Source organism: Pseudomonas sp. BJa5 (assembly GCF_030272875.2).
Lineage (GTDB): Bacteria > Pseudomonadota > Gammaproteobacteria > Pseudomonadales > Pseudomonadaceae > Aquipseudomonas.
The window spans coordinates 56,156-113,826 of record NZ_JALRNG020000010.1; the positions used below are offsets into that span (position 1 = coordinate 56,156).

At 64.4% G+C, this 57,671-nt stretch carries 44 protein-coding genes (2 of these 44 running past the window's edge); 32 read left to right on the forward strand and 12 right to left on the reverse strand.

Features of this window, described 5'->3' with window-relative positions; all coding sequences use genetic code 11:
• The 3 genes in view from M2D63_RS08130 to M2D63_RS08140 are tightly spaced (at most 3 nt apart) and all read left to right on the forward strand, a layout consistent with a single transcriptional unit that may run on beyond the window.
• Positions 1–269: the 3' portion of an efflux RND transporter periplasmic adaptor subunit gene (locus tag M2D63_RS08130; protein ID WP_285862340.1), read on the forward strand. Its footprint begins 910 nt before the window's first position; the window shows 269 of its 1,179 coding nt (coding positions 911–1,179); the start codon falls outside the window, past its left edge; it ends in the stop codon at positions 267–269.
• A complete protein-coding gene (locus M2D63_RS08135; RefSeq protein WP_285862341.1) occupies positions 270–2,237 on the forward strand; it encodes a MacB family efflux pump subunit in 1,968 nt (655 codons plus the stop codon).
• A 3-nt stretch (positions 2,238–2,240) separates the two neighbouring features.
• Entirely contained in the window at positions 2,241–3,647 is a 1,407-nt protein-coding gene (locus tag M2D63_RS08140) for an efflux transporter outer membrane subunit (protein ID WP_285862342.1), read from the forward strand.
• A 104-nt stretch (positions 3,648–3,751) separates the two neighbouring features.
• Here the strand turns inward: M2D63_RS08140 and M2D63_RS08145 are convergent, their stop codons facing one another.
• Positions 3,752–5,374 (reverse strand): twin-arginine translocation signal domain-containing protein, encoded by a 1,623-nt coding sequence (locus M2D63_RS08145; protein ID WP_285862343.1) that lies wholly within the window; start codon positions 5,372–5,374, stop codon positions 3,752–3,754.
• 145 nt (positions 5,375–5,519) lie between these two features.
• Here M2D63_RS08145 and M2D63_RS08150 point away from each other — a divergent pair, with 145 nt between their 5' ends.
• Positions 5,520–6,491, forward strand: a complete 972-nt coding sequence (locus tag M2D63_RS08150; RefSeq protein WP_285862344.1) for a siderophore-interacting protein — start codon at positions 5,520–5,522, stop codon at positions 6,489–6,491.
• A 289-nt stretch (positions 6,492–6,780) separates the two neighbouring features.
• Here M2D63_RS08150 and M2D63_RS08155 read toward each other — a convergent pair whose 3' ends face one another.
• From M2D63_RS08155 to M2D63_RS08165, 3 genes are all read right to left on the reverse strand, one after another.
• Complete coding sequence (locus M2D63_RS08155; protein ID WP_285862345.1) at positions 6,781–8,193, reverse strand: aspartate aminotransferase family protein; 1,413 nt, start codon at positions 8,191–8,193, stop codon at positions 6,781–6,783.
• 163 nt (positions 8,194–8,356) lie between these two features.
• The gene (locus tag M2D63_RS08160; RefSeq protein WP_285862346.1) at positions 8,357–9,673 is read right to left on the reverse strand and encodes an ATP-binding protein; all 1,317 of its coding nucleotides are present in this window, start codon (positions 9,671–9,673) and stop codon (positions 8,357–8,359) included.
• Positions 9,670–10,353, reverse strand: coding sequence for a response regulator transcription factor (locus tag M2D63_RS08165; protein ID WP_285862347.1), 684 nt, complete (start codon positions 10,351–10,353; stop codon positions 9,670–9,672). Before M2D63_RS08165 ends, M2D63_RS08160 begins: the two co-directional genes overlap by 4 nt.
• Positions 10,354–10,525: 172 nt before the next feature.
• On the opposite strand from M2D63_RS08165, the gene dsbD reads away from it, so the two are divergent.
• From dsbD to M2D63_RS08185, 4 genes are all read left to right on the forward strand, one after another.
• Complete coding sequence (gene dsbD / locus M2D63_RS08170) at positions 10,526–12,229, forward strand: protein-disulfide reductase DsbD (RefSeq protein WP_285862348.1); 1,704 nt, start codon at positions 10,526–10,528, stop codon at positions 12,227–12,229.
• Positions 12,229–13,086 (forward strand): TlpA disulfide reductase family protein, encoded by an 858-nt coding sequence (locus M2D63_RS08175; RefSeq protein ID WP_285862349.1) that lies wholly within the window; start codon positions 12,229–12,231, stop codon positions 13,084–13,086. Before dsbD ends, M2D63_RS08175 begins: the two co-directional genes overlap by 1 nt.
• Positions 13,071–13,835 (forward strand): thiol:disulfide interchange protein DsbG, encoded by a 765-nt coding sequence (gene dsbG, locus M2D63_RS08180; RefSeq protein ID WP_285862350.1) that lies wholly within the window; start codon positions 13,071–13,073, stop codon positions 13,833–13,835. Before M2D63_RS08175 ends, dsbG begins: the two co-directional genes overlap by 16 nt.
• A 67-nt stretch (positions 13,836–13,902) precedes the next feature.
• Complete coding sequence (locus tag M2D63_RS08185; protein ID WP_285862351.1) at positions 13,903–14,382, forward strand: YkgB family protein; 480 nt, start codon at positions 13,903–13,905, stop codon at positions 14,380–14,382.
• On the opposite strand, the gene M2D63_RS08190 is transcribed toward M2D63_RS08185, so the two are convergent.
• On the reverse strand, positions 14,377–27,318 hold the full coding sequence (locus tag M2D63_RS08190; RefSeq protein ID WP_285862352.1) for a non-ribosomal peptide synthetase: 12,942 nt from the start codon (positions 27,316–27,318) through the stop codon (positions 14,377–14,379). The two genes, M2D63_RS08185 and M2D63_RS08190, sit on opposite strands and share 6 nt — an antisense overlap.
• A gap of 335 nt (positions 27,319–27,653) precedes the next feature.
• Between M2D63_RS08190 and M2D63_RS08195 the strand changes: the two genes are divergently transcribed.
• Positions 27,654–28,184, forward strand: a complete 531-nt coding sequence (locus M2D63_RS08195) for an RNA polymerase factor sigma-70 (protein WP_285862353.1) — start codon at positions 27,654–27,656, stop codon at positions 28,182–28,184.
• Between the two features lie 17 nt (positions 28,185–28,201).
• Here M2D63_RS08195 and M2D63_RS08200 read toward each other — a convergent pair whose 3' ends face one another.
• Both M2D63_RS08200 and M2D63_RS08205 read right to left on the reverse strand, forming a co-directional pair.
• On the reverse strand, positions 28,202–29,206 hold the full coding sequence (locus M2D63_RS08200; RefSeq protein WP_285862354.1) for a GNAT family N-acetyltransferase: 1,005 nt from the start codon (positions 29,204–29,206) through the stop codon (positions 28,202–28,204).
• 60 nt (positions 29,207–29,266) lie between these two features.
• Positions 29,267–30,070: an ABC transporter substrate-binding protein gene (locus M2D63_RS08205; RefSeq protein ID WP_285862355.1), complete on the reverse strand. Its 804-nt coding sequence runs from the start codon at positions 30,068–30,070 to the stop codon at positions 29,267–29,269.
• A gap of 169 nt (positions 30,071–30,239) precedes the next feature.
• Here M2D63_RS08205 and M2D63_RS08210 point away from each other — a divergent pair, with 169 nt between their 5' ends.
• Entirely contained in the window at positions 30,240–30,791 is a 552-nt protein-coding gene (locus M2D63_RS08210; protein ID WP_285862356.1) for an exonuclease domain-containing protein, read from the forward strand.
• A 70-nt stretch (positions 30,792–30,861) separates the two neighbouring features.
• Positions 30,862–31,146, forward strand: a complete 285-nt coding sequence (locus M2D63_RS08215) for a pyrimidine/purine nucleoside phosphorylase (RefSeq protein ID WP_010225980.1) — start codon at positions 30,862–30,864, stop codon at positions 31,144–31,146.
• 101 nt (positions 31,147–31,247) lie between these two features.
• On the opposite strand, the gene M2D63_RS08220 is transcribed toward M2D63_RS08215, so the two are convergent.
• Positions 31,248–31,934 carry an alpha/beta family hydrolase gene (locus tag M2D63_RS08220; RefSeq protein WP_285862357.1) on the reverse strand — a complete coding sequence of 229 codons (687 nt, stop codon included), beginning with the start codon at positions 31,932–31,934 and terminating at the stop codon, positions 31,248–31,250.
• A 49-nt stretch (positions 31,935–31,983) separates the two neighbouring features.
• On the opposite strand from M2D63_RS08220, the gene ccoN (M2D63_RS08225) reads away from it, so the two are divergent.
• The 16 genes from ccoN (M2D63_RS08225) to M2D63_RS08300 all read left to right on the forward strand — a co-directional run bounded on the left by ccoN (M2D63_RS08225) (position 31,984) and on the right by M2D63_RS08300 (position 47,579).
• Positions 31,984–33,408 (forward strand): cytochrome-c oxidase, cbb3-type subunit I, encoded by a 1,425-nt coding sequence (ccoN, locus tag M2D63_RS08225; RefSeq protein WP_285862358.1) that lies wholly within the window; start codon positions 31,984–31,986, stop codon positions 33,406–33,408.
• Positions 33,409–33,418: 10 nt separating this feature from the next.
• Positions 33,419–34,027, forward strand: a complete 609-nt coding sequence (gene ccoO / locus M2D63_RS08230; RefSeq protein WP_285862359.1) for a cytochrome-c oxidase, cbb3-type subunit II — start codon at positions 33,419–33,421, stop codon at positions 34,025–34,027.
• 5 nt (positions 34,028–34,032) lie between these two features.
• On the forward strand, positions 34,033–34,230 hold the full coding sequence (locus M2D63_RS08235; protein WP_403050156.1) for a cbb3-type cytochrome oxidase subunit 3: 198 nt from the start codon (positions 34,033–34,035) through the stop codon (positions 34,228–34,230).
• Positions 34,227–35,174: a cytochrome-c oxidase, cbb3-type subunit III gene (ccoP, locus tag M2D63_RS08240; RefSeq protein ID WP_285862360.1), complete on the forward strand. Its 948-nt coding sequence runs from the start codon at positions 34,227–34,229 to the stop codon at positions 35,172–35,174. Before M2D63_RS08235 ends, ccoP (M2D63_RS08240) begins: the two co-directional genes overlap by 4 nt.
• Before the next feature lie 487 nt (positions 35,175–35,661).
• A complete protein-coding gene (gene ccoN, locus M2D63_RS08245; protein ID WP_285862361.1) occupies positions 35,662–37,104 on the forward strand; it encodes a cytochrome-c oxidase, cbb3-type subunit I in 1,443 nt (480 codons plus the stop codon).
• Entirely contained in the window at positions 37,104–37,712 is a 609-nt protein-coding gene (gene ccoO / locus M2D63_RS08250) for a cytochrome-c oxidase, cbb3-type subunit II (RefSeq protein ID WP_285862362.1), read from the forward strand. Before ccoN (M2D63_RS08245) ends, ccoO (M2D63_RS08250) begins: the two co-directional genes overlap by 1 nt.
• A 5-nt stretch (positions 37,713–37,717) precedes the next feature.
• Positions 37,718–37,915, forward strand: a complete 198-nt coding sequence (locus tag M2D63_RS08255) for a CcoQ/FixQ family Cbb3-type cytochrome c oxidase assembly chaperone (protein WP_028945389.1) — start codon at positions 37,718–37,720, stop codon at positions 37,913–37,915.
• Positions 37,912–38,892 (forward strand): cytochrome-c oxidase, cbb3-type subunit III, encoded by a 981-nt coding sequence (gene ccoP, locus M2D63_RS08260; RefSeq protein ID WP_285862363.1) that lies wholly within the window; start codon positions 37,912–37,914, stop codon positions 38,890–38,892. Before M2D63_RS08255 ends, ccoP (M2D63_RS08260) begins: the two co-directional genes overlap by 4 nt.
• 307 nt (positions 38,893–39,199) lie before the next feature.
• The gene (gene ccoG / locus M2D63_RS08265; protein WP_285862364.1) at positions 39,200–40,615 is read left to right on the forward strand and encodes a cytochrome c oxidase accessory protein CcoG; all 1,416 of its coding nucleotides are present in this window, start codon (positions 39,200–39,202) and stop codon (positions 40,613–40,615) included.
• A 12-nt stretch (positions 40,616–40,627) separates the two neighbouring features.
• Complete coding sequence (locus tag M2D63_RS08270; RefSeq protein WP_285862365.1) at positions 40,628–41,164, forward strand: FixH family protein; 537 nt, start codon at positions 40,628–40,630, stop codon at positions 41,162–41,164.
• 100 nt (positions 41,165–41,264) lie between these two features.
• Complete coding sequence (locus M2D63_RS08275; RefSeq protein ID WP_285862366.1) at positions 41,265–43,718, forward strand: heavy metal translocating P-type ATPase; 2,454 nt, start codon at positions 41,265–41,267, stop codon at positions 43,716–43,718.
• A 12-nt stretch (positions 43,719–43,730) separates the two neighbouring features.
• The gene (ccoS, locus tag M2D63_RS08280) at positions 43,731–43,943 is read left to right on the forward strand and encodes a cbb3-type cytochrome oxidase assembly protein CcoS (RefSeq protein ID WP_285862367.1); all 213 of its coding nucleotides are present in this window, start codon (positions 43,731–43,733) and stop codon (positions 43,941–43,943) included.
• Positions 43,936–44,619 carry a sulfite exporter TauE/SafE family protein gene (locus tag M2D63_RS08285; protein WP_285862368.1) on the forward strand — a complete coding sequence of 228 codons (684 nt, stop codon included), beginning with the start codon at positions 43,936–43,938 and terminating at the stop codon, positions 44,617–44,619. The genes ccoS and M2D63_RS08285 overlap by 8 nt, the downstream gene beginning before the upstream one ends.
• An 83-nt stretch (positions 44,620–44,702) precedes the next feature.
• Entirely contained in the window at positions 44,703–46,085 is a 1,383-nt protein-coding gene (gene hemN, locus M2D63_RS08290; protein ID WP_285862369.1) for an oxygen-independent coproporphyrinogen III oxidase, read from the forward strand.
• A gap of 155 nt (positions 46,086–46,240) precedes the next feature.
• Positions 46,241–46,975, forward strand: coding sequence for a Crp/Fnr family transcriptional regulator FnrA (gene fnrA, locus M2D63_RS08295; protein WP_285862370.1), 735 nt, complete (start codon positions 46,241–46,243; stop codon positions 46,973–46,975).
• Between the two features lie 55 nt (positions 46,976–47,030).
• A complete protein-coding gene (locus tag M2D63_RS08300) occupies positions 47,031–47,579 on the forward strand; it encodes an adenine phosphoribosyltransferase (protein WP_285862371.1) in 549 nt (182 codons plus the stop codon).
• Between the two features lie 79 nt (positions 47,580–47,658).
• On the opposite strand, the gene recR is transcribed toward M2D63_RS08300, so the two are convergent.
• Positions 47,659–48,261 carry a recombination mediator RecR gene (gene recR, locus M2D63_RS08305; protein WP_285862372.1) on the reverse strand — a complete coding sequence of 201 codons (603 nt, stop codon included), beginning with the start codon at positions 48,259–48,261 and terminating at the stop codon, positions 47,659–47,661.
• A 358-nt stretch (positions 48,262–48,619) separates the two neighbouring features.
• On the opposite strand from recR, the gene M2D63_RS08310 reads away from it, so the two are divergent.
• The 5 genes from M2D63_RS08310 to M2D63_RS08330 all read left to right on the forward strand — a co-directional run bounded on the left by M2D63_RS08310 (position 48,620) and on the right by M2D63_RS08330 (position 54,855).
• The gene (locus M2D63_RS08310; protein ID WP_285862373.1) at positions 48,620–49,156 is read left to right on the forward strand and encodes a fimbrial protein; all 537 of its coding nucleotides are present in this window, start codon (positions 48,620–48,622) and stop codon (positions 49,154–49,156) included.
• A gap of 91 nt (positions 49,157–49,247) precedes the next feature.
• On the forward strand, positions 49,248–49,982 hold the full coding sequence (locus M2D63_RS08315) for a fimbria/pilus periplasmic chaperone (RefSeq protein WP_285862374.1): 735 nt from the start codon (positions 49,248–49,250) through the stop codon (positions 49,980–49,982).
• A 160-nt stretch (positions 49,983–50,142) separates the two neighbouring features.
• The gene (locus tag M2D63_RS08320; RefSeq protein WP_285862375.1) at positions 50,143–52,650 is read left to right on the forward strand and encodes a fimbria/pilus outer membrane usher protein; all 2,508 of its coding nucleotides are present in this window, start codon (positions 50,143–50,145) and stop codon (positions 52,648–52,650) included.
• Between the two features lie 3 nt (positions 52,651–52,653).
• Positions 52,654–53,703, forward strand: coding sequence for a fimbrial protein (locus M2D63_RS08325; protein WP_285862376.1), 1,050 nt, complete (start codon positions 52,654–52,656; stop codon positions 53,701–53,703).
• Positions 53,704–53,808: 105 nt separating this feature from the next.
• Positions 53,809–54,855: a fimbrial protein gene (locus M2D63_RS08330; protein ID WP_285862377.1), complete on the forward strand. Its 1,047-nt coding sequence runs from the start codon at positions 53,809–53,811 to the stop codon at positions 54,853–54,855.
• A gap of 55 nt (positions 54,856–54,910) precedes the next feature.
• Here M2D63_RS08330 and M2D63_RS08335 read toward each other — a convergent pair whose 3' ends face one another.
• The 3 genes from M2D63_RS08335 to M2D63_RS08345 form a co-directional block, all read right to left on the reverse strand.
• Positions 54,911–55,237, reverse strand: coding sequence for a YbaB/EbfC family nucleoid-associated protein (locus M2D63_RS08335; protein ID WP_128324432.1), 327 nt, complete (start codon positions 55,235–55,237; stop codon positions 54,911–54,913).
• Positions 55,238–55,306: 69 nt separating this feature from the next.
• A complete protein-coding gene (gene dnaX / locus M2D63_RS08340) occupies positions 55,307–57,328 on the reverse strand; it encodes a DNA polymerase III subunit gamma/tau (protein ID WP_285862378.1) in 2,022 nt (673 codons plus the stop codon).
• 147 nt (positions 57,329–57,475) lie between these two features.
• Positions 57,476–57,671: the end of a dermonecrotic toxin domain-containing protein gene (locus M2D63_RS08345; RefSeq protein WP_285862379.1), read on the reverse strand. Its footprint extends 4,313 nt past the window's final position; the window shows 196 of its 4,509 coding nt (coding positions 4,314–4,509); its start codon lies beyond the right edge, outside the window — the gene reads right to left on this strand; it ends in the stop codon at positions 57,476–57,478.

Sequence of the window (57,671 nt, forward strand, 5' to 3'; positions counted from 1 at the left end):
CGGACAACGCCCTGATGGCGGAAATGACCACCCAGGTGTTCTTCGTCGCCGGTCGCGCCGACAAGGTGCTGACCGTGCCGGTGGCGGCACTGGACGACGATGCCGCTGACGACGACCTGCGCATTGCCCAGGTGCTCGATGCCGACGGCAAGGTCGAGCAGCGCCGGGTACGCACCGGACTGAGCGACCGCCTGCGCATCCAGGTGCTCGATGGCCTGGCCGAAGGTGAGCGGCTGTTGATCGGCGCCCCTGCCGCCAGCGGAGGTTGAATGAATACGCCGCTGATCGAATTGCGCGACATCCGCAAATCCTACGGCGGGGTCGATACCCCCAAGGTCGAAGTGGTACGCGGCATCAGCCTGGCGATTCACCCCGGGGAGTTCGTCGCCATCGTGGGCGCGTCCGGCTCCGGCAAGTCGACCCTGATGAACATTCTCGGCTGCCTGGACCGCCCGACCTGCGGCGACTACCTGTTCGCCGGCAAAAACGTGGCCGACCTGGACAGCGACGAACTGGCCTGGCTGCGCCGTGAAGCCTTCGGCTTCGTGTTCCAGGGCTACCACCTGATCGCCTCGGGCTCGGCCCAGGAAAACGTCGAGATGCCGGCCATCTACGCCGGCACACCCGCCGGCGAGCGCCACGCCCGCGCCGCCGCCCTGCTCGAACGCCTGGGCCTGGCCAGCCGTACCGGCAACCGCCCCCATCAGCTTTCCGGCGGCCAGCAGCAACGGGTGTCGATTGCCCGGGCGCTGATGAACGGCGGCCACATCATCCTCGCCGACGAACCCACCGGCGCCCTGGACAGCCAGAGCGGCGCAGAAGTCATGGCCTTGCTCGATGAGCTGGCCGCCCAGGGCCATGTGGTGATCCTGATCACCCATGACCGTGAAGTGGCAGCCCGTGCCAAGCGGGTCATCGAGATCCGCGACGGCCTGATCGTCAGCGACTCGGGCAACGCGCCGCCGGCTTCCCACGCCGACGCACCGGGCCTGCAGGCCGAGGACCTGCGCCAGCGCCTGGACCACGGCGCGACCCACAGCGGCGCCTGGAAAGGCGAGCTGGTGGAGTCCCTGCAAGCGGCCTGGCGGGTCATGTGGATCAACCGCTTCCGTACCGCCCTGACCCTGCTCGGGATCATCATCGGGGTGGCCTCGGTGGTGGTGATGCTTGCCGTCGGCGAAGGCAGCAAGCGCCAGGTCATGGCCCAGATGGCCGCCTTCGGCTCCAACATCCTCTACCTCAGCGGCAGCGCGCCGACCCTGCGCGAACCGGCCGGCGTCATCACCCTGGACGATGTCGCTGCGGTGGGCGGCCTGCCCCAGGTGAAGATGATCATGCCGGTGATCGGCAACAAGCTGATGGTCCGCTACGGCAACAACAACCAGCAGTTCTACGTCGGTGGCAACAACACCTACTTCCCCGAGATCTTCAACTGGCCGGTGGTCCGCGGCAGCTTTTTCACCGAGGCCGACGAGCAGGCGGCCGCCGCCGTGGCGGTGATCGGGCACAAGGTCAGCGAGAAGTTGCTTGGCCCGAACATCGATCCGATCGGCCAGTACATCCTGGTGGAGAACGTTCCCTTCCAGGTGGTCGGCGTGCTGGAAGGCAAAGGCGCAAGCTCAGGCGAACAGGACAGCGACCAGCGGATCGTGGTGCCCTACTCGGCCGCGGCCATTCGCCTGTTCGGCAGCCGCGACCCGGAATACGTGACCATCGCCGCCGCCGATTCGCGGCGCGTGGCGCAAACCGAAGCCGCAATCGAGCGGCTGATGCGCAAGCTGCACAACGGCAAGCACGACTACGAACTGAGCAACGACGCCGCCCTGATCCAGGCCGAAGCCCGCACGCAGAACACCCTGTCGCTGATGCTCGGTTCGATCGCGGCGATCTCGCTGCTGGTCGGCGGCATCGGCGTGATGAACATCATGCTCATGACCGTGCGCGAACGTACCCGCGAGATCGGCATCCGCATGGCCACCGGCGCGCGCCAGCGTGACATCCTGCGCCAGTTCCTCAGCGAAGCAGTGCTGCTGTCGATGGTCGGCGGCCTGACCGGCATCGCCCTGGCCCTGGCGATCGGTGGCGGCTTGTTGCTGGCCGACGTCGCCGTGGCCTTTTCCCTGGCGGCCGTGCTCGGCGCCTTTGCCTGTGCAGTGGTCACCGGGGTGGTGTTCGGCTTCATGCCGGCACGCAAAGCCGCCCGCCTCGACCCGGTCAAAGCCCTTACCAGCGAATAATCCATGAACGTGCCCAGCCGTCTCAGTGTGTTGTCCATCAGCCTGTTCATCGCCGCCTGCAGCGCCACGCCGCCCCCGCCGCAAAGCGGCCTGCAGGCACCCGGGCGCTGGCAAGGCAGCGACAGCAACCTCAACCAGCCATTGCCACAGCACGACTGGTGGCAACAGTTTTCCAGTGCCCCGTTGAACGCACTGATCGAGCAGGCCCGCCAGGGCAGCTTCGACCTCGCGGCCGCCGCCGCCCGGGTCCGCCAGGCCCAGGCCTCGGCGATCATCGCCGGCGCGCCGCTGCTGCCGGAGGCCAAGTTCGGCTTGAACGCCAGTCGCCAGCGCTTGTTGCGTGGCGATGGCTTCGATCAGCTCGACGCCAGCGACCGCGAACGCACCAGCACCTCGTTCAATACACGCCTGAGCGCCAGCTACGAAGTCGATTTCTGGGGTGGCAAGGCGGCCGCCCACGACAGTGCGCTGCATGGCCTGGACGCCAGCCGCTTCGACCGCCAGACCGTCGAACTGACCCTGCTGAGCGGCGTCGCCAACAGCTACCTGCAAAGCCTGGCACTGGCCGAGCAGGTGCGCATCGCCCGGCTAAACCTGGCCAACGCCGAAGATGTCCTGCGCCTGGTACAGACCCGCCACGACGCGGGCTCGGCCACCACCCTGGAACTGGCCCAGCAGCGCAGCCTGGTCGCCGGCCAGGCGCGCCAGGTGCCGTTGTTCGAACAACAACTGCAGGAAGCGCGGATCACCCTGGCGACCCTGCTCGGTCAACCGGTACAGGCGCTGGCGCCGATCCAGGAGTCCATCGACGGGCTGCGCTGGCCCGGCATTGGCAGCGGCGTGCCCAGCGATCTGCTCAGCCGCCGGCCCGACATCGCCGCCGCCGAGGCACGCCTGGCCGCCGCCCAGGCCGATGTCCAGGTGGCCCGCGCCGCCATGCTGCCGAGCCTGACCCTGGGCACCGACCTGGGCTCCGGCGCCGACACCTTTGCCCGGATCCTGCGCAGCCCCTACTACACCCTCACCGCCGGGCTGGCCGCACCGATCTTCAACAACGGTCGCCTGCGCGCCGAGCGGGACAAGGCCCGGGCCGTGGAGGATGAACTGCTGCAAGATTATCGTGGCAGCATCACGGCCGGCTTTGCCGATGTCGAGAAAGCCCTCAACGGCATCAGCGGGGTGGACAGCCAAAGGCAGTGGCAGGACCAGGAAGTGGAACAGGCACGCCGGGCTTTCGAACTATCGCAAAGCCGCTACCGGGCGGGCGCCGAAACCTTGCTGACCGTGCTCGAAACCCAGCGCACCCTGTACCAGGCCCAGGACCAGCAGGTGCAGTTACGCCTGGCCCGGCTGCAAGGCAGCGTGGCGCTGTACAAGGCATTGGGTGGGGGCTGGCAAGTGGTTCGGTGATGGGACTGCCGTGGGAGCGGGCTTGCCCCGCGATTGCGTACTATCAGTCGCATCGTATCGCGGGGCAAGCCCGCTCCCACAGCAGCTACATTACAATACAACCTTCAGGTCACGATCCCGCGCAGCGACAGATGCCGCGCATACCACGGCCGTTGCGGCACACGACGAACCAGGTCGCCGATCTTGTCGTCTTCGCCAAAGGTGATGCGCAGCGCCAGCTTCATGGTTTCCACGTCCATTTCCACCGACTTGCCCGGGGACGTCCCCGGCACCGTGCTGCAGCCATGGGTGTCCGGCCCCAGCCAGGGGTCCTCGACCTGAACCCAGCGGCCCGGCACGAACCACTGCACGCCGCTGACCTCACGCCTGCGCACCTGGCCGGGATTGTGCCGCTCATGGGCGCGGAACCAGTCTTCGACGCGGTCGTCGATCCAGCCATGAAAGCCCCAGAACACCGGGTGCACATGGGATGAAAAGGGGTCGCCGAGAAAGTCATTGTCGACGCCGAACCAGCGCGAGGCAAAGTCGGCCGGGTCCCGGGCAAAGGGTACCGGCGCGCCGTTGACCGGATCCCGTGGCACCGACGCCCAGCACATGTGCAGCCAGTCGTGCAGGTTCATCTCCAACTCCGAGCCGAAGGCGCCCAGGGTCAGCGTCGACAGGTACTGCGGGTCGCGGTAGCGGGATTCCCAGACCTGGAAATTGCTGCAAAACGTCTCGCCGGCCTTGATCGCCGACACCCACTGGCCATAGGCGGCGTCACCCGGCGCCTGCCAGGTGGGCGGCACACAGTTGCCGTCGTGGTTGTTGAAGTAACGGGCAAAGCCCTGGCGATCCTGCTCGACGTCCGGCTTGGGCAACGGGAAATGACGCCAGGACGGCAGGTCCTGCATCGAGCGGGCCGTGCCAAGCATATGCCGGTGCATGAACAGGAAATCCTCGCCCGAACCATTGCGGTGCTTGCGCGGACCACGGGCATCGCGCTCCAGTTCTCGGGGACCGGGCTGCCACCCCAATCCGCGCAGGGCGCCACGCTTCTCTTCGGGTAGCTTGTGCCACTTGTCGCGGGAAGCATGCCAGAGCTGGTGGAACAGACGATGCTCGGCACTGACCAGCCAGGCCTGCAGTTGCGGAGTGTAGGGCAGCCGCTCGCGAGCTTCGGGAAACAGCCGCTTGACTGCAACGAAATGGCTGTCCAGCAGCGGCAGGGCCATGGATCGATCCAGGGGTTGCAGACGACCGCTCAAGGTGCCGCTGCCGGCATTGCCGAAAGCGCCCCAGACTTCGTCCAGGCTGGCAATGCACTCGTAGTGCGTTGCCCCGCGATTGCTCAGCAGCCGCCAGCGCACCTCGGTGCTCGATGCGCCCACCAGATCGCCCAGCACCCGGTAGGCAACCGGCCCCTGCCCCTCCAGGCGCGCGGGCTCATCGACAAAACCGCGCAAGCCACGCCCCTTGGTCGCCACATCCAGGTACATCTGCAGCCCCTGCTGTGGCAACCCGGCCAGGCCGGCCTGGGTACCGTGAAAGCGCAGGTCCCAGATGCCCCGCAGTTGATCGGCCAGTTGCTGGCCCGCGGCATCGGCCAGTTCGACGCTGGCCTCGCCCGGCGTGACGATATCGTCCTCGGGGTCATGGGTCAGTCGTTTATGCGCATAATAGGCCGCAGGCGCCGCTGCACCCGCCACTGCCAGCCCTGCAATGAATCCTCGCCGCGATATCGTCATCGTCCTACCCGTGTTTGCCATGAAGCAGGCTTTATCCCTGCTAGAACGTATGGCCGGCGGCGAAATTTAACGGTGTGCCACAGGGTTAATTCAGCTCGGCGGGCATTCGTTTCCAGGGAGAACTCTTTGCCAAAAGGAATCGCCCATGTCCTCTTCCACCTCCCTGGCCAGCGCCCTGGGCAACGGCCTGCGCAAGCTGGTGGGCAAGCCGGCCAAGGCCAGCGCCTATCGTTTGTTCGACGTGCAGCTCAAGCGGATCATCGCCTTGAGCTCCTCCCTCGCCCGCTTCGTGTTCACTGGCGCAGAGGTTGCGCAGATGTGCACCCTGGCCGCCGACCAGCGCATCAAGATCTTCTTTCCCAGTGCCAACGGCCAGCCGCCGCAGTTGCCCAAGCAGGGCTCCTGGCAAGCGGCCCGGCGCAACCTGGACGCGCAGAGCTGCCCGCCGATGCGCACCTACACGATTCGTGCCTTGCGTCGCGACGCCCTGGAGCTGGATGTCGATTTTGTCCTGCATGGCATCAACGGCCCCGCCTCGGCCTGGGCGACCCAGGCCAGCATCGGCGATCGCCTGCAGGTCTACGCACCCGACCGGGAATTTGCCGGCGACCCAGGCGGTTACGAATGGCGGCCGCCAAGGAGCCTGCGCTCGCTGCTGTTGATCGGTGATGAGACCGCCCTGCCTGCCATTGCCGGCATTCTCGAACACATGGCGCACGCCTTTCCAGAAGTGCCGGCACAGGTATTTATCGAGGTGCCGGGCGAAGAGGACTGCCTGGAGTTGACCCGAAGCCCGGCGACCGAGCTGAACTGGCTGCCCAGGGACTTGCTCGATGCCGACCATGGCGAGGCGATGGTGCATGCCGCACGGGAACTGGCAAGGCTTCCCCGGCCGGATAACCCCACGCGCAAGGGCAACGCCCTTGAAGACGTCGATATCGAGCGGCAGATCCTGTGGGAACGTGGCGCGTCCGACACGGGCGAGTTCCACGCGTGGATCGCCGGCGAATCGGCGGCGATGATGCAGATTCGCCGCCACCTGATCCAGGAGCGTGGCATCGATCGCAAGACCCTGACCCTGATGGGCTACTGGCGCGCCGGCCGCTCGTTCGATTGAGGCAAGCGAGGGGCGCTCCCACAATGGCCAAGCCTGCGCCCTCCTTTGTGGGGCAACTGTCTTTGTGGGAGCTGGCGAAGCCTGCGATCGACTGCGCAGCAGTCGCAATCCGGCCACCTCATTGGGTCAGATGTACTGAGGCGGCCTGGTTTTACGGCCGCTTCGCGCCCGATCGCAGCCTATCGGCAGCTCCCACAGAGTCCGAGGCTTGCCAGGAACCCTTGTCGGAGCAACTGTCTTTGTGGGAGCCGGCGAAGCCTGCGATAGGCTGCAAAGCAGCCCCAATCCCTCAAAGAGCTGCCACCGCCGCTGCCAGCGCACGACCAAAGCGCACCGCCACCTCATCGACCTGCTCGGCGGTGATCACCAGCGGCGGCAGGAAACGCACCACCGCGCCGTGCCGGCCGCCGAGTTCGAGGATCAGGCCACGCTTGAGGCACTCGCGCTGCACCAACGGGGCCAGGCGTGCGCACGCAGCCGGGTGGCCCTGGGCATCCCGGGCAGCCGCCGGATCGACCAGCTCGACCCCGAGCATCAGGCCGCGACCTCGAATATCCCCCAGTTGCGGGAAGTCCGCCTGCAGTTTGCGCAAGTGCCCGGCCAGGCGCTCGCCCATGCGCTGCGCATGGCTGCACAGGTCGTGGTCCACAATGTACTTCATCACCGCCGACCCCGCCGCCATGGCCATCTGGTTGCCACGGAAGGTCCCGGCATGGGCGCCAGGCTGCCAGGTGTCGAGCCAGTTGCGGTAGACCACCACCGCCAGCGGCAGGCTGCCGCCGATGGCCTTGGACATCACCACCACGTCAGGCGTGATGCCGGCATGCTCGAAGGCAAACATCTTGCCGGTACGGGCAAAACCACTCTGGATTTCATCGACGATCAGGGCCACACCGGCCTGCTCGGTTATCCGGCGCACGCCCCGCAACCATTCCACGTCGGCCGGAATCACCCCGCCCTCGCCCTGCACCGCCTCGACGATCACCGCCGCCGGCCGTTGCACGCCCGCTTCCGGATCGCTCAGCAGGTTTTCCAGGTAATGCAGGTTGACCTTGACCCCGGCTTCACCGCCCAGGCCGAACGGGCAGCGGTAATCGTAAGGGTATGGCAAAAACTGCACGCCATTGCTCAACAGCCCGGCCAGCGGCTTTTTCGGCCCCAGGCTGCCCATCAGGCTCAGTGCGCCCTGGGACATGCCGTGATAACCGCCCTGGAACGACAGCACGGTCGTGCGTCCGGTGGCCGTGCGCACCAGTTTCAAGGCCGCTTCCACCGCATCGGTTCCGGTCGGCCCGCAGAACTGGATTTTCGCATCAATGCGCAGTGCTTGCGGCAACAGGCCGAACAGGTCCTGGACAAAGCGGTCCTTGACCGGTGTGGTCAGGTCGAGGGTGTGCAGGGGCAATTCGTCAGCCAGCACCTGCTGGATCGCGGCAATCACTACCGGGTGGTTGTGGCCCAGCGCCAGGGTGCCGGCGCCGGCCAGGCAATCGATGAACTGACGCCCCTCGACATCTTCGACATAGAGGCCGCGGGCCTTTTTCAGCGCCAGGGGAATGCGTCGCGGGTAACTGCGGGCATTGGATTCCTGCTGCTTCTGTCGGGCCAGCAGCGGCGATTCGTCGAAGTGGTAGAGCATTTCGGTAGCCGCCGCGTCCGAAGACGCCGGCAACGGCTGGGCAAGGCTGATAGCGACTGACATCTGGAGAAACCCTCGCAAGCAAGCGTATGTGCCCGTCACGCCCTGTTACCAGATGTGTGTCGGGTGGTTATCGCTTGAAAAACGCTTCAGCGCTGTGCGGATTTAGCCGTATTCGCTGTCGAGCGTGGGATTTTTCCGAGATACCCTCAGATCCTGCTTAAACCTATTGCATACGCAACGGCACCTGCAACAGCACCCGCAGGCCATCACTGCGACTGTCGAAGCGCAACGATCCGGCGCAACGCTGGACGATGGCCTGGACAATGGCCAGCCCCAGGCCGCAGCTGCCACTCTGGCCATTGCGCCAGAATCGCTCGGTCAGGTGCTCCAGGTCCTGCTCGGCAATGCCCGGGCCATGGTCGCGCACGGTAAAGGCCACCCGCCCTTCGTCCATGCGCACGGCCAGTTCCACCGGCTCGCTGCCGCGGGTATGGCGCAGGGCATTGTCCAGCAGGTTGCGCAACGCCGTGACCGCCAGCGGTGTCGGCATGCCCAGGTAGACCTGGGCGGTACCTGGCGCCAATTGCAGGTCGATGCGCTGGCCGACGCCGGTGTCCTGGATGGCCTGGCGCGCCACCTGTTCGGCGCTGCATTGCACGCCATCCTCGAACGACAGGCTGCCTTCGACCCGCGCCAGCAGCAGCAACTGCTCAAGGGTCCGGTGCATGCGATCGGCGCCCTGCTCGGCGTGTTCCAGGGCCTGCTCGCGGGCGGCGCCCTCGGTCATTCGCGCCACCTGCAGGTGGGTCTTGATGGCGGTCAGCGGCGTGCGCAGTTCATGGGCAGCGTCGTCGGTCAGCCGGCGCTCGCGCTCGATGGTCTGGGCGATGCGCTGGAACAGCTGGTTCTGGGTGTCCTGCAAGGGTTGCAGTTCGCTGGGCAGGCCACGCACCTGCAAGGGTTCGAGGGCGTCGGGGCTGCGCCTGCGCAAGGCATCGCGCATGCGGTTGAGCGGCGCCAGCCCTTTGCCGATCCCCAGCCACAGCAGCCCGAGGCTGCCGAGCAAGGCCACCAGCACCGGGGCCGAGGCCGCCAGCAGGATCGAGCGGTTCAGTGCCTCGCGTTCCTGGTGGCGGTCGGCCGTGGTGATGCGAAAGTCGCCGCGGTAATAGGTGAAGGTGCGCCAGCGCGCGCCGTCGATGGTCTGGTCACGAAAGCCGCTGCGATCGTCATCCAGCGCGTGGTCCTTGGTGTGGTTGCGGGCAATGATCTCGCCACGCAGCGAACTGACCTGGCAGGCCATGCCATCCGGCACGCTGAGTTGGTCGGCGCTCAGTTTCGCGCCCTCGCCCTTGGCCACCAGCGGCTGCGGCATCTGGTCGATCAGGCCGGCCACCATCCGCGCCGAGGCCACCAGGCGCTGGTCCAGGGAAAACATCATCTGGTGGCGCAGGTCGCGCAGCATCCAGGCCGCCGCCAGGGCCCAGATCAGCACGAAGGCGGCGCCCAGGATCAGGGTCAGGCGTACACGCAGGCTCATGGTTGCTCCGCTTCGGGCAGTTGCGCAGGCCCCAGGCGGTAACCCAGGCCGCGCACGGTTTCGACAATGCCGTTGCCCAGCTTGCGGCGCAGGTGATGGATATGCACGTTCAGGGCGTTGCTCTCGACTTCGTCGCCAAAGCCGTAGACGCTGTCCTTGAGCTGTTCGCTGGACAGTACCCGGCCACGGTTGTGCAGCAGGGCCTGCAACAGCGCCTGCTCGCGCCGCGACAGGTCGACCGGCACCCCGCCCAGGCAGGTTTCACGGCTGCTGGGGTCATAGCTGAGCGGGCCGTGCTCGATGATATTCACCGCCCGCCCTGCAGAGCGGCGCAGCAGGGTGTGCAGGCGCGCCGCCAGTTCGCGCAGGTCGAAGGGCTTGAGCAGGTAGTCGTCGGCACCGGCCTGCAGGCCGTCGACCCGGTCGGTGACCGCATCGCGCGCGGTGAGCACCAGTACCGGCAGGCTTTCGCCCTGCTGGCGCAGGCGCTGCAACAGCTTGAGGCCGTCTTCGTCGGGCAGGCCGAGGTCCAGCACCATGACGTCGAAGGCCGCTGCCTGGAGCATGGCCTGGGCCGCGCCGGCCGTGGCGACCCGGTCGACGGTCATGCCCTGGGCGCTGAGCCCGGCGGCAATGCCGCTGGCAATCAGGTCGTCATCCTCGCAGAGCAGTACGTGCATGGTGGGTCTCGCTACTTAAAGTGGCAGTGAAGCGCAGGCGGATTAAGCCAGGATTATGCCGTGCCGCCGGCGGATCGTCGCGGTTGGCGCGACAATCGACCGGTGCGGGTTAACACTCGGTTAATCGTGCTCGGCCAGCATCGACCGCTCATCGCACTGCCAAGGCTTGAAGATGCGCGTTCTACTGTTTGCCCTCATGTTCCTGTTCAGCGGCCTGAGCCAGGCCAACCCCTTTGCCCAGAGCGACTTCCTGCCGGTGGACAAGGCCTTCGTGTTCAGCAGCGAACGGCTGCCCAGCGGTGAGATGCGCCTGCACTGGAAAATCACCGAAGGCCATTACCTGTACCAGAAGCGCCTGAAGTTCGACGGCCTGCCCGCCGAGCAACAGCCCGCCCTGCCCGCGGCCTTGCCCCACCAGGACGAGTTCTTCGGCGAAACCCTGGTCTACCGCGGCGAGCTGCAACTGATAATCCCCGCCAGCGCCACCGGCCAACTGCGCATGGGCTGGCAAGGTTGTGCCGATGCCGGCCTGTGCTATCCACCGCAGACCAGCCTGGTCGAGCTGGGCGGCACGCCTGTCGCCGAACAGGCCGGCGACCAGGCCCTGGCCGGCGGCCTGCAGCAGTCGGGCCTGGCCTGGAGCCTGCTGGCCTTCCTCGGCCTGGGCGTGCTGCTGGCCTTCACCCCATGCTCGCTGCCGATGCTGCCGATCCTGGCCGGGCTGGTCCTGGGCAATGGCGCCAGCGCCCGCCGCGGCTGGGCCCTGGCCTGTGTCTATGTGCTGAGCATGGCCCTGGTGTACGCCGCCCTCGGCGTAGTCGCCGCCCTGCTCGGCGCCAGCCTGCAGGCCTGGCTGCAACAGCCATGGCTGCTCGGCACCCTGGCAGCCTTGTTCGTGCTGCTGGCCTTGCCGATGTTCGGCGTCTTCGAGCTGCAACTGCCGGCCTGGCTGCGAGATCGCCTGGAACGCGCCGGGCACGGCACCCGTGGCGGCAACCTGTATGGTGCAGCACTGCTCGGCGCCTTGTCGGGGCTGCTGATGGGCCCGTGCATGACTGCTCCGCTGGCAGGCGCCCTGCTGTACATCGCCCAGAGCGGCAACGCGGTGCATGGCGCCCTGGTGCTGTTCAGCCTGGGCCTGGGCATGGGCCTGCCGCTGCTGTTGCTGGTCACCCTGGGCAACCGCTACCTGCCGCGCCCCGGCGCCTGGATGAACCTGGTCAAGGGCCTGTTCGGCTTCGTGTTCCTGGGCATGGCCCTGTACACCCTGCGCACCGTGCTGGAGCCTTCGCTCTGGCTGGGGCTGGCCGGTGCCTTGCTGATCGCCCTGGCCTGGGCGGCCTGGCCGGTGCTGCATGGCCTGCGCCCGATCCGCGCCCTGCCGCTGCTGGCGGGCTTCTGGGGCAGCCTGCTGGTAATCGGCGCCGCGGCCGGTGGCAGTGACCTCTGGCAGCCGTTGCAACCCTTTCGCGGCGGTGGCGTAGCCGTGGCCAGCAGTGCTCACAGCGATGCATTCATTACCGTCAGCCAGCCGGCCGACCTGCAACGAGAACTGGACACCGCCAAAGCCCAGGGCCAATGGGTAATGCTGGACTACTATGCCGATTGGTGTGTGTCGTGCAAGGTCATGGAGAAACAGGTGTTCGCCCGCGCCGACGTGCTGGCGGCGCTCGACGGAGTTCGCTTGCTGCGCCTGGACGTCACCGCCGATGCCCCCTCCAGCCGCGAGCTGCTGCAACGCTATCAGGTACCGGGACCACCGAGCCTGATCTGGATCGGGCCCGAAGGCAACGAACGCCGCGCCCAACGGATCACGGGTGAAATCGATGCCGCCAACTTCCTCGAACATTGGGCCCGGACCCGGAGTCAAGGCTGATGCTGACGGTGAACCTCGGGCCGCTGACCATGGCCTTCAACCATTTGCTGCTGCTCTGCGCCCTGGCCCTGGCCAGCCTGGTGGGCTGGCGGGTGGCGCGGCGCGGGGGCGACAATCCCGAGTCGGTGTTGTTCTACCTGTTCCTGCTGGGCCTGCTCGGTGCCCGGCTGGGCTTCGTGCTCAGCTACTGGCCGCTGTACCGCGCCGACCCGTTGCAGATCGTCGACCTGCGCGACGGCGGCTTCCTGCTCTGGCCGGGGCTGGCGGTGGTGGCGCTCGGCGCGCTCTGGCAAGGCTGGCGGCGCCCCACCCTGCGCCGCCCGCTGGGCTGGGGCTTGTTCAGTGGCGCCGTGCTCTGGCTGCTCGGCAGCCTGGCCAGCCACCTGTATGAAACCGGCACGCAACTGCCCGAGGTAAGCCTGCGCAAGGCCGACGGCCAGGCCGTGCAATTGACCGAATACCGTGGCCGCCCGCTGGTCATCAACCTCTGGGCGACCTGGTGCCCGCCGTGCCGGCGCGAAATGCCGGTGCTGCAACAGGCCCAGCACGAGCATCCGGACATCACCTTCCTGTTCGTCAACCAGGGCGAAACCCCGCAGACCGTCAGCACTTTTCTCGCCACCACCGGCCTCAACCTGTCCCATGTGCTGTTCGACAGCGGTGGCCAACTGGCGCAGAAAGTCGGCTCCATGGCCCTGCCCACCACCCTGTTCTACAACGCCGAGGGCCGCCTGGTCGGCAGCCACCTGGGCGAACTGTCACGGGCGAGCCTGAGCCACGCCCTGGAATCTTTCGAGCGCTCAGCCGCGCCCGCCGTCACCGCCACTTCAAGGACCGACACATGCACGCTTTGCTGAAACTGCCCCTGACCCTTACCTTCGGCCTGCTGGCCAGCCAGGCCGTGCTGGCCGAAGAACTGCCCAAGGCCGTGCAGCAGATGGAAGCCAAGGGCGTGAAGATCAAGGGCAGCTTCGATGCTCCCAACGGCTTGCGCGGCTACGCGGCCGAATACCAGAGCCGTGGCATGGCCCTGTACCTGACGCCCGACGGCAAGCATGTGCTGGTCGGCAGCCTGTTCGATGAGCAGGGCAAGGACCTGAGCGAGGCGCCCCTGGAGAAGCTGGTCTATGCCCCCATGGCCAAGGAAATCTGGGCGAAGATGGAAAAGACCGCCTGGATCGCCGACGGCAAGGCCGATGCGCCACGCATCGTCTACCTGTTCAGCGACCCCAACTGCCAGTACTGCAGCATGTTCTGGCAACAGGCACGCCCCTGGGTCGAGTCGGGCAAGGTCCAGTTGCGCCACATCATGGTCGGCATCATCCGTGAAGACAGCCCGGGCAAGTCGGCGGCGCTGCTGGCCAGCAACGACCCGGCGCAGGCCTTGCTGCAACACGAAAAGGCCGGCAAGGCCAGCAAGCTCAAGGCCCTGGATAACATCCCCGCTGCCGTGCAGGCCAAGCTCGACGCCAACCTGGCACTGATGGAAGAAATGGGCCTGGCAGCCACCCCGGCGATCTTCTACCTGGATGAGCAACAACAGCTGCAGTCCCAGCAAGGTGCCCCCCGTCCGGAACTGCTTGGCAAGATCCTCGGCAAACGTTGATCCGGTGCTGTAACACCAGCCCCCTGACGGCGTCTGGAGAGTACCCCTAACCGCAGAGGAACTCTCCATGACCCGGCCTGCCTACCTCACGGCTTTTGTCCGCTCATCCCTGGACATCCACTTGCTACGCATCAGCCTGATCCTGATCTTCCTCGGTTTCGGCTACGCCAAGTGGTTCACCTATGAGGCCCTGGCGCTGATCCCCCTGATCGAGCACAGCCCGCTGTTGTCCTGGCTGCATCCGGCCTTTGGCGTACAGGGCGCAAGCTATGCCCTGGGCGTGGCCGAATGGACCATTGCCGCCGCGCTGCTGGTCGGCATCTGGCGGCCACGCTGGGCAGTGGCCGGAGCGCTTGGCTCGGTGCTCACCTACCTGACCACCCTGAGCCTGATCCTGACCACCCCCGGCGGCTGGGAAAACAGCGCCGGCGGCTTTCCGGCCATGGGCGGTGCGACCTCCTTCCTGTTCAAGGATGCCACCTTGCTCGCCGCCTCGGTCGCCTTGCTCAAGCACGACCTGCTGCGTGTCGCCCCCAACACCCTATAGGTCTTCGAGCTCGGCCATCAGGTCGCTGAGCCGATCGACCTTGTCGTCGCTCAGCGCCCCGGCCTTGAGGCCCTCCACATAGTTGGCCAGTTCCTCAACGGTGCTGCACTCGAACATCGCCCGCAGCGGCACGTTCAATTGCAGCGCCTTCTGCACCCGCGAGGCGATCTGGGTCGCCAGCAAGGAGTGCCCGCCCAGCTCGAAGAAGTTGTCGCGCACCCCGACCCGCCCGGCCTTGAGCACCTCGGCCCAGATGGTCGCCAGGGTCTGCTCCAGCGCGTTGCGTGGCGCCAGGTAGTCCTGGGTGTGCAACGCGCCGATGTCGATGGCCGGCAAGGCCTTGCGATCGAGCTTGCCGTTGGCATTGAGCGGCAGTTGCCTGAGCCAGGCCCAGTGCAGCGGCACCATGTATTCCGGCAGCTCGGCGCGCAGGCGTTGCTTGATCCTGTCCAGCAGCATCGCCCTGTCTGCTGTTGCATCAGCGGCCACCAGGTAGCCGACCAGGTGCTTGCCGTTGGCGCCCTCCTGAACCCCTACGGCGCCGTCGCGCACCTCGACCTGCTCGTGCAGGCGCGCCTCGATTTCACCCAGTTCGATCCGGTAGCCACGGATCTTTACCTGGTGGTCGATGCGTCCGACATATTCGAGCACGCCATCGGCACGACGCCGGGCCAGGTCGCCGGTACGGTACAAACGTTCGCCCGGCCCGCCGAACGGATGCGGGATGAATGCCTGGGCCGTGCGCAGCGGGTCACTCACATAGCCGCGCCCGACACCGGTGCCCGCCACACAGAGCTCACCCACGGCGCCCAGCGGCACCAGTTCCTGGTCGTCGCCCAGCAGGTACAGGCGATTGTTGTCGGTCGGCGTGCCGATGGGCAGGTAGCTGCCGCGGGTCGAGGCCGCATCGACGCGGAAGAACGCCACATCATCAGAGCATTCGGCCGGACCATAGGCATTGACCAGGCCAATGTGCGGATAGCGCTTGAGCCACTGCGCGGCCAGTTCCGGCGGCATCGCCTCGCCGGTCGGCAGCATCCAGCGCAGGCCGTCAAGTTGCTGGTGCTCGCTGGCCAGCATGCCCTGGATCAGCGAGGGCACGCTTTCCAGCACGGTGATGCCGCAGGCCTGGACATGTTCGAGCAAGCCCTGCGGATCATGGGCCACGGCGTTGGGCACGATGACCACCTGGGCGCCGAACAGCGGCGCGGCGAGGAACTGCCAGACCGAGATATCGAAACTCTGCGAGGCGGTCTGGGCAATCACGTCCCGTACATCGAGCTGCAGGTACGGCACCTTGCTCAACTGGTTGTTGAGCATGCCGCGCTGCTCGACCATCACCCCCTTGGGCAGGCCGGTGGAGCCGGAGGTGTAGATCACGTAGGCGAGGTTGTCCGGCGCGCTGTAGATACCCGGGTTGCTGTCGGCCAGGCCGGCGTCCTGCACCTGCTCCCAGACCAGCAGTTTCGGCCGGCCCGCGCAGGACAATTCGTCCAGCAAGGCCCGCCCCTGCTCGGCGCAGGCCGCACTGCAGACCAGCACCGGCGTGCGACTGAGCTCGACGATGCGCTGCAACCGTGCAACCGGCAGCCCCGGGTCCAGCGGCAGGTAGCCGGCGCCGGCCTTGAAGCTGCCGACGATCATGCCCAGCAACGGCAGGTCGCGTTCGGCCAGCAGCGCTACCGGCTGGTCGACCCCTACCCCGGCAGCCACCAGGGCATGGCCCAGGCGGTTGGCCTGACAGTTGAGTTCGACGTAGCTGATCGTGTGTTCCAGGCAGCGCGCCACGGTGCGTTGCGGATGAGCGGCGACCTGCGCTTCGAACTGTGCGACATAGCTCTGCTCCAGGTTGTAGGCCCGCTCACTGCGATTGCAATCCTCAAGCAGGAAGCGACGCTCCTCGTCACCCAGTAACGGCAGCTCGCTCATGTCGCCGAGCAAGCCATCGGCCAGGGCCAGCAGCAGGCGCTTGAACTCGGCCAGCAAGCGCTCCACGGTCGGGGTATCGAAGTAGCGCTGGTCGAACGACAGGTGCAGGCCCAGGTCATCGCCCGGGTAGCAGACCGCGGTCAACGGGAAGTTGGTGTGGGTGCGTCCGGAATCGGAACTGGCATTGAGGTGCTGGGCACGGTCGAGTACCGCCACTTCCACCGGCGCGTTCTCGAACACGAACAAGCTGTCGAACAACGGCTGGCCCTTGGGCAGCTCGCTGCATTCCTGGATGCTCACCAGCGGCAGGTACTCGTACTCGCGCAGCTCCATGTTGCGCTCAAGCAAACCCTTGAGCCATTGCCGCACGCTGCAACGCTCACCGGCTGCCGGCAGTTTCACCCGCAGGGCGATACTGTTGATGAACAACCCGACGGTGCGCTGCATCTGCGGCATGCTTACCGGGCGACCGGCCACGGTGACGCCGAACAACACGTCGCGCTCACCGCTGAAGCGGCTCAACACCAGGGCCCAGGCCGCCTGGGCGAAGGTATTGACGGTCAACTGATGGGCCTGGGCCAGTTCGCGCAGGCGGGCACCGTCGGCTGCACCGAGGCGGGTGTAGCAGTCACCGACGATCATCCCGGCGTTTTCGCCGCCATGGTCGCGCAGCAATGGCCGGTCGCTGGGCACCGCCGTGCTGCGCTCAAAACCTTGCAGGTTGTCACGCCACCACTGGCGCGCTGCGTCCAGGTCCTGGTGCTGCAGCCAGCCGATGTAGTCGCGATAACGTGGCGGCACCGGCAACTGCGCCTCACGGCCCTCACCCATGGCCATGTACAGCTCGAAGAAATCGTTCATCAACAGCGAGCGGCACCAGGCATCGATGAGGATGTGGTGGTTGCTCATCATGAACCAGTAGCGATCGGCGCCCACACGGATCAGGCGCAGGTGGAAAGGCGCCTGCTGCAACAGGTCGAAGCCGGCCTCGCGCTCGCGCTTGTGCAGGGCCTGCAGGCGCGCTTCCTGTTCGTCCTCGGCCATGTCGGCCCAGTCCTGGTAGTCCAGCGGCGTATGGCCCGGTTTGTGGATGATCTGCAGCATGGCTTCGCCTGCGTTCCAGCTGAACGAGGCGCGCAGTGCTTCATGACGGGCGACCACGGCCTGCCAGGCCTGGGCGAAGCGCTGCGGGTCCAGGGCGCTGTTGATCCGGTAGCGGTCCTGCATGTAGTAGATGCCGGTGCCGGGTTCGAGCAGAGTGTGCAGCAACAGGCCTTCCTGCATCGGCGTCAGCGGATAGACATCCTCGATCTGCGCCATGGGCACCGGCAAGGCGTCGATCTGCTCCTGGCTCAGGTGCGCCAGGGGGAAGTCCGACGGCGTGAAGCTGCCATTGCCCGGGGCCAGGCAATGCTCGATCAGGCTGAGCAGTTCGGCCTTGTAAGCCTGGGCCAGTTGCTCGATGGTGCGCAGGTCGTAGCGTTCCCGGCTGAAGGTCCAGCGCAACTGCAGCTCGCCGGCGTAGACCTGACCATCGACACTCAGCCAGTTGGGCAACGGCGCATCCAGGTCATGGGCGCTGCCGGCCGGCTCATCCACCGGCTGGAACAGGGCATCGGCCCGGAACTGCTGGTCGAACTGGCCCAGGTAGTTGAAGGTGATCCGCGCCTGGGGCAAGGCGGCCATGGCTTCGCGCACCGGGGTATCGGCCAGGTAGCGCAGCACGCCGTAGCCCAGGCCCTTGTGCGGCACCTGGCGCAATTGCTCCTTGATCGCCTTGATCGAGTCGCCCGCCCCGGCCGCCGGGCTCAAGCTCAGCGGATAGGCGCTGGTGAACCAGCCGACGCTGCGGGTCAGGTCCATGTCGTCGAAGAGGTTTTCCCGGCCATGGCCTTCCAGTTGCACCAGCACCGAACTGTCACCGCTCCAGCGACACAGCACGCGTGCCAGGGCAGTCAGCAACAGGTCGTTGACCTGGGTGTGGTAGGCCGCCGGCGCCGCCTTGAGCAGTTGCCGGGTGTGTTCGGCGTCCAGGCTGATGCTCAGGGTATGGGCCTGCCGGTGCAGATTCGCCCCTTGCGGATGGTCGCAGGGTAGCTCGCGGTGTGCGCGGTTCAGCTGGCGCTGCCACCAATGTTGTTCGTCGCGCAGCGAATCGCTGCCGGCATAGACGGCCAGGCGCGCGGCCCAGTCGCTCATGGCACGGGTCCTGGCGCCCAGGGCCTGGCCACGGTAGAGCGCCTGCAGGTCTTCGAGCAGGACCCGCCAGGAGACCCCGTCGACCACCAGGTGATGGATCGCCAGCAACAGGTGCTGCTGCCCTTCGCTGTCCTCGACCAGCAAGGCCCGCAGCATAGGGCCTTCCTCAAGGTCGAGGCTACGCTGGACATCGCTGTACAAGGCCTGGCAATCGGCAAGGTTGCCGACCGAAGCCTGCCAGAGCAGCTCGCGTTGCTGCCCCTGGACGTAGTCGCCCTGCCACTGCCCCTGCGGCGCGGTAAAGCGCAGGCGCAAGGCATCATGGTGTTCGACCAGTTGCCGCAGGGCCTGCTCCAGCGCCTTGGGCGCCAGCGGTTGCGCGGGCGCCAGCAGTACCGCCTGGTTCCAGTGCTGGGGCTGGGGTACTTCGCTGTCGAAGAACCAGTGCTGGATCGGCGTCAGCGCCGCCCGGCCGGTCATCGGCCCCTGCTCGACAGCGCGCTCGTCGCTGCAGCGCACCACCCCGGCCAGGGTCTGGATGGTCTGGTGCTGGAACAGGTCGCGCGGGGTGAAATGCAGCCCGGCCTGACGGGCACGGCTGACCACCTGGATCGACAGGATCGAATCGCCGCCCAGTTCGAAGAAGTTGTCCTGCACACCGACCCGCTGCACATTCAGCACATCGCGCCAGAGGTCCGCCAGTTGCTGCTCAAGCGCGCTGCGCGGCGCCTCGAAGTGCTCGCGGCCTTGTTCAAGATCTGGCACTGGCAGCGCCCGACGGTCGAGCTTGCCATTGCCGGTCAACGGCATCTGTTCAAGCAGCAGCAGATGTGCCGGCACCATGTAATCCGGCAAGTGCAGGCGCAGCCCGGCCTTGAGGGCTTCGCGCAATGCCGATTGCTCGGCGGCCCCGGCGCCAGCTTGCTCGCAGACCAGATAGGCCGCCAGTTGCTTGCCGCCGGGCATGTCCAGGGCCAGCACCACCGCCTCGCGCACCGCCGGGTGTTCCAGCAGGCGCGCCTCGATCTCGCCCAGCTCGATACGGAAGCCACGAATTTTCACCTGATGGTCGATCCGGCCGACGTACTCGACCAGGCCATCGGCGCGCTGGCGCACCAGGTCGCCGGTGCGGTACAGGCGCCCGCCCGTGGCGCTGAACGGATCGGCGACGAAACGCTCGGCACTCAGCCCGGGGCGCTCATGGTACCCCTGGGCCAGGCCGGCACCGCCGACATACAACTCGCCAATGCCGCCCTGGGGCAACAAGGCCATATCGGTATCGAGGATATAGGCCACCCGGGCACCGACCACACTGCCGATCGGCACACTGCCGGCACCGGCGTCCAGTTGCTCGGGCGCAAGGCAGGCCAACGGCATCACCACGGTTTCGGTCGGCCCGTAGGCATTGAAGAACTGCTGTGGCGCGAACGCCTGGCGAATCCGCTGCAGGTGCTCGCCGGTCAACGCCTCGCCCCCGGTGATGCACAGGCGCACCGGCAGCGTCTCGTCACGGCTGGCCAGCCATTGCGCCAACTGGCCGCCATAGCTCGGGGTAAAGCCGAGGATCGAGACCTGCTGCTGGCGAATCAACTCGCAGATCTCTTCGGCGCCCCATTGCCCCTGTGCCCGCAACACTACCCGCGCACCGCACAGCAGCGGCACCAGCAGGCGCTCGGTGGCGGCATCGAAGTTGATCGAATAGAAGTGCAGTTCGCAGTCGTCACTGCGCATGCCGAAGCGCTCGATCACCGCCTGGCAATGCATGGCGATCTCGCCGCGGCTGACCACCACGCCCTTGGGCTTGCCGGTGGAACCGGAGGTATAGATCAGGTAGGCCTGGTGACCCGCCAGGCTCAGCGACGGCAGCGGCCCATCATCGACCTGGGCCAGTGCGGGAGCTTCGTCTTCCAGGCACCAGGGCTCGACGCCGTCAGGTAGTTCGCCCAAGGCCTCGAACAGGCTGCGCTGGCCGAGCAACAGGCGGATGCCGCTGTCCTCGATCATGTAGTGCAGGCGTTCCAGCGGGTATTCCGGGTCCAGCGGCACATAGGCGCCACCGGCCTTGAGGATCGCCAACAGGCCGATCACCATCTCCAATGAACGTTCCAGCGCCAGGCCGACACGTACCTGCGGGCCGACACCACGCTCACGCAGCACACGGGCCAACTGGTTGGCGCGGGCGTCCAGCTCGGCGTAGCTCAGGTGCTGCCCGGCGAAGGTCAGGGCCAGGGCCTGGGGCTCACGTGCCGCCTGCGCACTGAACAGGCCTTCAATGGTGTGCTCCAGGCTCGCCTCGCCACCGCCTTCGAGAGTCGCGCGTTGCTGTTCCCCGGCGCTCAACATCGGCAACTCGCAGAGGCGCTGCTGGGGGTTGTCGAGCATGGCCGCCAACAGGTTTTGCCAATGCTCGGCCATCATGGCAATGCGCGGCTCGTCGAACAGGTCGCGGCTGTAGGTCAGGCAGCAGCCCAGGCGACGGTCCAGGTCGGTGACTTCCAGGTTGAGGTCGAACTTGGTCGCCCGGGCGTCGTTGACCAGGTAGTCCACCTGCATGCCGGCCAGTTGCCGGCTCTGCTGGAACGCCCAGCGCTGGACGTTGCACATTACCTGGAACAGCGGGTTGTAGGCGGTGCTGCGCGCAGGCTGCAGGGCCTCCACCAGTTGATCGAACGGCAGGTCCTGGTGCGACTGGCCCTCGATCACGGTCTGGCGCACCTGGTCGATCAGCTCGCCCACGCGCATCTGCCCGTCGAGCTGGCAGCGCAGCACCTGGGTATTGAGGAAGGCCCCGATCAGCCCTTCGCTTTCCGGGCGGATACGGTTGGCCACCGGCGCACCGATGCGCAGGTCCTGCTGGCCGCTGTAGCGGTAGAGCAGCACGGCCAGCGTGGCGGTCATGGTCATGAACAGGGTCAGGCCGCGCTCGGCGTTAAAGGCCTGCACGCGTTCCGCCAGTTGCGGGTTCAGGTCGAAGCGATAGAGCTCGCCGCGATGGCTCTGCACCGCTGGACGCGGACGATCGGCCGGCAGCTCCAGCAGCGGATGCTCATCACCCAGTTTGGTCTTCCAGTAGTCCAACTGCCGCACGCCCTCCCCGTCCTCCAGCCAGTGACGCTGCCAGACGCTGTAGTCCAGGTACTGCACCGGCAACGGCGGCAGCGGCGATTCGCGCTCATCGACAAAGGCTTCATACAGCTCGCCCAGCTCGCGGGCGAAGATGTCCATGGCCCAGCCTTCGGTGACGATGTGGTGCAGGGTCAGGACAAAGTAGTGCTCGCGCTCGCCGGCCTTGACCAGGCAGGCACGCAGCAGCGGGCCGCGCTCCAGGTCGAAGGGCTGGTGCGCCTGGGCATCGGCGAAGGCCTGCAGGCGCTGCGCGCGCAGCTCGGCGCTGTCGGCGGAAAAGTCCTGCCAGTCCATCTGCACCGGGCTGTCGCCACCCACGCACTGATAAGGCACGCCATCGATGCTCGGGAAGGTGGTGCGCAAGGTTTCATGGCGCACGATCAGGGCCTGCAGGGCCTGTTCGAAACGGCTGACATCCAGCACGCCACGCAACCGCGCCATGCCGCCGACGTTGTAGGCCGGGCTGTCCGGCTCCATCTGCCAGAGGAACCACATGCGCTGCTGGGAGTACGACAAAGGCACCGCCTGGCGACGATCGATGCGGGCGATCTCGCCTTGCAGGTTGTGCGCGCCGCTGTGCTGGAGGCGCTCGACCTCGGCACAGAACGCGCCGAGCTCACTGGCCTCGAACAACACCCGCAACGGCAGCTCGACATCGCAGGCCTGGCGGGTGCGGGAAATGATCTGGGTGGCCAGCAACGAGTGTCCGCCCAGGGCGAAGAAGTCGTCCTGCAGGCCGATCTGCTGCAGGCCCAGCACCTCGCGCCAGATGGTAGCGATCGACTGTTGCAAGGCAGTGCCCGGCTCGATGTGTTCGCGGGTGCTCCACAGCGGTTCCGGCAGTGCCTTGCGGTCGATTTTGCCGCTCGGTCCCAGGGGCATCTGCGCCACCTGCATCAGCAGCGCCGGGACCATGTAGGCAGGCAATTGCTCGCCCAGTGCGGCCATAAGGCCGGCGCTGTTTTCCACGCCGCTGTAGTAGCCGACCAACTGGGCACCGGCGGCGGTCTGGCGAATCAGCACCACGGCCTGATCGACACCGGCTTGTGCCAGCAGGCACGCCTCGACTTCTTCCGGCTCGACACGAAAGCCACGCAGTTTCACTTGCTGATCCAGACGCCCCAGGTACTCCAGTGCCGCCAGGGAGGCGACCCAGCGCGCCCGGTCGCCACTGCGGTAGAGACGCAGGCCATCGCCGTCGGGCTGCGGCACGAAACGCTCGGCGGTCAGCCCGGCGCGGCCCAGGTAACCCCGCGCCAGCCCTGCCCCGCCCAGGTACAGTTCACCGGGAACACCCGGCGCACTCGGTTGCAGTTCGTCGTCCAGCACCCGGCACAGCACGTTGGCCAGCGGCCGGCCGATCGGCGAGCGCGTGCCGTCGGTCCCGGCACAGTGCCAGTGGGTGACGTTGATGGCGGTTTCGGTCGGCCCGTAGCGGTTGTGCAGCGCGACCTGCGGCAGCACTTGCAGCACTCGGTCGCGCAGTGCAGCCGACAGCGCCTCGCCACCGGAAAACAGCCGGCGCAGGCTGCTGCAGCTCGCGGCCAGCGGTTCCTGGATAAACACCTGCAACAGCGCCGGCACGAAATGCAAGGTGGTCACCCCATGCTCGCGCACCAGCGTGGCGATGCGTTGCGGGTCACGGTGCTCGCCGGGACCGGCCAGCACCAGGCGGCACCCGGTGACCAGCGGCCAGAAGCACTCCCACACTGATACGTCGAAACTGATCGGCGCCTTCTGCATCAGCACATCGTGCTCGTCCAGCGCGTACTGCGCCTGCATCCAGTGCAGGCGCTCGGCCAGGGCCGCATGGGTGTTGCCCACGCCCTTGGGTTGGCCGGTGGAACCGGAGGTGTAGATCACATAGGCCAGGTTGTCGCCGTGCAGGTGCAGGCCCGGTGGCTGGCACGGCCAGCTGTCGAGCTTGAGCCGGTCCATGGCGATGGCACTGACGCCCGCCACCTGCGGCAAGCGTTCCAGCACCTCACTGTGACTGAGCAGCAGGCTGGCGCCACAGTCGGCGAGCATGTAGGCCAGGCGCTCGGCCGGGTAGTCGACGTCCAGCGGCACATAGGCGCCGCCGGCCTTGAGAATCGCCAGCACGCCGATGAGCAACTGCGGCGAACGTTCGGCGGCGATGGCCACGCAGACGTCCGGGCCAACACCCTTGTCGCGCAGGTAATGGGCCAGGCGGTTGGCCTGCTGGTGCAGGCTGGCGTAGTCGAGGCTGCCGCCGTCCCAGACCAGGGCGGTGCGTTGCGGGGTCAGGCGGGCCTGTTCATTGAGCTGTTCTACCAGCCACTGGCGAGGCTGCGGCGCTGGCGCCTGGCCCCACTGCTGTAGCTGGATGCGAGCTTGGGCATCGAGCAGTTGCACGTCGCCAATGGCCAGGGACGGTGTCGCACAGACCTGCTCCAGCAGGCCAAGCAGTTGCCCGCCCAGGCGCTGCACGCTGGCGGCGTCGAACAACGCGCTGGCGTAGTCGAAGGACAGGGTCAGGCGGCCCTGATGATCCTCCTCACTGTGCAATTGCAGGTCGAACTTGGCCTCGCGGCTGTGCCACGGCAACTCTTCGGCGAGCAGACCGGGCAAGCGTCGCAGTGCACCGAGGTCGCGCTGCTGATGATTGAACATGACCTGGAACAGGCCCTGCTCGCGAGCGTCGGGGAAAGCGGCAAGCAGTTGTTCGAACGGCAGGTCCTGGTGGGCCTGGGCCTCCAGCGTCGTCTGCCGGACCCGGGCCAACAGATCGTTGAACGACGAGCGTGAATCCAGCTGTGCGCGCAGCACCTGGGTATTGATGAAGAAGCCCACCAGCCCCTGGGTTTCCAACCGTGGACGGTTGGCATTGGGCACCCCGACACGAATGTCGGACTGGCCGGTGTAACGGTGTAACAGGCTCTGGAAACCGGCCAGCAGCACCATGAACAGCGTGCTGTCATGCTCGCGGGCGGTGTGGCGCAGCGCTTCGCCCAGGCTTGTCGGTACCCGCAGGCTCAGCCGTGCGGCGGCCTGGTGGTGCTGGCCCGAGCGGGGATGATCGGTGGCCAGGTCGAGCACAGGATGTTCGTCGCCCAGTTGCGCTTTCCAGTAGCTCAGTTGCCGCGTGGCTTCACCTTCGGCCAGCCACTGGCGCTGCCAGACACCATGGTCGGCATAGCCCGGGCCCAGTGCCGGCAACTCCACCAGCTGGCCCTGGCAGCGCGCTGCATACAGGCGCGAGAACTCGTCGATCAGGATGTTCATCGACCAGCCGTCGGCGATGATGTGGTGCAGGGTCACCCACAGTTGATGGTCCTCGTCATCGAGACGCACCAGGGTCACCCGCAGCAGGGGGCCGGCCTGTAGATCGAACGGCTGCTGCGCGTCTTCATCGCGCCGGGCCCGCACTTCATCGCTGTCGACAGCGCTCAGATCCAGGTGGCGGAGCTGGAACGGCGCTGCCGGCAGGATGCGCTGCAGGGCCTGGCCATCGGCTTCGGTAAACACCGTGCGCAGGGATTCATGACGCTCGACCAGGGCCTGAAAACTGCCTTGCAGGGCCACCGGGTCCAGCTCGCCGCGCAGGCGCAACGCGCCGGGAATATTGTAGGCGGCGCTGTGCGGCTCCAGTTGCCAGGTCAGCCACAAACGGTTCTGCGCCAACGACTGGGGCAAGGCCTGGGCACGGTCGAGCCGGCCGATTGTGGTGCGGGCGCAACCATCGCACTGCTGCACTGCCGCCACCGCGGCGCAGAAGTCCGCCAGGGTCGGCGACTCGAACAGCAGGCGCAGTTCCAGCTGCAGGCCCAGTTCATCATTGAGTCGGGCGGTGAGCTGGGTGGCGGCGATGGAGTTGCCGCCCAGCAGGAAGAAGTGATCGTCGCTGGCGACCTGCTCCAGCCCCAACTGTTCACACCACAGGCGGGCAATCCGGCTGTGCAGGGCATCGCCCGTTACCACTGCGCTGGTCGCCGCGGATGGCTGTGCATCCGGGAAACGCGCATAGCAATCCAGGCTGCCATCGCTCATGCGCAGACGGCAGGCCGAGCGTTGCAGCTTGCCGCTGGAGGTCTTGGGCAATGCGCCAGGGTTGAGCAACAGCACCACCGCCGGGGCCTGCTGGCAGGCGTCGGCGACGACCTGGCGCAGGGTCTTGATCAGGCTTTCAGGCGGTACGGCCTTCTGCACGTTGCGGCTGATCTCCACGGCAACGCCGATCCCCTCCTCGCCCTGGTCGTCGACGGCGAACACTGCGACCCGACCCTTGCGCAACACCTCGACTTCGCGCTCCAGGGTCTTTTCCAGATCCTGCGGGTAGAGGTTGTGACCGCGCACAATCAGCAGGTCCTTGAGGCGACCGGTGACGAACAGTTCACCCTCGCGCAAAAAGCCCAGGTCGCCGGTACGCAACCAGGTGTGGCCACCCTGCTCGACGAAGGTCCGCGCCGAGGCTTCGGGGTTGCGCCAATAGCCCTTGGCGATGCTCGGCCCCCGTGCCCAGATTTCGCCAATCTGGTTGTCGGCCAGCACACTCAGGCTTTGCGGATCGACAATCTGCACGCCATGCCCGGGCTGGCTGCGACCGCAACTCATCTGTACCGAATCGGTGCCGGCCTGCGCGCTGTTGCGCGCCAGGGCCTGGGCATCGAGCGTCAAGGCGCCGATACCCTGGCCACGCGCGCCGCCACTGACGAAGAGGGTTGCTTCTGCCAGGCCGTAGCTGGCGAAGAAGCTCTGCTCTGCAAAACCGCAGACGGCAAATTTCTGCGCAAACGCCTGCAGGCTGTCCTGGCGGATCGGCTCGGAACCGGAATAGGCCACGCGCCAGCGGCTCAGGTCGAGGCTGGCCAGGGCGGCACTGCTGACCCGCTCGCTGCACAATCGATAGGCGAAGTCCGGGCCACCGCTGATGGTGCCGCCATGGTCGCTGATCGCCTGCAGCCAGCGTTGCGGCCGGGCGAGGAAATACGCCGGCGCCATCAACACACAGGGCACGCCGCTGAAGATCGGTTGCAGCAGACCGCCGATCAGGCCCATGTCGTGGTACAGCGGCAACCAACTGACGATCACGTCGTCCGGGTTCAGGTCGATGCCGAAGCCATGACGGATCAACACCTCGTTGGCCACCAGGTTGCCGTGGCTGACCTGCACGCCCTTGGGCAAGGCCGTGGAGCCTGAGGTGTATTGCAGGAAGGCGATGTCATCGGGCTGCAATTCGGGCGCCTGCCAGTGGCCGGACAGTTCGGCGTCCAACCGATCGACCGCCAGCAACTGCGGCGCCGCCTCCCCGGCCAGTACCTCCAGAGCCTGGAGGCTGTCGTGCAGGGCGCTGGTGGTGAGCAGCAGGCGCGGCTCGGCGTCGTCGATGATCGACAGCAAGCGTTCCTGGTGATGACGGCGCGACGACTCCGGTGGATAGGCCGGTACAGCGATGACCCCGGCGTACAGGCAACCGAAGAACGCCGCGACGTAATCAGGGCCACTGGGGAACAACAGGATGGCACGATCGCCGAAGCTGGTACGCGCCTGCAGCGCGGCTGCGATGGTGCGCGCGCGCAGGTCCAGGTCCTGGTAGGTCAGCACGGCTTCCTCCCGCGGGTCGTCGGCCAGAAAGCGCAAGGCAACCCGCTCCGGGGTTTGCGCAGCACGTTGTGCCAGTGCCTGGACCAGCGTGACCGGGAGTTCGAAGGCGTCCGTCATGGGAAGGTTCCTGCCAGAGTCTGTACGTGAAATCAGGGCCCGACCGTCGCGCCTGCCACGGGTGCGGCAAGGTGGTGCGCGTCGGGCGCCGGGGGATGTACACAGAGGAACGGATGGCCAGGGCAAATAATTAGGTGGATGCCTGCCGGGGGCAGTAGGCCCGAAGCGCAGGATTTTTGAAGCGGATCACAATCCCGGGCTTAGAACTAAAAGATATGAAGAAACATTACTTTTCGCATTTGACAATAATTATCATTACGAATAGTTTGTCGCACGTCGTAGGAAGCCTCCTAGTTTGGAGTGCTCCCCTTCCCTCATAGAGCAAGGTGATTTCCATGGCGGAACAACTATCCACAAGTAAGTGCGATTCACCGTTACTCCAGGCGTTCGTCGACAACCGCAGCATCCTGGTCAAGATCGCCGCACGCATCACCGGCTGTCGCTCCCGCGCCGAAGACGTGGTGCAGGATGCCTTCTTTCGGCTGAGCTCCGCGCCGCAGATCACCTCCTCGTTCAAGGCCCAGCTCAGCTACCTGTTCCAGATCGTGCGCAACCTGGCCATCGACCACTATCGCAAGCAGGCCATGGAGCTCAAATACTCCGGCAGCGAAGAGGAAGGCCTGAACGTGGTGGTCCAGGGCGCTTCGCCGGAAGCCACGCACATCAACTACGCCACCCTGGAACACATCGCCGAAGCGCTGAACGACCTGCCCCAGCGCACCCGCTACGCCTTCGAGATGTACCGCCTGCATGGCGTACCGCAGAAGGACATCGCCAAGGAACTGGGGGTATCGCCGACTTTGGTCAACTTCATGATCCGCGACGCCCTGATCCATTGTCGGAAAGTCTCAAGCCAGAAGGTTTGAAACTGCACGCTGCAAGCCTAAAGCTTGCAGCGCTCGAAGAAGCGCTCCCTGCCCAGAATCATCAACGCCGCACGCTTGTGCGGGAAATCGAACTCCTTCTCGCAATGAAAGCACTGCTCGTGCATGTAGCCGATCATCTTGGCGTTGTCGGCGCGCGGCTCGGCGACCACCCGCTGGGTGCGCGGATCATCGAGGAACAGGTAGTGGACCAGGGCCGACAACCAGCTGGCCACCTTGTGCGGCCCGCGGTGCTGTTCTTCACCCACCAGCATATGAATGCCGCGGTCGTAGTCGTCGACGCCATAGAACGGCGCGATGCGGTCTTCCTTGGCCCAGTAGGCCTCGAAATAGGCAAAGGGCTCGTCGTCGAAGCAGCCGATCAGGGTCAGGCTGTGCGGGTCGGCCGCCAACTTGTCCAGGTAGTCGCGATGCTGCTCCAGGCTGCCACCTTCCTGCCAGAAGTTCAGGACCCGGGGATTGTTCTGCCAGCGGTTGAAACGCTCCAGGTCCTGATCGATTTCCAGGGTGCGCAGCGACACCCAGGCGCCTAGCCTGGCGTCGAATCGGCGATACACTTCGCCCCGAGGTTTCGGCGCGCGACGCGGATGGCGCTTGCCCTCGGTGATCTGCATTTGCTGCGGGTAGGCATCACTATAAGCATGGCCCAGCCAGGGCTGGGGCAACTGCCAGAACAGGCTGCGTTCACAGATGTAGAGACCGGCCTGGCTCTGGGCAACCAGCAGGCCGCTGCGCAAGGCATCGAGGGGCGCGGGGTCCAGATGCCAGGTCAGGCGCTGGCACCCGGGATCGCGAGCAAAGAGCCAGTAGCAGGCGGCCCACAAGGCCTGCTGCGGGCGGTCACGGGCCAGGTCCTCAAGGTGTACCTGCAAGGTTTCGCCGCGTTCCAGGCGCACGCGAATCAGTGGGCTGCCTTCGAGCACCAGGCTCAGGCAGCAATCCGTTTCATCGGCGGCCAGGTCGCGCCAACGGGGCAAGGGGTGCAAAGCAGTGTCGAACGGCATGATCCGGGCTCACGAAGGAAAGAGTACTCACCCTTGTGAACGTGGCCGCCACGGGCAAATTTAGTCGCTCGCCGGCGAAGTGACGTTGATCCGATAAGGCTGGAAAATCCGCAGCAATTCACCCTGCTCGCGCAACTGCTGCAACAGCCGGGCGAAGTCCTGGGCACTGATCGGCGCACCGGGGCGCAGCAAGGCGTAATGGTGATAGACCTGGTCGACGCGCTCGGAGGCCAGCAACTGTCCGGCACTCTCCGGGTTACGCGCGAGAAAGTCACTGAGGTAGGAACGCGTCACCAGGGCGACGTCGGCGCGCCCACGCTGGACCATCAACAGGTTGCTGTCATGGGAGTAGGTCAGGGTTGCATTGTAATGACTGGCCAGGTAGCCGGGGTCGGAATTGAAGTCGGCGAAGGCATAGTGATAACCGCTGTACAGCGCCAGGCGCTTGCCGCGCAGGTCGGCAAAATACTGCTCGTTGCGATCGGGTTGGCGGTGGGTGACGTACAGCTCGACATCTTCCAGGCCCATGTCGACGGTCTCATGGGCAATGCGCTCCCAGCCCCAGCGCGGATTCTCGAAAATCGCCATGTCGGTGCGCCCCTGTTGCAGATCACCGAAGCGACGAGGAATCGAGGTGGGTACCAGGACGAAGCGGTAGCGCTGCTGGGCATTGTTCAGGGCCTGGACCAACTGTGGCAACAGTCCGCTATCGGCGCCCTTCTCCGGGCGCACCGTATAAGGAGGGAAATGCGCCGCACCCACCTTGACTTCAACTTCCTCCAGCGCCCGGGCCGGTGACATCACCCACAAGGTGACGAGCATGATCAGGACAGGCATCACCTGAAGCTTGGGCGTTGGAATCAAAGCAACACACTCATTGTGGGTTTAAGTCGGAATCCACTTAAGCTAGGCGTTTTCCGGGCACCGCACAACTGGCAAATGTGCCAGTAGACGGATACAGGCAAAATGCCATGGTATATCGTCAACGCCCGAGTTTGGCTACGCTCTAGCGAGTCTTGGAAGGGAGCCTACTATGGGCCATTGGCTGGTGATCGATCTGGAAGCAACCACTGACGATGGGGGTTGGCCGGTCACGGATATGGAAGTCATCGAAATCGGCGCGACGCTGGTCAATCGCCAGGGACGTGAGGTCGACCATTTCCAGCGTTTCATCAAACCGCGGCGACGCCCGCAACTGACGCCTTTCTGCCGTGAACTGACCCATATCAGCCAGGCCAGCGTCGACTCGGCCGCCACCTTCAGCGAGGTCTGGGGCCAGTTCGAACGCTGGATCGGGCACCACAAGGCCCACCTGCAAGCCTGGGTCAGCTGGGGCGACTACGATCGCCAGCAATTGCTCCAGGAATGGCAACAGCACCAGATCCACAGCCTGCTGGAGGCGCTGCCGCACATCAACCTCAAGCAGCGCTTCGCCAAGGCTCGCCAGCTCCAGCGCCCGCTGGGCCTGAACGGCGCCCTGCAACTGGCCGGGCTGCAATTCAGCGGCCAGCAACACCGGGCCCTGGAAGATGCCCGCAATACCGCACGCCTGCTGCCCCTGAGCCTGCCGGCGGTTGGCACCTGAAAGCGGATGACGGCGCCGGGAGCCTTGGGCATACTGGCCAGCCTTTTCAGCCCCTTTTCAGGAGTCGCCCATGTTTAAGGTCAACGAGTACTTTGATGGCACCGTCAAGTCGATCGCTTTCGGCACTGCCGAAGGCCCGGCCACCGTCGGCGTGATGGCCCCCGGCGAGTACGAATTCGGCACCGCCCAGCGTGAAATCATGCACGTTGTTTCCGGCGCCCTGACCGTCAAGCTGCCTGATAGCGACAACTGGGAAACCTTCAGCGCCGGCAGCCAGTTCAATGTACCGGCCAACAGCAAGTTCCAGCTGAAAGTAGCTGTAGACACCGCCTACCTCTGCGAATACCGCGGCTGATATTCCCGGCAACCTAACGCCGCTGTCGACTGCATGTGGGAGCGGGCTTGCCCCGCGATGCGATGTGCCTGACAAAACGCAATCGCGGGGCAAGCCCGCTCCTACAGGAATGCTGCAATCTTCTGCGCCGCTGTGGCCAGATGCTCCGCATGACTGAACCCCGACGCCTTCAAGGGTTTGAGGTCATGATCCCCCGCCTCCAGCCAGCACAACTCGATCGCCGGCGATAGTTCATAGCCCTCCACCGCCTGCCGGTTGCCCAACGCATCCCGTTCACCCTGGATGATCAAGGTGCGCGTCTTCAGTTGCGCCAGATGCGCGACCCGTGGCTTTTCCGGCTTGCCCGCCGCATAGAAGGGATAGCCCAGGCACACCAGGGCATCGGCCCCCAGTTCATCGGCCACCAGGCTTGCCATGCGACCGCCCATGGACTTGCCACCAATGGCCAGCGGCCCCGTGACCCAAGGTCGCACCTGGGCATAAACCTCACGCCAGCATTCGAGCAACTTGGCCTGAGGATTTGGAGGCCTTTTGCCACCATCCGCACGGCGCTGAGCCATGTAGGGGAACTCGAAGCGCAACACTCCCAGCCCTTGTGCCGCCAGCCTTTGCGCCATTTCGTCCATGAACGTGCTGTCCATGGGCGCACCTGCGCCATGGGCCAAGATCAAGCATCCGGTATGTGCGCCATCCCCCTGATTTTGCGGGGCATTCCAGCGCCAGCCGCGACTTTCCACCAGCCGTGGCCATTGATCCCCGTCAATACCGGCCAGTTGCCCATTACTCATGCTTGCCTCGCTAATTAGTCTGCCTATAACCGTGGATGGGAACCCATACATGAACACAACCAGCAGTACCGCCTACAACTACAAGGTGGTCCGCCAATTCGCCATTATGACGGTGGTGTGGGGAATAGTCGGGATGGGGCTCGGCGTTTTTCTCGCCGCGCAACTCGTCTGGCCATCGCTCAACTTCGACCTCCCCTGGACCAGCTTCGGCCGTCTGCGACCGTTGCACACCAACGCGGTGATCTTCGCCTTCGGTGGTTGCGCGCTGTTCGCAGCGTCGTACTACTCGGTGCAGCGCACCTGCCAGACCACCCTGTTCTCGCCACGCCTGGCCGCCTTCACCTTCTGGGCCTGGCAGTTGGTGATCGTGCTGGCTGCGATCAGTTTGCCGCTGGGGTACACAAGTTCCAAGGAATACGCCGAACTTGAGTGGCCGATCGATATCCTGATCACCATCGTCTGGGTCGCCTATGCCGTGGTGTTCTTCGGCACCCTGATGAAGCGCACCACCAAGCACATCTACGTGGGCAACTGGTTCTTCGGTGCGTTCATCATCACCGTGGCGATCCTGCACATCGTCAACAACCTGGAACTGCCGGTCAGCCTGACCAAGTCCTACTCGCTGTACAGCGGCGCCACCGACGCCATGGTCCAGTGGTGGTACGGCCACAACGCCGTGGGCTTTTTCCTGACCGCGGGTTTCCTGGGCATGATGTACTACTTCGTGCCCAAGCAGGCTGAACGTCCGGTGTATTCCTATCGCCTGTCGATCGTGCACTTCTGGGCGCTGATCACCCTGTACATCTGGGCCGGCCCCCACCACCTGCACTACACCGCCCTGCCCGACTGGGCGCAATCGCTGGGCATGATCATGTCGCTGATCCTCCTGGCACCGAGCTGGGGTGGCATGATCAACGGCATGATGACCCTCTCGGGCGCCTGGCATAAGCTGCGCAGCGACCCGATCCTGCGGTTCCTGGTGGTATCCCTGGCGTTCTACGGCATGTCGACCTTCGAAGGCCCGATGATGGCGATCAAGACCGTCAACGCCCTGTCCCACTACACCGACTGGACCGTCGGCCACGTGCACGCCGGTGCCCTGGGTTGGGTGGCGATGATCTCCATCGGCGCGCTGTACCACATGATCCCGAAAGTCTTCGGCCGCGAGCAGATGTACAGCATCGGCCTGATCAACGCGCACTTCTGGCTGGCCACCATCGGCACCGTGCTGTACATCGCCTCGATGTGGGTCAACGGCATCGCCCAGGGCCTGATGTGGCGCGCGGTAAACGCCGACGGCACCCTGACCTACTCCTTCGTCGAAACCCTGGTAGCCAGCCACCCTGGCTTCATCGTGCGCTTCGTCGGCGGGGCGATCTTCCTGTCCGGCATGTTGCTGATGGCCTTGAACACCTGGCGCACCGTGCGTGCCCCGGCGGCCGCGACCGCCCCTGCCGCCGCGCAGCTGGCCTGAGGAGACCCAGATGAAACACGAAGTAATCGAGAAGAACGTCTTCCTGTTGGTGCTGTTGATGGTGTTTGCCGTCAGCATCGGCGGCCTGACCCAGATCGTCCCGCTGTTCTTCCAGGACGTCACCAACAAGCCGGTCGAAGGCATGAAGCCCTATACCGCGCTGCAACTGGAAGGTCGTGACATCTACATCCGCGAAGGCTGCGTACAGTGCCACTCGCAGATGATCCGGCCGTTCCGTGCCGAAACCGAGCGCTACGGCCACTACTCGGTCGCCGGTGAAAGCGTCTGGGACCATCCGTTCCTGTGGGGTTCCAAGCGTACCGGCCCGGACCTGGCCCGTGTCGGCGGTCGCTACTCCGATGACTGGCACCGCGCCCACCTGTACAACCCGCGCAACGTCGTGCCCGAGTCGAAGATGCCGGCCTACCCGTGGCTGGTCGCCAGCCAGGTCGACAGCAGCCACACCGAAACCAAGCTGCGCACCATGCGCACTCTGGGCGTGCCCTACACCGATGAAGACATCAGCGGTGCCGTGGCCTCGCTCAAGGGCAAGTCGGAAATGGATGCGCTGGTCGCCTACCTGCAGGTGCTTGGCACCGCGATCAAGAACAAGAGGTAAGGCCCATGGAACTGACATTGGATATCGGCCAGCTGCGCGGCCTGGGCACCCTGCTGGTGGCCATCGCCTTCATCGGCCTGTCGCTGTGGGTGTTCAACGGTCGACGCGACCGCGAGTTCGCCGAGGCCAGCCTGCTGCCCTTCGCCGATGACCGCCTGACACCAGCCGCCAACGAACCCGAATCGAGGAGTAACGGGCAATGACCACCTTCTGGAGTACGTACATCTGCGTACTGACGATCGGCAGCCTGATCGGCCTGACCTGGCTGCTGCTGGCCACGCGCAAGGGTGAAAAGCCCGGAACCAGCGACCAGACCATGGGCCACAGCTTCGACGGCATCGAGGAGTACGACAACCCGCTGCCCAAGTGGTGGTTCTGGCTGTTCGTCGGCACCTTGGTGTTCTCGGTGGGCTACCTGATCCTCTACCCTGGCCTTGGCAACTGGAAAGGCATTCTGCCCGGCTATGAGAACGGCTGGACCGGAGCCAACGAATGGCAGAAGGAAATGGACAAGGCCGACGCCAAGTTCGGACCGATCTTCGCCAAGTTCGCCGCCATGCCGGTGGAAGAGGTGGCCAAGGATCCCCAGGCGCTGAAAATGGGCGGCCGCCTGTTTGCCTCCAACTGTTCGGTCTGCCACGGCTCGGACGCCAAGGGCGCCTACGGCTTCCCCAACCTGACCGACAAGGACTGGCGCTGGGGCGGTGAGCCGGACACCATCAAGCAGTCGATCATGGGTGGTCGCCACGGGATCATGCCGGCCTGGGCCGAAGTGATCGGCGAACAAGGCGTGGCTGACGTCGCCGCCTTCGTCCTGACCAACCTCGACGGCCGCACCCTGCCCGAAGGCAGCAAGGCCGATGTCGCCAATGGCCAGAAGCTGTTCGCCACCAACTGCGTGGCCTGCCACGGCCCCGAAGGCAAAGGCACCCCGGCCATGGGCGCACCGGACCTGACCCATCCACAGGCGTTCATCTACGGCTCGAGCTTCGCCCAGCTGCAACAGACCATCCGCCACGGCCGCCAGGGCCAGATGCCAGCGCAGCAGGACCTGCAAGGCAACGACAAGGTCCACTTGCTGGCCGCCTATGTCTACAGCCTGTCCCAGGATGAGGCGGTCAAAGGCGAGAGCCTCTCTGCCAAGTAAAAAGTTCGGTTAACTGAACCTTGACGCAAACCGCCGCACCTCACCGGGTGCGGCGGCCCTCCCCGCCCCTTGCGACCAAGTGTCGCACCTCCCCCGCCCCGCTGCTTGCGCCCCTTCTGATCGGAACTAAGCTTGTTGCCACAGTGGCCGTAACAAAGGCTGCGGCCGTTCCTTGCTGGCAAAGTGCTCATTGAAGAATGTGGGCAAAGGCAGAGGGGACCGGCCCGACCTCCTTTATGGACGCTGGCGGGCGAAACGACCTGTCCACAACAAGTCTGACCGATTGGACAAGAAAATATGAATTACAGTACACATATCAATAAGATAATTGTGTACACTTCTTCCGCCAAGAGCGCCCGGAACAGCGATATATCGGGCTTTGGCAAGGGTCGGCGCGAATGCCATCGCGTTGCAATAACCACACGGTTTATACATACTTGCGCCGATTTTTTAACCTACAAAAACACCCAAACCGTGGAACCTTAGAATGAGCACAGCAATCAGTCCGACTGCTTATAACTATAAGGTCGTCCGCCAGTTCGCCATCATGACGGTGGTCTGGGGGATCCTTGGCATGGGGCTTGGCGTCTTCATCGCCTCGCAACTGGTATGGCCCCAGCTGAACCTGGACCTGCCATGGACGAGTTTTGGACGACTTCGCCCATTGCACACCAACCTGGTGATCTTCGCCTTCGGTGGCTGTGCGCTGTTTGCCACTTCCTACTATGTCGTGCAGCGAACCTGCCAGACGCGACTGATCTCCGACAGCCTCGCGGCCTTCACCTTCTGGGGTTGGCAAGCGGTGATCGTCGGTGCGCTCATCACCCTGCCACTGGGTTACACCACGACCAAGGAATACGCCGAGCTGGAATGGCCGATCGCCATTTTGCTGGCCATTGTCTGGGTCACTTACGGTGTGGTGTTCTTCGGTACCATCGTCAAGCGCAAGACCAAGCACATCTATGTGGGTAACTGGTTCTACGGTGCCTTCATCGTGGTCACCGCGATGCTGCACATCGTCAACCACATGTCGCTGCCGGTGAGCCTGTTCAAGTCCTACTCGGCCTACTCGGGTGCCACCGACGCCATGATCCAGTGGTGGTACGGCCACAACGCCGTGGGCTTCTTCCTGACCACCGGCTTCCTGGGCATGATGTATTACTTCGTGCCGAAACAGGCCGAGCGTCCGATCTACTCCTATCGCCTGTCGATCGTGCACTTCTGGGCACTGATCACCCTGTACATCTGGGCCGGCCCTCACCACCTGCACTACACCGCCCTGCCGGACTGGGCGCAGTCGCTGGGCATGGCCATGTCGATCATCCTCCTGGCACCGAGCTGGGGCGGCATGATCAACGGCATGATGACCCTCTCGGGCGCCTGGCATAAGCTGCGCACCGACCCGATCCTGCGCTTTTTGGTGGTCTCCCTGGCGTTCTACGGCATGTCGACCTTCGAAGGTCCGATGATGGCGATCAAGACCGTCAACTCGCTGTCGCACTACACCGACTGGACCGTCGGCCACGTGCACGCCGGTGCCCTGGGCTGGGTTGCGATGATCTCCATCGGTGCCCTGTACCACCTGATTCCGAAAGTCTACGGCCGCGAGCAGATGCACAGCATCGGTCTGATCAACGCGCACTTCTGGCTGGCCACCATCGGTACCGTGCTGTACATCGCCTCGATGTGGGTCAACGGTATTACCCAGGGCCTGATGTGGCGTGCGATCAACGACGACGGCACCCTGACCTACTCGTTCGTCGAAGCCCTGCAAGCCAGCCACCCGGGCTTTATGGTCCGCGCCCTGGGCGGTGCGTTCTTCGCCTCCGGCATGCTGCTGATGGCCTACAACGTCTACCGTACCGTACGCGCTTCGAAACCGGCCGAAGCTGAAGCCGCCGCGCAGATCGCTGTAGTGGGAGCCCACTGATGAAGCATGAAGCAGTCGAGAAGAATATTGGCCTGCTGGCCTTCTTCATGGTCATCGCCGTGAGCATCGGCGGCCTGACCCAGATCGTCCCGCTGTTTTTCCAGGACGTCACCAACAAACCGGTCGAAGGCATGAAGCCGCGCACTGCGCTGGAACTCGAAGGCCGCGACATCTACATCCGCGAAGGCTGCGTACAGTGCCACTCGCAGATGATCCGGCCGTTCCGTGCCGAAACCGAACGCTACGGCCACTATTCGGTCGCCGGTGAAAGCGTCTGGGATCACCCGTTCCTGTGGGGTTCCAAGCGTACCGGTCCGGACCTGGCGCGCGTCGGCGGTCGTTACTCCGACGACTGGCACCGCGCCCACCTGTACAACCCACGCAACGTCGTGCCCGAGTCGAAGATGCCGGCCTACCCATGGCTGGTCGAGAACAAGCTCGACGGCAAGGATACGGTCAAGAAGATGGAAGTCCTGCGTACCCTCGGCACGCCGTACACCGATGCCGACATCGCCGGTGCCCATGACGCGGTCAAGGGCAAGACTGAAATGGACGCCCTGGTCGCCTACCTGCAAGGCCTTGGCACCATCATCAAAAGCAAACGGTGACATTGATGGATATCGGGATGATTCGAGGCCTGGGCACCGTCGTGGTGATGGTGGCGTTTGTCGGCCTGGCGTTGTGGGTGTTCAGTTCTCGGCGCAAGTCCGAGTTCGACGAAGCGACCATGCTGCCCTTCGCGGATGATCCCGAGGCCAGCAAGCACGTCGAGCAAGCGCAAGCGAAAGCGTCTAGGAGTAACAACGAATGACTACCTTCTGGAGTCTGTACGTCACCGTTCTGAGTCTGGGCACCATCTTCGCCCTGACCTGGCTGTTGCTGTCCACCCGCAAGGGCCAGCGCAGTGAAGCCACCGATGAAATCGTGGGCCACTCGTTCGATGGTATCGAGGAGTACGACAACCCGCTGCCCAAATGGTGGTTCTGGCTGTTTGTCGGCACCATCGTCTTCGCCCTGGGTTACCTGGTGCTGTACCCGGGCCTGGGTAACTGGAAAGGCGTGCTGCCGGGCTACCAGTACCTGGACAACGAGAAGAAAACCGAGTTCGCCAACGGCCAGGCCGGCTGGACCGGCGTGCACGAGTGGGAAAAGGAAATGGCCCGTTCGGACGCCAAGTTCGGCCCGATCTTCGCCAAGTTTGCCGCCATGCCCATTGAAGAAGTGGCCATGGATCCGCAAGCCCTGAAGATGGGCGGCCGCCTGTTCGCCTCCAACTGCGCGGTCTGCCACGGTTCCGACGCCAAGGGTTCCTACGGCTTCCCCAACCTCACCGACAACGACTGGCGTTGGGGCGGCGAACCGGCAACCATCAAGGCCACCATCATGGGCGGTCGTCACGGGGTGATGCCGGCCTGGGCCGAAGTCATCGGCGAGCAAGGCGTGGCTGACGTCGCCGCCTATGTGCTGACCAACCTCGATGGCCGCACCCTGCCAGAAGGCGCGAAAGCCGACCCGGCCAATGGCCAGAAGCTGTTCGCTGCCAACTGCGTGGCCTGCCACGGCCCGGAAGGCAAAGGCACCCCGGCCATGGGCGCGCCTAACCTGACCCACCCGCAAGCCTTCATCTACGGTTCGAGCTTCGCCCAACTGCAGCAGACCATCCGTTACGGCCGCCAGGGCCAGATGCCTGCCCAGGAAGCGATCCAGGGCAACGACAAGGTCCACCTGCTGGCCGCCTATGTCTACAGCCTGTCGCACCAGCAAGAGAAAGCGCCTGAAACGAAGTAATCAGCCTGGCTGAAATACGGCCCCGCCAGTCCTGCTGGCGGGGCCGCTTTGTTTATGACACCTGCGCACGACCGTACAGGACAAGCATGGATAGGCCGGTTGTCCAGGCTGGAAAACCACCGGCCTGACCCAGATCAATTGACAGTGCCAACTACACTATTATCCGAATTCCCCCAACGCGGCCAAAGGTCGCACCTCTCCCCTTGACCGGCGGGACAGGCGTATCATGCGCCCTAGAGCATCAAGCTTCCGACTGCGGCCGGCAGGTACTGGCCGCGGCACCCCTCCACTGCCGTGGGACTCAATGATGAGCAAGCAGATTCCGGTACATGATGTCACCCCGCCTGCCAGCAAGGACAAAGACAGCGTCGATCTCTACGCCTCCCGGGAAAAAATCTACACCCGGGCCTTCACCGGCGTGTTCCGCAACTTGCGCATGGTCGGCGGCGCCTTCCTGTTCCTGTTGTACTTCGGCACGGTCTGGCTGAACTGGAGCGGCCACCAGGCCGTCTGGTGGAACCTGCCGGAGCGCAAGTTCTACATCTTCGGCGCCACCATCTGGCCGCAGGACTTCATCCTGCTTTCGGGCCTGCTGATCGTCGCCGCCTTCGGCCTGTTCTTCATCACCGTGTTCGCCGGGCGTGTCTGGTGCGGCTACACCTGCCCGCAGAGCGTCTGGACCTGGATCTTCATGTGGTGCGAAAAGGTCACCGAGGGTGATCGCAACCAGCGCATGAAGCTCGACAAGGCGCCCATGAGCGCCAACAAGTTCCTGCGCAAGGCCGCCAAGCACAGCCTGTGGCTGCTGATCGGTTTCGTCACCGGCATGACCTTCGTCGGCTACTTCTCGCCGATCCGTGAGCTGGCGGTGGAATTCTTCACCGGCCAGGCCGACGGCTGGGCCTACTTCTGGGTCGGTTTCTTCACCCTGGCCACCTATGGCAACGCCGGTTGGCTGCGCGAGCAGGTGTGCGTGTACATGTGCCCCTATGCGCGCTTCCAGAGCGTGATGTTCGACAAGGACACCCTGATCGTTTCCTACGACCCGCGCCGCGGCGAAACCCGCGGCCCGCGCAAGAAAGACCTCGACTACAAGGCCAAGGGCCTGGGTGACTGCATCGACTGCACCATGTGCGTCCAGGTTTGCCCGACCGGCATCGACATCCGCGACGGCCTGCAGATCGAATGCATCGGCTGCGCCGCCTGCATCGATGCCTGCGACACCATCATGGACAAGATGAACTACCCCAAGGGCCTGATCAGCTACACCACCGAGCACAACCTGTCGGGGCAGAAGACCCACATGCTGCGCCCGCGACTGATCGGCTACGCCCTTGTCCTGCTGGCCATGATTTCCCTGCTCGCCACGGCATTCGTGACCCGCTCGCTGGTGGGCTTCGATGTCAGCAAGGACCGCGTCCTGTATCGCGAGAACGCCCAGGGCCGGATCGAGAACGTCTACAGCCTGAAGGTGATGAACAAGGACCAGCGCGACCACGTCTACGTGCTCGAAGCCACCGGCCTGCCGGGCCTGAAGCTCGAAGGTGCGGGAGAGATCCGCGTCGCGGCCGGCGACATCGTCAGCCTGCCGGTGCAACTGTCGATGGCCCCGGAAAAACTGCCGTCGTCCACCAACGAAGTCATCTTCATCCTCAAGAACGCTGACGACAGCGCTGCCCAGGTTGAAGCCAAGAGCCGGTTCATCGGCCCACAAATTCGATAAGAGAGCCACTACATGCCTGCAACTGCCACCAGCCCCTGGTACAAGCACCTCTGGCCCTGGATCATCATCGGGGTGCTGGCCACCTCGGTGACCCTGAGCCTGACCATGGTCACCATCGCGGTGCACAATCCGGACAACCTGGTCAATGACAACTACTACGAGGCTGGCAAAGGCATCAACCGCTCACTGGACCGCGAACTGCTGGCCCAGACCCTGAACCTCAAGGCCAGCGTGCACCTGGACGAGCTGACCGGCGAAGTCGACCTGCGCCTGACCGGCAACAGCCAGCCGCAGACCCTGGAACTGAACCTGATCTCGCCGACCCAGCCGCAGAAGGACCGCAAGATCGTCCTGACCCGCAGCGACAGCGAAGCCGGACGCTACCTGGGCCAGCTCGGCGACAAGGTCGAAGGGCGTCGCTTCGTCGAGCTGCTGGGCAGCCAGGATGCGCATGTCTGGCGGTTGTTCGAGGAGGAGAAAGTCGAGCACGGCGTGACCCTGCAACTCGGCGACGAAGCCTTGCAAGGGGCCGAACACCTGGAGAAATGATTCGCACCTGATCGCGGGGCAAGCCCGCTCCCACAGGGTCTTCCGTGGGAGCGGGCTTGCCCCGCGATCAGATCAACCCAAGAATCTGCGACCCGCCGCCATGACCAGCCCCACACCCTGCTACCACTGCGCCCTGCCCGTGCCCGCCGGCAGCCACTTCACCGCCGTGGTACTCGGCCAGCCGCGGCTGTTCTGCTGCCCCGGCTGCCAGGCCGTGGCCGAAGCCATCGTCGCCGGCAACCTGGAGAGCTACTACCAGCACCGTAGCGAGGCCAGCGCCAACCCCGAGGCACTGCCCCAGCAACTGGTCGACGAACTGGCCCTGTACGACCGCGCCGATGTGCAGAAGCCCTTCGTGCGTCACAGCGGGGAGCTGGCCGAGACTACCCTGCTGATCGAAGGCATCAGCTGCGCCGCCTGCGGCTGGCTGATCGAGAAGCACCTGCGCAACCTGCCCGGGGTCACCGAGGCGCGGCTGAACCTGTCCAACCACCGCCTGCAGGTCAACTGGGCCGACAGCCAGCTGCCGCTGTCGAAACTGCTCGCCGAGCTGCGCCACATCGGCTACGCCGCCCACCCCTACCAGGCCGACCGCGCCGCCGAACAACTGGCCAGCGAAAACCGCACCGCCCTGCGCCAGCTGGGCGTCGCCGGCCTGCTGTGGTTCCAGGCGATGATGGCGACCATGGCCACCTGGCCGGAATTCAATATCGACCTGAGCCCGGAACTGCACACCATTCTGCGCTGGGTCGCGCTGTTCCTGACCACGCCCATCGTGTTCTACAGCTGCGCGCCGTTCTTCCGTGGTGCTGCCCGCGACCTGCGCACCCGCCACCTGACCATGGATGTCTCGGTGTCCCTGGCCATCGGCCTGGCCTATGGCGCAGGCATCTGGACGGCAATCACCGGCAGCGGCGAGCTGTATTTCGATGCCGTGGGCATGTTCGCCCTGTTCCTGCTGGCCGGCCGCTACCTGGAGCGGCGCGCCCGCGAACGCACGGCCGCCGCCACCGCGCAACTGGTCAACCTGCTGCCGGCCTCCTGCCTGCGCCTGGGCGCGGCGGGCCAGAGCGAGCGAATCCTGCTCAGTGAGTTGCAACTGGGCGACTGCGTACTGATTCAACCGGGCCACGTCGTCCCCGCCGACGGGCGCATCGTCAATGGCCAGTCGAGTGTCGATGAGTCGCTGCTGACCGGCGAATACCTGCCGCAACCCCGCCGTGCCGGCGATGCGGTCACTGCCGGCACGTTGAACGTGGAAAGTGCGCTGACCGTCGAGGTCCAGGCGCTGGGCCAGGACACCCGCCTGTCGGCCATCGTCCGCCTGCTGGAGCGGGCGCAGTCGGAAAAACCGCGCCTGGCCGAAATCGCCGACCGCGCCTCGCAATGGTTCCTGCTGTTCTCCCTGGTGGCCGCCGCGGCCATCGGCCTGCTCTGGTGGCAACTGGACCCATCCCGGGCGTTCTGGATCGTGCTGGCCATGCTGGTCGCCACCTGTCCGTGCGCCTTGTCCCTGGCCACCCCGACCGCCTTGACCGCCGCCACCGGCACCCTGCACAAACTCGGACTGCTGCTGACCCGCGGCCATGTGCTCGAAGGCCTGAACCAGATCGATACAGTCATCTTCGACAAAACCGGCACCCTCACCGAAGGCCGCCTGACCTTGCGCGCCATCCGCCCGCTTGGCGCCGTCGATGCCGACCAGTGCCTGATGCTTGCCGCTGCCCTGGAAAACCGTTCCGAACACCCGATCGCCCGTGCCTTCGGTCGCGCCAGCGTGCCCGCCGACGAGGTCCATGCCGAACCCGGGCGGGGGCTTGAAGGTGTCGTTCAGGGACAGCGCCTGCGTATCGGCGCAGCGGACTATGTCTGCGCCCTCAGCGGCGCCCCGCTGCCGTCGATGCCTGCCGAGCCTGGCCAGTGGCTGTTGCTGGGTGACAGCCACGGCGCCCTGGCCTGGCTGGTACTCGATGACCGTCTGCGCAGCGACGCCGCCGACCTGCTGGCTGCCTGCCGCGCACGGGGCTGGCAGACCCTGCTGCTGTCGGGCGACAGTTCGCCGATGGTGCACAGCGTGGCGGCCGAGCTGCAGATCGACCAGGCCATCGGCGGCCTGCGCCCGGACGACAAACTGGAAAAGCTCAAGGCCTTGCAACAGCAGGGCCGCAAGGTGCTGATGCTCGGCGACGGGGTTAACGATGTACCGGTGCTGGCCGCCGCCGACATCAGCATCGCCATGGGCTCGGCCACTGACCTTGCCAAGACCAGCGCCGATGCGGTGCTGCTGTCCAATCGCCTGGACGCGCTGATCCAGGCCTTCAGCCTGGCACGTCGCACCCGGCGGATCATTATCGAGAACCTGCTGTGGGCAGCGCTGTATAATGGCCTGATGCTGCCCTTTGCCGCCCTGGGCTGGATTACTCCGGTATGGGCGGCGGTGGGCATGTCGGTCAGTTCGCTGATCGTGGTGCTCAACGCCCTGCGTTTGACCCGCATCAAAGGCCTGCCGGCCAACGGCGCACCGGCCAGCACCGCCCACCCTGCCACGGCCTGATCAGGAGCCACCATGCCTGCGTTATACGTCATGATCCCGGCCGCGCTGCTGATCGTCGCCATCGCCGTCTACATCTTCTTCTGGGCGGTGGACAGCGGACAGTACGACGACCTCGACAGCCCGGCCCACAGCATCCTGTTCGACGACCAGGATCCGCAGCACACCGCCGCCATGGACGAAGCCGACGGCAAGAAACCCGACGACGGCGCCCCACCCCGTGCTTGAACTGCTGCCCCTGCTCAGCTCGGCGCTGATTCTCGGCCTGCTCGGTGGCGGTCACTGCCTGGGCATGTGTGGAGGCCTGATGGGCGCGCTCACCCTGGCCATCCCCAAGGAACAACGCAGCCGCCGTTTTCGCCTGTTGCTGGCCTACAACCTGGGCCGCATCCTCAGCTATGCCCTGGCCGGCCTGCTACTGGGCCTGGCCGGCTGGGCCGTGGCCAACAGCCCGGTGGCCCTGGGCCTGCGCGTGGTTGCGGCCTTGCTGCTGATCAGCATGGGCCTGTACCTGGCCGGCTGGTGGAGCGGCCTGACCCGCATCGAAGGCCTGGGCCGCGGCTTGTGGCGGCATATCCAGCCCGTGGCCAACCGCCTGCTGCCGGTGTCCAGCCTGCCCCGCGCCCTGCTGCTGGGTGCCTTGTGGGGCTGGCTGCCCTGCGGCCTGGTGTACAGCACCCTGCTCTGGGCCGCGAGCCAGGGTAACGCACTCGACAGCGCCCTGTTGATGTTGGCATTCGGCCTGGGCACCTGGCCGGTGCTGCTGGCCACCGGGCTGGCGGCCGAGCAAACCGGCGCCCTGCTGCGAAAGCGCGGCGTGCGCATCGCCGGCGGCCTGCTGGTGATCCTCTTTGGCCTGTGGACCTTGCCGGGGCCGCACCAACACTGGTTGATGGGCCACTGAAGCGCTTTTGATACAAATCAAAACAGATTTTCTCGCCACTCCTTAGACTCCGGACACTGCTGATACATCCGGGGACTGCCCACATGATCGACGCACTTCGCTGGGACACTGGCCTGATTCGCCGCTATGACCTGGCCGGTCCGCGTTACACCTCCTACCCGACCGCCGTGCAACTGCACAGCGAAGTCGGTTCCTTCGACCTGCTGCATGCCCTGCGTGACAGCCGGCGTGCCGTGCGTCCCTTGTCGATCTACGTGCATGTGCCGTTCTGCGCCAACATCTGCTACTACTGCGCCTGCAACAAGGTCATCACCAAGGACCGTGGCCGCGCCGCGCCCTACCTGCAGCGCCTGGAACAGGAAATCCAGCTGATCGCCTGCCATCTGGACCCCAAACAGACCGTCGAACAACTGCATTTCGGTGGCGGCACCCCGACCTTCCTCAGCCATGTCGAACTGCGCCAGCTGATGGCCCACCTGCGCAAGCATTTCAACCTGCTCGATGACGACTCCGGCGACTATGGCATCGAGATCGATCCGCGCGAAGCCGACTGGTCGACCATGGGCCTGCTGCGCGAACTGGGCTTCAACCGCGTCAGCCTCGGCGTCCAGGACCTCGACCCGCTGGTGCAACGGGCGATCAACCGCCTGCAAAGCCTGGAACAGACCCGGACGATCATCGATGCGGCCCGCACCCTGCAGTTTCGCTCGATCAACCTCGACCTGATCTACGGCCTGCCCAAGCAGACCCCGGAAGGTTTCGCCCGCACCGTGGAAGAAGTCATCAAGCTGCAACCGGATCGTTTGTCGGTGTTCAACTATGCGCACCTGCCGGAGCGTTTCATGCCCCAGCGACGCATCGACAGCAACGACCTGCCGGCGCCTGCCGCCAAGCTGGAAATGCTGCAACGGACCATCGAACAGCTCACTGCCGCCGGCTATCGCTACATCGGCATGGACCATTTCGCCCTGCCCGACGACGAGCTGGCCATCGCCCAGGAAGAGTCGACCCTGCAACGCAACTTCCAGGGCTACACCACCCACGGTCATTGCGACCTGATTGGCCTGGGGGTATCGGCCATCAGCCAGATCGGCGACCTGTACTGCCAGAACAGCAGCGACCTGAACACCTACCAGGACACCCTCGCCACCTCGCAACTGGCCACCAGCCGGGGCCTGGTGTGCAACGCCGACGACCGTCTGCGCCGGGCGGTGATCCAGCAACTGATCTGCCATTTCGAACTGGACTTCGACAGCATCGAGCAGGCGTTCACCATCGACTTTCGCGGTTATTTCAAGGAGGAATGGCCCGCCCTTCAGGCCATGCACAAGGATGGCCTGATCAACCTCAGCAGCCAGGGTATCGAGGTACTGCCCGCCGGCCGCCTGTTGGTTCGTTCGGTATGCATGGTGTTCGACGCCTACCTGGGCATGCATAGCCAGCAGCGTTTCTCCCGGGTCATCTGATTTACAGATTTCCTTGTAAAGCACACTATGTTGAACGAGGTCGGACGATACGCCGCACCTGTGCCAGCATGCCTTACCCGGCATGGACTGGCCGAAACCCCATGCCCTGAGTTACCCTTACGGCTTATGTGTGCTTTCCCACAAGGAATGAAGAAATGTCCGAGCCAGTCAAACTGCGCGCCCACAACCAGGCCCATTGCAAGGATTGCAGCCTGGCGCCTCTGTGCCTGCCCTTGTCATTGAACCTGGAAGACATGGATGCACTGGATGAAATCGTCAAGCGCGGGCGACCGCTGAAGAAAGGCGAGTTCCTGTTCCGCCAGGGCGACAATTTCGATTCGGTCTACGCAGTGCGCTCCGGCGCCCTGAAAACCTTCAGTTTGAGCGACGGCGGCGAGGAACAGATCACCGGCTTCCATCTGCCGAGTGAGCTGGTCGGCCTGTCCGGCATGGACACCGAGACCTACCCGGTGTCGGCCCAGGCCCAGGAAACCACCTCGGTGTGCGAGATCCCGTTCGAACGCCTTGACGAGCTGTCGGTGCAACTGCCCCAGCTGCGTCGCCAACTGATGCGGGTGATGAGCCGCGAGATCCGCGACGACCAGCAGATGATGCTGCTGCTGTCGAAGAAGACCGCCGACGAACGCATCGCCACCTTCCTGGTCAACCTCTCGGCACGCTTCCGTGCCCGTGGCTACTCGGCGAACCAGTTCCGCCTGAGCATGTCACGCAACGAGATCGGCAACTACCTGGGCCTGGCCGTGGAAACTGTTTCACGAGTTTTCACCCGCTTCCAGCAAAACGGCCTGATCGCTGCCGAAGGCAAGGAAATCCATATCCTCGACCCGATCCAGCTGTGTGCGCTGGCCGGTGGTTCGCTGGACAGCTGAGCCGGCAGGATAAAGGGTATACTGGCGGGCATTCGTTTTTCAGGATACCCGCCCCATGCACAGCGATACCTTCGACCTCAAAGCCCTGATCCGCCCGGTGCCGGACTTCCCGAAACCTGGCGTGATCTTTCGCGACATCACCCCGCTGTTCCAGTCGCCACGGGGCCTGCGCCATGTGGCCGATGCGTTCATCGAGCGCTATGTCGAGGCCGAATTCAGCCACATCGGTGCCATGGACGCCCGCGGCTTCTTGATCGGTTCGATCATCGCCCACCAGTTGAACAAGCCCCTGATCCTGTTCCGCAAGCAAGGCAAGCTGCCGGCCGACGTGCTCGCCGAGGGCTACCAGACCGAGTACGGCGAAGCCTTCCTCGAAGTGCATGCCGACAGCCTGTGCGAAGGCGACTCGGTGCTGATTTTCGACGACCTGATCGCCACCGGCGGCACCCTGCTGGCGGCCACCAAACTGGTACGGCGTACCGGTGCCGAGGTGTTCGAAGCGGCGGCCATCATTGACCTGCCGGAACTGGAAGGTTCGAAGCGCCTGAACGATGCAGGCGTCCCTACTTTCTGCCTGACCGCATTTTCGCTGAGCGAACGCTGAGTCTCGCCATCGCGGGGCAAGCCCGCTCCCACAACACTCTCCTGTGGGAGCGGGCTTGCCCCGCGATGAAGCAGCATCCTCACAATGCGATGGGCTTACGCCCGGCAAAGGAATGCGCCAGGGTGCCGCCGTCGACCAGCTCCAGCTCCCCACCCAGCGGCACGCCATGGGCGATGCGCGAGGCGACCAGGCCCTTGTCGGCCAGCAACTGGGCGATGTAATGGGCCGTCGCCTCACCCTCCACCGTCGGGTTGGTGGCCAGGATCACCTCACTGAAGGTGCCCTGTTCTTCGATACGCGCCATCAACTGCGGAATACCGATGGCCTCCGGCCCCAGGCCATCGAGCGGCGACAGATGCCCCTTGAGGACAAAGTAACGACCGCGATAGCCGGTCTGCTCCACGGCATAGACATCCATCGGACCCTCCACTACACACAACAGGCTGTCATCACGACGCGGGTCGGAACACTGCGGGCACAGTTCCTGCTCGGTCAGCGTCCGGCACTGGCGGCAATGTCCTACGCCTTCCATAGCCTGGCTCAGGGCCTGGGCCAGACGCGCACCACCACTGCGATCACGCTCCAACAGTTGCAACGCCATGCGCTGGGCGGTTTTCTGGCCGACACCGGGCAAGATGCGCAGGGCGTCGATCAGCTGTCGGATAAGTGGACTGAAACTCATAGGAAAAGACCTTGGCGCAAATGAAGGCGGTTTATACCCGGCCCATGAGCCAGCGTCAAACCGGGAAGTGAGTACAGCTTTCAGTGTAGGACACTTGCAAGATAAACCGCCAAGCAGCGCGCACTCGACAAGTAGCCAACACCATTACTTGATAGAACCTGAAGCAAACTACTCAACGCCCTACACTGACAGTCATATAGTTACACAACACCATGTAACCTGATCCTACATCCACCCCCAACAAGAAAAGCCATAATCGCCTCGCCTAACAACATTACCGCAGCAACCTCAGAAACTTAGTTGAAGTTCTGCACTAATGAACCCCAAGGCACAACAACCTATCGATTATGGAAGCAACATGAAAAAAAGCATCCTTGGTTTCGCCCTGTCCTTCCCATTGCTGGCCGGCATGAGCCTCAACGCTCAAGCCACTGATGGGCAGATCGAGTTTAGCGGTAGCATCTCCGGCACTACCTGCACTATCAACGGCGGTGCCGGCGGTCAGAACTTCACCGTCGCCATGGGACCAGCACATACTTCGCAACTGACCACGCCAGGCCAGACTGCTGAACGTCAACCGTTCAACATCCAGCTGAGCAACTGCACGCCAGCCGCCGGCAATGTGGACATTTCCTTCCTCAATGGTCCTAACGTCGACCCACTAGGGCGCCTGAACGTTGATGCCAACGGGGCTCAGAACGTGCAGATCCAACTGCTCAACGAGCGAAACGAGCAAATTCGCGTCGGCGCGCCAGATGGCTCGCAGAACACCATCCCGGTTCCGCTGACCGCAGGCGCGGCGACCCTTAACTACTACAGCGAGTACTACGCCACTGGTGCCACCACCCCAGGTGCGGCGAACACCCGCGTGCAATACATGATCCGCTTCCCTTAAGCCTCGCCACTGGCAGTTGCCCGCTCCGGGCAACTGTCGTCCCGGGTGCTCACCGATACGTGCACCCGCCCCTTCAGGTCTTGAACGTCCCATGATCCAGTCGCTCCCCAAGCTGCTCGCCACCCTGGCCCTACTGGCAGTGTTCGGCCACGCTCATGCCAGCGTAGTGATTTCCGGCACCCGGGTGATTTTCCCCGCCCAGGAACGTGAAGTTACCGTCAATCTCAGCAATACCAGCAAATCCCCAACCCTGGTCCAGGTCTGGCTCGATGACGGCGATGCCGAAGCGGCTCCCGAGACCTTGCAGGTGCCCTTTACCATCACTCCGGTGCTGATCCGTATCGAGCCCGAACAGGGGCAGGCCATTCGCCTGATCCACAGCGGTGCACCAATGAGCAAAGACCGCGAAACCCTGTACTGGCTGAACATGCTTGAGGTACCGCCCAAAGCCCAGGAAGACAACCACCTGCAGCTCGCCTTCAGGACCCGGATCAAACTGATGTATCGGCCACAAGGGCTGCCCGGCAAGGCCGCTGACGCGCCCGCCGAGGTGACCTGGAACACGGCACCTGGTGAAAACGGCAAGGGCCTGGTACTGGTCGGGCACAATCCGACCGCTTACTACGTGAACATGGGTGAAATCAATGTTGAACACAATGGCAAGAGCGAAGCCTTGGGCACCGGTTACATCGCGCCGTTCAGCAGCGAGCGTTTTGTAATAAAAGAGCACTCAACGATCAGTACCGATGCACGAGTGAAGTTCATCAGCATCAATGACTACGGTGCGGGAACCACTAACAAATCACAACTCAACACTTCAAATTAAACCCGCCGCACACAACTTACCTACACCTCAAGCACCCATTCACAGTGTCCACACTGCGAACTTCCGTGGCCGCCTGTAATTATTAAAGACTCTCCCCAACATGACTCTTATAAGACTTTGTGTGCCTGTACCGGACAAAGTTATAAGTCTGGTGGCCTTGATGCTACTTCACGCCAGCGTCCAGGCCGAAACGACATCCGCCTCTGCAACTCAGTTCGAGCCGGCCTTCCTGACCAACGGCAGTGGCCAGGCCATCGACCTGTCACGCTTCAACAACCGTAATGTTGTCGCCGCTGGCACTTACAACGTTGACGTTTTCGTCAACCAGACCTGGCAGGGGCGTTTCGACCTGCCCTTCAAGGCCGACGCTCAAGACCGCGACGCCCAAGCCTGCTTCGATACTGCAATGCTCGAACGACTGGCCATCGACGTGCAGCGGCTGAACCGTGAAATCCGGGACCGCCTGGAACCTCAAAGTGCGTGCCTTGCACTGGCACAACTGATCGACGATGCCAGCAGTCGCTTCGAATTCGCCAGCCAGCGCCTGTTCCTGTCGGTGCCCCAGGCCTCGCTGAAGCGAAACGCGCGCGACACTGTCGATCCCGAGCATTGGGACAGTGGCGTGACGGCAGGCTTTCTCGGTTACAACTTCAACCTGTACGGCACGCGCAACCACCAACAAGCGCAAGGCAGCCTGACCCAGGGTTACCTGGGACTCAACAGCGGCCTGAATGTCGGCCAATGGCGCTTGCGCCACGATGGCGCCTTGACCTGGAACAATCAGGGTCAGCAGCACTACCAGAGCCTCGCCAGCTACGCCCAGCGCGACATCACCCCCTGGACCTCGCAACTGACCCTGGGCGAAGCCTACACCTCTGGCGAGCTGTTCGACGCGGTCAGCTTTACCGGGCTGCGCCTGGCCAGTGATGAGCGCATGCTGCCCAATTCATTGCGTGGCTTTGCCCCGGTGGTCCGCGGCATCGCCAGCAGCAACGCGCGGGTCATAGTGCGCCAGCGCGGCGTGATCCTGCATGAAACCACGGTGGCACCGGGCGCCTTCGAGATTGACGACCTGTATTCCACGGGCTACGGCGGCGACCTGGACGTCACGGTCATCGAAGCCGACGGCCGCGAACACGGCTTCTCCGTGCCATACGCCGCCGTGCCCTTGTCGCTGCGCCCCGGTGTCAGCCGCTACAGCGCCACGCTGGGCACCTTGCGCAACCCGCAACTGGACAGCGACCCTGTATTTGTCGAGGGCACCTGGCAATACGGCCTGAGCAACATGGTCACTGCCTACAGCGGCATGAACCTGGCTTCAGGCTATGGCTCGGGCCTGTTGGGTGGCGCCCTGAACACTGAACTGGGTGCGTTTGGCGCCGACATTACCCAGGCCAGAACCCACCTCCAGGGCCAGGGCAGCGTCCAGGGCCAGAGCCTGCGCCTCAGCTATGCAAAGACGCTTGCCGAAACCGACACCCAGATCGCCCTGGCCACGTACCGCTATTCAACCAGTGGCTTTTTTGGCCTGGAAGACGCCCACCTGCAGCGCCAGTATCAACGCGCGCATGGCGACAGCAGGAGCTTTCTGCGCCAGCGTAACCGCACGACCCTGGCCCTGGGGCAACCGCTCGCCGACGACTACGGTCAATTGCACCTCAGCGCCTCGGCGGCCACTTACTGGAACCGCTCCGGCGGCGACCTGAGTTACACCCTGGGCTACAGCAACCGCTACAAGACCCTGGGCTACAGCCTCAATGCCAGCCGAGAACGCAGCCAGTCAGGCCGCAGTGACAACACCCTGTACCTGAGCCTGTCCCTGCCATTGGGTGGCGAACGTTTGCAGAGCCTCAGCGCCAGCGCTTCGCGGGACAATCATGGGCGTACCCACGGGCAAACCACCCTGACCGGTACTGCCAGCGCTGATCACAGCCTGAGCTATGGCATCACCACCAGCCACGACCGCGCCGACGACCAGCGCAACAGTACAGTCAGCACCAATACCCTCTACCGCGGTTCGAATGCCGAACTCAGTGCTTCTCTGAGTCGTGGCAGCAACACCTCGCAAGCCTCTGTCGGTGTACGCGGTGCCGTGGTCGCCCACCCCGGCGGGGTAACCCTGGCCCAGCCCTTGTCGGACACCTTCGCCATCGTCAAGGCCGAACATGCCCAAGGAGCTCACGTGTCCAGCAGCACCGCACTCAAGCTGGACAGCCGTGGCTATGCCGTGGTGCCGAATCTGACGCCCTACCGCCGCAATACGGTCAGCCTGGACCCCAAGGGGCTATCAACCGACGTCGAGCTGCAGGTCAGCAGCCAGCAGGCAGTTCCCAGGGCCGGTGCAATCCCGATGCTGGAGTTCAAGACCTCATCGGGGCGCTCCGCGATCATTCACGCCAGGCAACGCAATGCAGCAGCCCTTCCCTTTGGTGCCAGCGTTGTGGACGAAACCGGCAAAGAGGTCGGTGTCGTTGGCCAGGGTAGCCAGATATTTGCCCGCGGCCTGCAAGCACGCGGCAACCTGCAGGTCCGCTGGGGGGAAACGTCCGCCACCGCGTGCATGTTTGCCTACACCTTCCCGGCCACCAAAGGTGCCAGCGGAGAGACCCCGCGCCTTTCTGCCACCTGCGGCACTCCATCACCCGACCAGCCTTTACCGGAAGCATGAGCCATGATCTTTCCATCTGCCTTGCCTGATTTTTTTGCAACGACAGCAGCAAGCAAGTCAAGGTCCCACCTGGCGGCGTGGGCGCTGCTGCTGGGTTCGCTCTCCAGTCAGGCGCTTGCGGACGAACGCACCAGCTGCCAGTTCATCAATGGGACAGGGCCGCAAATCTTGACCATCGACCTTCCGCAAAGGCTGGTGTTCGACAGGAACCTCCCTGACGGATACATATTCGAGCATCTATCAGCGAGCGGTCCTACAGTCAGCATTCGTTGCTCGGCAGGCTGGCGACTCACCCACGGCTTCAATAGCTCGATGAGCTTGCACTCTGGCTTTGTCTATCGAACTACAGTTCCTGGTATTGGCGTTCGGGTACAAGTCCTCAGCGTCGCGAGACACGATTATCTGCATTGGCCACGCCATTCCGAAATCTCGCAAAACACCGGAAGCCAGCATGAGACCCCGAGGTTTTTTCTGACCCTGGAAAAAATCGGACCTATCACACCCGGCACACTGAGGTTGCCGGTTGAACTAGGACATGTCACAGCCGGCGCACTGACCACTGAGTCTTTGCGGCTAGCCAATTCACAAATTGAGGTAGTGGAAAACATTCCCACCTGCTCCGTCGATGCTGGATCGAAACTGATCCCGGTGTTCCTGGGCGATCATCCGCGGGCAAGCTTCAATGGAGTCAATTTCACCACCCCGGCAATGCCCTTCTCCATCGCCCTCAATTGCAGTGGAGGAGGACCCGGTAGCAGCCGAAACGTACGGTTCACCATCACCGACTTCCACTATCCCGAGAACCGTACCCAAGCCCTGCGCCTGGCACCCAACGCCGGCGCCGCAGGTGTTGGCGTTCGCATTCGGCATCACCTCAATGGTGCCACTTCGACCGTTGCCATGGGCAGTTCACTCGCGGCCGGGACCGTCTACCCTGGCGTGCCACGCTTTGCAATCAATCTGAGCGCCCAGTACATCCAGCAGGTCCCCCCCTCACAGATTCGAGAAGGGCTGGCACCGGCCCGGGCCAGGTTCAACATCACCTACAACTGACGATTAACCTGCATGCCACCGGGGGAAAGGCCCACCACTGCATGCGCGCTTGCTTACACCTGTGGCACTCCATCACCCGACCAGCCTGTAGCGGAAGCACGATCCATGATTTTTCCAATTGCCTTGCCTGATTTTTTTGCAACGATAGCTACAAGCAAGTCAAGGTCCCACCTGGCGGCGTCGGCCCTGCTGCTGGGTGCGCTTTCCAATCAGGCGCTTGCGGACGGGCGTACCGGTTGCCGGTACGTCAATGGGTCTGGCCCGCAAACCTTCTACTTCAACCTTCCGCAGAGGCTGGTGGTCAACAACGACCTCCCTGTAGACCACGTTCTGTTTGAGCAGCGCGTGAGCGGCAGTCGAATCAGCCTGAATTGTTCGAGAGGCTGGCTATACACCCACGGCTTCAGCAGCCCGATGACCTATTACTCTGGCGATACCTATGAAACCTCAGTGTCCGGTATTGGCGTTCGGCTACACGCCGGCGATGGGCATAATCTATATTTGCGCTGGCCTCGCCATTCCGTAGCCTGGCCGACAGGCGGAACGAGGTCTCATACACCGCAATTTACGCTGTCCCTGATTAAAACCGGACACATCACACCCGGTACACTGCGCATGCCGGTTGAACTAGGGCACCTCACGGCCGCATCACTGACCCCGAGCACATTGCGACTAACCAATCCGCAAATAGAGGTAGTGGAAACCAACCCCACCTGTTCCGTCGATGCCGGCTCGAAACTGATCCCGGTATTTCTGGGCAATCATCCGCGGGCAATCTTCAATGGGGTCAATTTCACCACCCCGGCAGTACCCTTCTCCATCGTTCTCAATTGCAACGGAGGAGCGCCCGGTGGCAGCCGGTACGTACGGTTCGCCATCACCGACGCCCACCACCCCGACAACCGTACCCAGGCCCTGCGCCTGGCACCTGGAGCAGGCGCCGCAGGTGTTGGCATTCGCATTCAACACCGCCTCAATGGTGCCACTTCGACCATTGCCCTGGGCAGTTCACTCGCGGCCGGGACCGTCTACCCTGGCGTGTCACGCCATGAAATCCAGCTGAGCGCCCAGTACATCCAGCAGGTCCCCTCCTCACAGATTCGCGAAGGACCGGCGCCGGCCCGGGCCTGGTTCACCATCACCTACAACTGACGACGGCGCAAAAAAAAAGCCAGGCAATAGCCTGGCTTATTCACTTGCGAGCACTTTAGAAGGGCATCTTGAAACCTGGTGGCAACTGCATGCCGGCCGTCATGCTGCCCATCTTGTCCTGGCTGTTCTGCTCGACCTTGCGCACGGCATCGTTGACGGCGGCGGCGATCAGGTCTTCCAGGACTTCCTTGTCTTCCTGCATCAGGCTGTCGTCCAGGCTGATGCGCTTGACGTCGTGACGACCGGTCATCACCACGCTGACCAGGCCAGCGCCCGATTGGCCGGTCACTTCGGCGTTGGCCAGTTCTTCCTGCATCTTGGCCATTTTTTCCTGCATCTGCTGGGCCTGCTTCATCAGGCCGGCCATGCCACCTTTCATCATGGGGATCACCTCAACTATAGCGTTACGGAATGCGGCGCGGGTCTGGGCCGGGCCGCTTGTGTCATTCGGTCATTCGCCCTGGGCAACCGGGGCGTCCACAGGTTCAATCGTATCCTGCCGGACCATGGCGCCAAACTGCTGAATCATCTGCTGGATGAGCGGATCGGCGTGAATCGATGCCTCGGCCTCGCCCTGGCGCTCGGCACGCTTGCGGGCCGCCGCCTGGGCCGGGGTTTCCTGCTCCGGGCGAATCAGCTCGATGGACAACCTGAGTGTGCGCCCGAAGTGCTGGTTCAGGGCCTCGTTCAGGCGCCGCTGCTGGGTGGCGTTGAACAGGGCGCTGTGGGCCGGGTCCAGGTGCAGCAGCCAGTCATCGCCCTGCGCAGCCATCAGCGTACAGTTGGCGGCGATACTGCCGGTCATCCCGGAAATCGGCAACTGCGGGAATAATTCCAGCCATTGCAAGGCCAGGCCGGTGGCCGGCTGGGCGGCCGGCAACGGCTCGGGTTCGGCGACCGGCGCAGCCTCGTGCACATGCTCGATGGCCAGTTCATCCAGATAACTGTAGCTGGCCGGATCCATGTCCGGCTCGTAATAGTCTTCATCCAGCGGCGGTTCGTCGTCACGGTCCATGCCCGCCGGGCTGTAACCCATATCGTCGTGCGGCGGCTCGACCTGGCGAACACTGGCCTGGACTTGCGCCGGTGCCGGTTGCGGCGCCTCAGGTTCAGGTTCAGGCTCAGGCTCAGGCTCGACAACAGGCGGCGCCTCGACAGGATCGTTCCAGGGCAGATCGACAACCGGCTCGGGCGCTTGCGGCGCCACCTCGACCGGCTCAGGTTCGGCAACGTCTTGCGCGACAGGAGCGGTCGGGGCAGGTGCAGCCACCGGCGCAGCGATCACCGCTGGCGCAGCCGGGCTGGCTGCTGCCACCTTGCTCGCAGAATCAGCTGTGGCCTGGCTGATCCCCACCGGCTTTAGTACCGGCGTCGGTGCGTCAGTGGTATCAGCGGGACGGAACGCCAGCATGCGCAACAGGACCATCTCGAAACCACCACGAGGATCCGGCGCCAGCGGCAGGTCGCGACGACCGATCAGGCCCATCTGGTAATAGAACTGTACGTCTTCGGCCGGCAGCGCCTGGGCCAGGGCCAGTACCCGCTCACGGTCGCCCTGGCCGTTGTCGACCGCCTCGGGCAAGGCCTGGGCGATGGCCACGCGGTGCAGCACGTTGAGCATCTCGGCCAGCACGCCGTTCCAGTCCGGCCCCTGCTCGGCCAGTTGCCGCACCGCCTCGAGCAAGCTTCGGGCATCGCCTTCGAGCAAGGCCTGCAACACGCCATAGACCTGGCCGTGATCGAGCGTACCGAGCATGGCCCGTACATCCGCAGCCAGCACCTTGCCCTCACCGAAGGCAATGGCCTGGTCGGTCAGGCTCATGGCATCACGCATGGAGCCGTCGGCGGCGCGGCCCAGCAACCACAGGGCATCGTCTTCGAACGGAACGTTCTCGGCCGCCAGCACATGGCTCAGGTGCTCGACCACCCGCTCGGGGGTCATGTTCTTCAGGGAGAACTGCAGGCAGCGCGACAGGATCGTGGCCGGCAGCTTTTGCGGGTCAGTGGTGGCCAGGATGAACTTGACGTAGGGCGGCGGCTCTTCCAGCGTCTTGAGCAAGGCGTTGAACGAGTGGCTGGAGAGCATGTGCACTTCGTCGATCAGGTAGACCTTGAAGCGCCCGCGGCTTGGTGCGTACTGCACGTTATCGAGCAGTTCGCGAGTGTCCTCGACCTTGGTGCGACTGGCGGCGTCGATCTCGATCAGGTCGACGAAACGGCCCTCGTCGATCTCCCGGCACACCGAACAGGTGCCACAGGGGGTAGAGGTGATACCGGTCTCGCAGTTCAGGCACTTGGCGATGATCCGCGCAATGGTGGTCTTGCCCACGCCGCGGGTACCGGTGAACAGGTAGGCATGGTGCAGGCGCTGATTATCCAGCGCATTGATCAGAGCCTTGAGCACATGGGTCTGGCCGACCATTTCGCGGAACGAGCGCGGACGCCATTTACGTGCAAGAACCTGATAACTCATCGAAAACCGTCGCGACTGGCAAGCTGAAGACCGCTAATCGTAGCGGAGCGGGGGCAAAATTGCATCTGCCGATCTTTGCCCGGACGCTGGAACATACCGGCTCCGGGGATCAGGGAGGACGCCAGCCTCCCCTGCCCCCTTCACGAATCAGCCATCACCCCGCGCCGCCGTCGATGGCTCGACCGGCAGCCCCATTGCCTCGCGCGTCAACTGCATCATCAAGGCATCTTCGTCCAGCGCCTGCTGGATGTGCCGCGCATTGGCGCGACGCTCACGCTCGGCCGCGGGCAAGGCCACCTCGCGCAAGCGCTGCAGTTCCTCACGCTCGGCGAAGCGGGCTTCC

Excerpts from the sequence above, each read along its gene's own strand:
- M2D63_RS08300 (WP_285862371.1), top strand. The coding sequence starts at position 47,031 with ATGCACAGCGATACCTTCGACCTCAAAGCCCTGATCCGCCCGGTGCCG.
- M2D63_RS08270 (WP_285862365.1), top strand. The coding sequence starts at position 40,628 with ATGCCTGCAACTGCCACCAGCCCCTGGTACAAGCACCTCTGGCCCTGG.
- M2D63_RS08310 (WP_285862373.1), top strand. The coding sequence starts at position 48,620 with ATGAAAAAAAGCATCCTTGGTTTCGCCCTGTCCTTCCCATTGCTGGCC.
- recR (WP_285862372.1), bottom strand. The coding sequence starts at position 48,261 with ATGAGTTTCAGTCCACTTATCCGACAGCTGATCGACGCCCTGCGCATC.
- dnaX (WP_285862378.1), bottom strand. The coding sequence starts at position 57,328 with ATGAGTTATCAGGTTCTTGCACGTAAATGGCGTCCGCGCTCGTTCCGC.
- ccoG (WP_285862364.1), top strand. The coding sequence starts at position 39,200 with ATGAGCAAGCAGATTCCGGTACATGATGTCACCCCGCCTGCCAGCAAG.
- M2D63_RS08320 (WP_285862375.1), top strand. The coding sequence starts at position 50,143 with ATGCTACTTCACGCCAGCGTCCAGGCCGAAACGACATCCGCCTCTGCA.
- M2D63_RS08330 (WP_285862377.1), top strand. The coding sequence starts at position 53,809 with ATGATTTTTCCAATTGCCTTGCCTGATTTTTTTGCAACGATAGCTACA.
- M2D63_RS08325 (WP_285862376.1), top strand. The coding sequence starts at position 52,654 with ATGATCTTTCCATCTGCCTTGCCTGATTTTTTTGCAACGACAGCAGCA.
- M2D63_RS08145 (WP_285862343.1), bottom strand. The coding sequence starts at position 5,374 with ATGACGATATCGCGGCGAGGATTCATTGCAGGGCTGGCAGTGGCGGGT.
- ccoN (WP_285862358.1), top strand. The coding sequence starts at position 31,984 with ATGAACACAACCAGCAGTACCGCCTACAACTACAAGGTGGTCCGCCAA.
- M2D63_RS08335 (WP_128324432.1), bottom strand. The coding sequence starts at position 55,237 with ATGATGAAAGGTGGCATGGCCGGCCTGATGAAGCAGGCCCAGCAGATG.
- M2D63_RS08215 (WP_010225980.1), top strand. The coding sequence starts at position 30,862 with ATGTTTAAGGTCAACGAGTACTTTGATGGCACCGTCAAGTCGATCGCT.
- M2D63_RS08255 (WP_028945389.1), top strand. The coding sequence starts at position 37,718 with ATGGATATCGGGATGATTCGAGGCCTGGGCACCGTCGTGGTGATGGTG.
- M2D63_RS08155 (WP_285862345.1), bottom strand. The coding sequence starts at position 8,193 with ATGTCAGTCGCTATCAGCCTTGCCCAGCCGTTGCCGGCGTCTTCGGAC.
- M2D63_RS08200 (WP_285862354.1), bottom strand. The coding sequence starts at position 29,206 with ATGCCGTTCGACACTGCTTTGCACCCCTTGCCCCGTTGGCGCGACCTG.
- M2D63_RS08275 (WP_285862366.1), top strand. The coding sequence starts at position 41,265 with ATGACCAGCCCCACACCCTGCTACCACTGCGCCCTGCCCGTGCCCGCC.
- M2D63_RS08210 (WP_285862356.1), top strand. The coding sequence starts at position 30,240 with ATGGGCCATTGGCTGGTGATCGATCTGGAAGCAACCACTGACGATGGG.
- M2D63_RS08165 (WP_285862347.1), bottom strand. The coding sequence starts at position 10,353 with ATGCACGTACTGCTCTGCGAGGATGACGACCTGATTGCCAGCGGCATT.
- M2D63_RS08160 (WP_285862346.1), bottom strand. The coding sequence starts at position 9,673 with ATGAGCCTGCGTGTACGCCTGACCCTGATCCTGGGCGCCGCCTTCGTG.
- M2D63_RS08315 (WP_285862374.1), top strand. The coding sequence starts at position 49,248 with ATGATCCAGTCGCTCCCCAAGCTGCTCGCCACCCTGGCCCTACTGGCA.
- M2D63_RS08150 (WP_285862344.1), top strand. The coding sequence starts at position 5,520 with ATGTCCTCTTCCACCTCCCTGGCCAGCGCCCTGGGCAACGGCCTGCGC.
- M2D63_RS08135 (WP_285862341.1), top strand. The coding sequence starts at position 270 with ATGAATACGCCGCTGATCGAATTGCGCGACATCCGCAAATCCTACGGC.
- ccoO (WP_285862362.1), top strand. The coding sequence starts at position 37,104 with ATGAAGCATGAAGCAGTCGAGAAGAATATTGGCCTGCTGGCCTTCTTC.
- M2D63_RS08235 (WP_403050156.1), top strand. The coding sequence starts at position 34,033 with ATGGAACTGACATTGGATATCGGCCAGCTGCGCGGCCTGGGCACCCTG.
- M2D63_RS08195 (WP_285862353.1), top strand. The coding sequence starts at position 27,654 with ATGGCGGAACAACTATCCACAAGTAAGTGCGATTCACCGTTACTCCAG.
- M2D63_RS08185 (WP_285862351.1), top strand. The coding sequence starts at position 13,903 with ATGACCCGGCCTGCCTACCTCACGGCTTTTGTCCGCTCATCCCTGGAC.
- ccoP (WP_285862363.1), top strand. The coding sequence starts at position 37,912 with ATGACTACCTTCTGGAGTCTGTACGTCACCGTTCTGAGTCTGGGCACC.
- ccoO (WP_285862359.1), top strand. The coding sequence starts at position 33,419 with ATGAAACACGAAGTAATCGAGAAGAACGTCTTCCTGTTGGTGCTGTTG.
- M2D63_RS08190 (WP_285862352.1), bottom strand. The coding sequence starts at position 27,318 with ATGACGGACGCCTTCGAACTCCCGGTCACGCTGGTCCAGGCACTGGCA.
- hemN (WP_285862369.1), top strand. The coding sequence starts at position 44,703 with ATGATCGACGCACTTCGCTGGGACACTGGCCTGATTCGCCGCTATGAC.
- ccoS (WP_285862367.1), top strand. The coding sequence starts at position 43,731 with ATGCCTGCGTTATACGTCATGATCCCGGCCGCGCTGCTGATCGTCGCC.
- M2D63_RS08175 (WP_285862349.1), top strand. The coding sequence starts at position 12,229 with ATGCTGACGGTGAACCTCGGGCCGCTGACCATGGCCTTCAACCATTTG.
- ccoP (WP_285862360.1), top strand. The coding sequence starts at position 34,227 with ATGACCACCTTCTGGAGTACGTACATCTGCGTACTGACGATCGGCAGC.
- M2D63_RS08140 (WP_285862342.1), top strand. The coding sequence starts at position 2,241 with ATGAACGTGCCCAGCCGTCTCAGTGTGTTGTCCATCAGCCTGTTCATC.
- ccoN (WP_285862361.1), top strand. The coding sequence starts at position 35,662 with ATGAGCACAGCAATCAGTCCGACTGCTTATAACTATAAGGTCGTCCGC.
- M2D63_RS08220 (WP_285862357.1), bottom strand. The coding sequence starts at position 31,934 with ATGAGTAATGGGCAACTGGCCGGTATTGACGGGGATCAATGGCCACGG.
- dsbD (WP_285862348.1), top strand. The coding sequence starts at position 10,526 with ATGCGCGTTCTACTGTTTGCCCTCATGTTCCTGTTCAGCGGCCTGAGC.
- dsbG (WP_285862350.1), top strand. The coding sequence starts at position 13,071 with ATGCACGCTTTGCTGAAACTGCCCCTGACCCTTACCTTCGGCCTGCTG.
- fnrA (WP_285862370.1), top strand. The coding sequence starts at position 46,241 with ATGTCCGAGCCAGTCAAACTGCGCGCCCACAACCAGGCCCATTGCAAG.